Annotated in this window: 49 protein-coding genes, 1 tRNA gene and 2 pseudogenes; 28 read left to right on the forward strand and 24 right to left on the reverse strand. The window is 58.6% G+C overall.

The window, feature by feature from the left end:
• Positions 1-375 precede the first annotated feature (375 nt).
• Complete coding sequence (locus tag DU29_RS0111835) at positions 376-831, reverse strand: DUF721 domain-containing protein (RefSeq protein ID WP_028621897.1); 456 nt, start codon at positions 829-831, stop codon at positions 376-378.
• Positions 832-1,138: 307 nt separating this feature from the next.
• Here DU29_RS0111835 and secA point away from each other — a divergent pair, with 307 nt between their 5' ends.
• The 4 genes from secA to DU29_RS0111855 all read left to right on the forward strand — a co-directional run bounded on the left by secA (position 1,139) and on the right by DU29_RS0111855 (position 7,012).
• Positions 1,139-3,874 (forward strand): preprotein translocase subunit SecA, encoded by a 2,736-nt coding sequence (gene secA, locus DU29_RS0111840; protein WP_028621898.1) that lies wholly within the window; start codon positions 1,139-1,141, stop codon positions 3,872-3,874.
• 121 nt (positions 3,875-3,995) lie between these two features.
• Positions 3,996-5,213: a bifunctional glutamate N-acetyltransferase/amino-acid acetyltransferase ArgJ gene (argJ, locus tag DU29_RS0111845; RefSeq protein WP_028621899.1), complete on the forward strand. Its 1,218-nt coding sequence runs from the start codon at positions 3,996-3,998 to the stop codon at positions 5,211-5,213.
• Positions 5,214-5,432: 219 nt separating this feature from the next.
• Positions 5,433-6,065 carry a glutathione S-transferase family protein gene (locus tag DU29_RS0111850; RefSeq protein ID WP_028621900.1) on the forward strand — a complete coding sequence of 211 codons (633 nt, stop codon included), beginning with the start codon at positions 5,433-5,435 and terminating at the stop codon, positions 6,063-6,065.
• A complete protein-coding gene (locus tag DU29_RS0111855; protein WP_028621901.1) occupies positions 6,062-7,012 on the forward strand; it encodes a Nudix family hydrolase in 951 nt (316 codons plus the stop codon). Before DU29_RS0111850 ends, DU29_RS0111855 begins: the two co-directional genes overlap by 4 nt.
• 104 nt (positions 7,013-7,116) lie before the next feature.
• On the opposite strand, the gene DU29_RS0111860 is transcribed toward DU29_RS0111855, so the two are convergent.
• Genes DU29_RS0111860 through DU29_RS0111870 form a run of 3 tightly spaced genes read right to left on the reverse strand, consistent with a single transcriptional unit; the run spans position 7,117 to position 10,700 of the window.
• A complete protein-coding gene (locus DU29_RS0111860; protein WP_028621902.1) occupies positions 7,117-7,698 on the reverse strand; it encodes a cob(I)yrinic acid a,c-diamide adenosyltransferase in 582 nt (193 codons plus the stop codon).
• A 2-nt stretch (positions 7,699-7,700) separates the two neighbouring features.
• Positions 7,701-9,737, reverse strand: a complete 2,037-nt coding sequence (locus tag DU29_RS0111865; protein WP_028621903.1) for a sensor histidine kinase — start codon at positions 9,735-9,737, stop codon at positions 7,701-7,703.
• Positions 9,738-9,782: 45 nt separating this feature from the next.
• Complete coding sequence (locus DU29_RS0111870; protein ID WP_028621904.1) at positions 9,783-10,700, reverse strand: putative 2-dehydropantoate 2-reductase; 918 nt, start codon at positions 10,698-10,700, stop codon at positions 9,783-9,785.
• 140 nt (positions 10,701-10,840) lie between these two features.
• Between DU29_RS0111870 and DU29_RS0111875 the strand changes: the two genes are divergently transcribed.
• On the forward strand, positions 10,841-11,326 hold the full coding sequence (locus DU29_RS0111875; RefSeq protein WP_028621905.1) for a YajQ family cyclic di-GMP-binding protein: 486 nt from the start codon (positions 10,841-10,843) through the stop codon (positions 11,324-11,326).
• Between the two features lie 130 nt (positions 11,327-11,456).
• A complete protein-coding gene (locus DU29_RS0111880) occupies positions 11,457-12,299 on the forward strand; it encodes a mechanosensitive ion channel family protein (RefSeq protein WP_028621906.1) in 843 nt (280 codons plus the stop codon).
• 76 nt (positions 12,300-12,375) lie between these two features.
• On the opposite strand, the gene DU29_RS0111885 is transcribed toward DU29_RS0111880, so the two are convergent.
• Positions 12,376-13,719 (reverse strand): OprD family porin, encoded by a 1,344-nt coding sequence (locus tag DU29_RS0111885; protein ID WP_028621907.1) that lies wholly within the window; start codon positions 13,717-13,719, stop codon positions 12,376-12,378.
• Between the two features lie 897 nt (positions 13,720-14,616).
• Here DU29_RS0111885 and DU29_RS0111890 point away from each other — a divergent pair.
• On the forward strand, positions 14,617-15,042 hold the full coding sequence (locus DU29_RS0111890) for an HIT domain-containing protein (protein ID WP_028621908.1): 426 nt from the start codon (positions 14,617-14,619) through the stop codon (positions 15,040-15,042).
• A gap of 2 nt (positions 15,043-15,044) precedes the next feature.
• Entirely contained in the window at positions 15,045-15,251 is a 207-nt protein-coding gene (locus DU29_RS0111895; protein ID WP_028621909.1) for a SlyX family protein, read from the forward strand.
• Positions 15,252-15,323: 72 nt separating this feature from the next.
• Here the strand turns inward: DU29_RS0111895 and DU29_RS1000000133580 are convergent, their stop codons facing one another.
• Complete coding sequence (locus DU29_RS1000000133580; RefSeq protein ID WP_028621910.1) at positions 15,324-15,926, reverse strand: cold-shock protein; 603 nt, start codon at positions 15,924-15,926, stop codon at positions 15,324-15,326.
• Between the two features lie 308 nt (positions 15,927-16,234).
• On the opposite strand from DU29_RS1000000133580, the gene DU29_RS0111905 reads away from it, so the two are divergent.
• The 19 genes from DU29_RS0111905 (at position 16,235) to nadA (ending at position 31,411) form a co-directional block, all read left to right on the forward strand.
• The gene (locus DU29_RS0111905; protein WP_028621911.1) at positions 16,235-16,705 is read left to right on the forward strand and encodes a Dps family protein; all 471 of its coding nucleotides are present in this window, start codon (positions 16,235-16,237) and stop codon (positions 16,703-16,705) included.
• 250 nt (positions 16,706-16,955) lie between these two features.
• A complete protein-coding gene (locus tag DU29_RS0111910; RefSeq protein WP_028621912.1) occupies positions 16,956-17,294 on the forward strand; it encodes a ribbon-helix-helix domain-containing protein in 339 nt (112 codons plus the stop codon).
• Positions 17,295-17,425: 131 nt separating this feature from the next.
• Complete coding sequence (locus DU29_RS0111915) at positions 17,426-17,647, forward strand: FmdB family zinc ribbon protein (protein ID WP_010457489.1); 222 nt, start codon at positions 17,426-17,428, stop codon at positions 17,645-17,647.
• Between the two features lie 105 nt (positions 17,648-17,752).
• Positions 17,753-19,528, forward strand: a complete 1,776-nt coding sequence (gene aspS / locus DU29_RS0111920) for an aspartate--tRNA ligase (RefSeq protein ID WP_028621913.1) — start codon at positions 17,753-17,755, stop codon at positions 19,526-19,528.
• A 148-nt stretch (positions 19,529-19,676) separates the two neighbouring features.
• Positions 19,677-20,423, forward strand: a complete 747-nt coding sequence (locus DU29_RS0111925) for a YebC/PmpR family DNA-binding transcriptional regulator (protein ID WP_028621914.1) — start codon at positions 19,677-19,679, stop codon at positions 20,421-20,423.
• Positions 20,424-20,582: 159 nt separating this feature from the next.
• A complete protein-coding gene (ruvC, locus tag DU29_RS0111930) occupies positions 20,583-21,107 on the forward strand; it encodes a crossover junction endodeoxyribonuclease RuvC (protein ID WP_028621915.1) in 525 nt (174 codons plus the stop codon).
• A gap of 113 nt (positions 21,108-21,220) precedes the next feature.
• Entirely contained in the window at positions 21,221-21,838 is a 618-nt protein-coding gene (ruvA, locus tag DU29_RS0111935; RefSeq protein ID WP_028621916.1) for a Holliday junction branch migration protein RuvA, read from the forward strand.
• Positions 21,839-22,900, forward strand: coding sequence for a Holliday junction branch migration DNA helicase RuvB (ruvB, locus tag DU29_RS0111940; RefSeq protein ID WP_028621917.1), 1,062 nt, complete (start codon positions 21,839-21,841; stop codon positions 22,898-22,900).
• Positions 22,901-23,027: 127 nt separating this feature from the next.
• Positions 23,028-23,495: a tol-pal system-associated acyl-CoA thioesterase gene (gene ybgC / locus DU29_RS0111945; protein WP_028621918.1), complete on the forward strand. Its 468-nt coding sequence runs from the start codon at positions 23,028-23,030 to the stop codon at positions 23,493-23,495.
• A complete protein-coding gene (gene tolQ, locus DU29_RS0111950) occupies positions 23,485-24,180 on the forward strand; it encodes a protein TolQ (protein ID WP_008147369.1) in 696 nt (231 codons plus the stop codon). Before ybgC ends, tolQ begins: the two co-directional genes overlap by 11 nt.
• 23 nt (positions 24,181-24,203) lie before the next feature.
• Positions 24,204-24,656 carry a protein TolR gene (tolR, locus tag DU29_RS0111955; RefSeq protein WP_161781290.1) on the forward strand — a complete coding sequence of 151 codons (453 nt, stop codon included), beginning with the start codon at positions 24,204-24,206 and terminating at the stop codon, positions 24,654-24,656.
• The gene (gene tolA / locus DU29_RS0111960) at positions 24,656-25,735 is read left to right on the forward strand and encodes a cell envelope integrity protein TolA (RefSeq protein WP_028621920.1); all 1,080 of its coding nucleotides are present in this window, start codon (positions 24,656-24,658) and stop codon (positions 25,733-25,735) included. Before tolR ends, tolA begins: the two co-directional genes overlap by 1 nt.
• 47 nt (positions 25,736-25,782) lie before the next feature.
• Positions 25,783-27,033, forward strand: coding sequence for a Tol-Pal system beta propeller repeat protein TolB (gene tolB / locus DU29_RS0111965; protein ID WP_442961292.1), 1,251 nt, complete (start codon positions 25,783-25,785; stop codon positions 27,031-27,033).
• Positions 27,034-27,088: 55 nt separating this feature from the next.
• Positions 27,089-27,589 (forward strand): peptidoglycan-associated lipoprotein Pal, encoded by a 501-nt coding sequence (pal, locus tag DU29_RS0111970; RefSeq protein WP_028621922.1) that lies wholly within the window; start codon positions 27,089-27,091, stop codon positions 27,587-27,589.
• 6 nt (positions 27,590-27,595) lie between these two features.
• Complete coding sequence (gene ybgF, locus DU29_RS0111975; RefSeq protein WP_028621923.1) at positions 27,596-28,432, forward strand: tol-pal system protein YbgF; 837 nt, start codon at positions 27,596-27,598, stop codon at positions 28,430-28,432.
• A gap of 166 nt (positions 28,433-28,598) precedes the next feature.
• Positions 28,599-29,246 carry a 7-carboxy-7-deazaguanine synthase QueE gene (gene queE / locus DU29_RS0111980; RefSeq protein WP_028621924.1) on the forward strand — a complete coding sequence of 216 codons (648 nt, stop codon included), beginning with the start codon at positions 28,599-28,601 and terminating at the stop codon, positions 29,244-29,246.
• A 1-nt stretch (position 29,247) separates the two neighbouring features.
• Entirely contained in the window at positions 29,248-29,940 is a 693-nt protein-coding gene (queC, locus tag DU29_RS0111985) for a 7-cyano-7-deazaguanine synthase QueC (protein WP_028621925.1), read from the forward strand.
• A gap of 63 nt (positions 29,941-30,003) precedes the next feature.
• A tRNA-Lys gene (locus tag DU29_RS0111990) sits at positions 30,004-30,079 on the forward strand.
• A gap of 273 nt (positions 30,080-30,352) precedes the next feature.
• A complete protein-coding gene (gene nadA / locus DU29_RS0111995) occupies positions 30,353-31,411 on the forward strand; it encodes a quinolinate synthase NadA (RefSeq protein WP_028621926.1) in 1,059 nt (352 codons plus the stop codon).
• 148 nt (positions 31,412-31,559) lie between these two features.
• On the opposite strand, the gene DU29_RS0112000 is transcribed toward nadA, so the two are convergent.
• From DU29_RS0112000 to arcD (DU29_RS0112055), 12 genes are all read right to left on the reverse strand, one after another.
• Positions 31,560-32,048: an RDD family protein gene (locus DU29_RS0112000; protein ID WP_028621927.1), complete on the reverse strand. Its 489-nt coding sequence runs from the start codon at positions 32,046-32,048 to the stop codon at positions 31,560-31,562.
• Positions 32,049-32,145: 97 nt separating this feature from the next.
• Complete coding sequence (locus tag DU29_RS0112005; protein ID WP_003175786.1) at positions 32,146-32,358, reverse strand: cold-shock protein; 213 nt, start codon at positions 32,356-32,358, stop codon at positions 32,146-32,148.
• A gap of 401 nt (positions 32,359-32,759) precedes the next feature.
• Positions 32,760-33,884, reverse strand: coding sequence for a glycine cleavage system aminomethyltransferase GcvT (gcvT, locus tag DU29_RS0112010; protein WP_028621928.1), 1,125 nt, complete (start codon positions 33,882-33,884; stop codon positions 32,760-32,762).
• A gap of 41 nt (positions 33,885-33,925) precedes the next feature.
• Positions 33,926-35,302 carry an L-serine ammonia-lyase gene (locus DU29_RS0112015; protein WP_028621929.1) on the reverse strand — a complete coding sequence of 459 codons (1,377 nt, stop codon included), beginning with the start codon at positions 35,300-35,302 and terminating at the stop codon, positions 33,926-33,928.
• A gap of 156 nt (positions 35,303-35,458) precedes the next feature.
• On the reverse strand, positions 35,459-38,323 hold the full coding sequence (gene gcvP, locus DU29_RS0112020; protein WP_028621930.1) for an aminomethyl-transferring glycine dehydrogenase: 2,865 nt from the start codon (positions 38,321-38,323) through the stop codon (positions 35,459-35,461).
• An 11-nt stretch (positions 38,324-38,334) separates the two neighbouring features.
• Positions 38,335-38,718 carry a glycine cleavage system protein GcvH gene (gene gcvH / locus DU29_RS0112025; protein WP_028621931.1) on the reverse strand — a complete coding sequence of 128 codons (384 nt, stop codon included), beginning with the start codon at positions 38,716-38,718 and terminating at the stop codon, positions 38,335-38,337.
• A gap of 418 nt (positions 38,719-39,136) precedes the next feature.
• Complete coding sequence (locus DU29_RS0112030; protein ID WP_028621932.1) at positions 39,137-40,645, reverse strand: sigma-54-dependent transcriptional regulator; 1,509 nt, start codon at positions 40,643-40,645, stop codon at positions 39,137-39,139.
• Positions 40,646-40,780: 135 nt separating this feature from the next.
• Positions 40,781-41,143: a DUF5064 family protein gene (locus tag DU29_RS0112035; RefSeq protein ID WP_028621933.1), complete on the reverse strand. Its 363-nt coding sequence runs from the start codon at positions 41,141-41,143 to the stop codon at positions 40,781-40,783.
• Positions 41,144-41,155: 12 nt separating this feature from the next.
• Complete coding sequence (gene arcC, locus DU29_RS0112040) at positions 41,156-42,085, reverse strand: carbamate kinase (RefSeq protein ID WP_028621934.1); 930 nt, start codon at positions 42,083-42,085, stop codon at positions 41,156-41,158.
• Between the two features lie 151 nt (positions 42,086-42,236).
• A complete protein-coding gene (locus tag DU29_RS0112045) occupies positions 42,237-43,247 on the reverse strand; it encodes an ornithine carbamoyltransferase (RefSeq protein WP_028621935.1) in 1,011 nt (336 codons plus the stop codon).
• Positions 43,248-43,446: 199 nt separating this feature from the next.
• Positions 43,447-44,703, reverse strand: a complete 1,257-nt coding sequence (gene arcA / locus DU29_RS0112050) for an arginine deiminase (RefSeq protein ID WP_028621936.1) — start codon at positions 44,701-44,703, stop codon at positions 43,447-43,449.
• Between the two features lie 35 nt (positions 44,704-44,738).
• A complete protein-coding gene (gene arcD / locus DU29_RS0112055; protein ID WP_028621937.1) occupies positions 44,739-46,166 on the reverse strand; it encodes an arginine-ornithine antiporter in 1,428 nt (475 codons plus the stop codon).
• A 437-nt stretch (positions 46,167-46,603) separates the two neighbouring features.
• Between arcD (DU29_RS0112055) and arcD (DU29_RS0112060) the strand changes: the two genes are divergently transcribed.
• On the forward strand, positions 46,604-48,025 hold the full coding sequence (arcD, locus tag DU29_RS0112060) for an arginine-ornithine antiporter (RefSeq protein WP_028621938.1): 1,422 nt from the start codon (positions 46,604-46,606) through the stop codon (positions 48,023-48,025).
• Positions 48,026-48,161: 136 nt separating this feature from the next.
• Here the strand turns inward: arcD (DU29_RS0112060) and DU29_RS0112065 are convergent, their stop codons facing one another.
• From DU29_RS0112065 to DU29_RS0112080, 6 genes and pseudogenes are all read right to left on the reverse strand, one after another.
• A complete protein-coding gene (locus tag DU29_RS0112065) occupies positions 48,162-49,493 on the reverse strand; it encodes a CoA transferase (protein WP_028621939.1) in 1,332 nt (443 codons plus the stop codon).
• A gap of 99 nt (positions 49,494-49,592) precedes the next feature.
• Positions 49,593-50,348, reverse strand: a complete 756-nt coding sequence (locus tag DU29_RS1000000133720; RefSeq protein WP_442961293.1) for a methyl-accepting chemotaxis protein — start codon at positions 50,346-50,348, stop codon at positions 49,593-49,595.
• A 102-nt stretch (positions 50,349-50,450) separates the two neighbouring features.
• Positions 50,451-51,731 (reverse strand): annotated as a pseudogene (locus tag DU29_RS1000000133725) (PDC sensor domain-containing protein); the annotation flags it as partial.
• Positions 51,732-51,885: 154 nt separating this feature from the next.
• Positions 51,886-52,125: pseudogene (locus tag DU29_RS1000000131410) on the reverse strand (YbaN family protein); the annotation flags it as partial.
• Positions 52,119-52,727, reverse strand: a complete 609-nt coding sequence (locus DU29_RS0112075) for a biliverdin-producing heme oxygenase (protein WP_028621941.1) — start codon at positions 52,725-52,727, stop codon at positions 52,119-52,121. The gene DU29_RS0112075 and the pseudogene DU29_RS1000000131410, both read right to left, overlap by 7 nt.
• 109 nt (positions 52,728-52,836) lie before the next feature.
• Positions 52,837-54,339 (reverse strand): TonB-dependent receptor domain-containing protein (locus tag DU29_RS0112080; protein ID WP_028621942.1); only part of this gene is annotated, 1,503 nt, incomplete at its 5' end.

Below are 54,339 nucleotides of genomic sequence, written 5' to 3' on the forward strand. Positions count from 1 at the left end.
TGGCGGTTAGCGCTCCGTCGGGAGGCTGAGCGCAGGTTCTGCGCAGTGGGCAACCCGGCAAGGATGCCGGGTTAGCTGCCCCCGGCCATGGATGGCCGATGGCAGCGGGCCCACGGAGCAGGACCGGAGCGAAGGCATGGCGAGCACTAGCGAGCCACCGGACGTCAGGGGCAAGAGCGCTTGGTTACTTGGCGCTTCTCCAAGTGACCCGCCGTAAGGGCGGAACCAATAGCCGCCATCACCGAAGAAACGGATATGCACACCGACAAAACCCTAGGTGCCTAAGACATGGCCATCGCCGGCAGGCCAGCTCCCACAGTGGACCGAGTACACCCTCGATCCCCTGGCAGCTCAGAATCCAACATTAAACATTCTTCATGTTTTGGGTTTGGCATGCGCCGCCAACCGCTCCAGCGCCGCGCGCAGATTGGGATCACTGATCCCGTCCGCCGTCGCCTGAATCGTCGCCGCCGCATCGGTCGACAAATCCATCGTATGCCCCACCGCCCCCTGCGGAACGGTCGGCGGCTGAACCTTGAACAATATCCGCGTCAAACTCGCAAACTCATCAAACACCTGCAATTGCCGCTGCAACCGCTTCTGCTGATACCGCAAGCGAGTGGCCCAATGGCCGTCAGTGACAATCAACAGCAAACTGCCCTCGCGCCACGACGCCACATGGCAATGCTCACGCGCGGCAGGCTGCAATTGGCTTTCCACCAGGCGCTGTAAATGACCCAGGCGTTGAGCGTGGCTGAAGATGGCTTTCAGCGGTTTGGCTTCGCGAAGCAGAACGGCGGGTGCTCTGGCCGTAAGAGGGCGAAATGCCATGATCAGACACCTGAAGTAACAGAGCGGCCATGTTAGCAGAAAGCGTCTGACCCGCCCGACCCATTGCATTGCGCCGGCTTTACTCATTAAATCAACGACTAACTTCTTACGCGTGCGGCTTGAAGTTCGGCAAAAAGCCCCTATTTTAAGTGAGCCCCGTTACAGCGCTGTGCCAGCATCGTGGAATAACGCCACTTTCCTCACCACCGTTTCCGGGTAGAATGCTCGTTCGCATGCGGCCATGAGGGCTGCTCGGGCGACTCACGGGGCCGCCCTCCATCCCTTTAGTGTGGAAGATCCTGCCGATATGTTTGCGCCTTTGTTAAAGAAACTTTTTGGAAGCAAGAACGAGCGTGAAGTCAAACGCATGCTCAAGACGGTGCAACTCGTCAATGCCTTCGAAGAGCAAATGGTAGCCCTTTCGGACGATCAATTGCGTGCCAAGACAGACGAGTTCAAGGCCCGCATCGCCAAAGGGGAAACCCTCGACAAACTGCTGCCAGAAGCCTTTGCGGTCGCTCGCGAAGCCGGTAAGCGTGTCATGGGTATGCGTCACTTTGATGTACAGCTGATCGGCGGCATGACCTTGCATGAAGGCATGATCGCGGAAATGCGCACCGGTGAAGGCAAGACCCTGGTGGCCACCCTGGGTGTTTACCTCAACGCACTGTCCGGCAAAGGCGTGCACGTTGTGACGGTGAACGACTATCTGGCTCGCCGGGACGCCAACTGGATGCGCCCGCTCTACGAATTCCTCGGCCTGTCGGTGGGTGTGGTCACACCATTCCAGCCGCCTGAAGAGAAACGTCTGGCTTACGCTGCCGACATTACCTACGGCACCAACAACGAATTCGGTTTCGACTACCTGCGCGACAACATGGCGTTCAGCATGGAAGAAAAATTCCAGCGCGAACTCAATTTTGCCGTGATCGACGAAGTCGACTCCATCCTCATCGACGAAGCGCGTACCCCGCTGATCATTTCCGGTCAGGCCGAGGACAGCTCGAAGATGTATGTCGAGATCAACAAACTGATCCCGCAGCTGGAATTGCACGTCGAAGAAGTGGAAGGCGAAGTCACCAAGGCTGGCCACTACACCGTCGACGAGAAAACCCGTCAGGTCGAGCTCAACGAAGCCGGTCACCAATTCATCGAAGACATGCTCACCCGCGTTGGCCTGCTGGCCGAAGGCGAGAGCCTGTACTCGGCACACAACCTGGGCCTGTTGACCCACGTTTATGCCGGCCTGCGTGCGCACAAGCTGTTCCACCGCAACATCGAATACATCGTGCAGGACGGTCAGGTTGTACTGGTCGACGAACACACCGGTCGTACCATGCCGGGCCGTCGTTTGTCCGAGGGCCTGCACCAGGCAATCGAGGCCAAGGAAGAGCTGAACATCCAGGCCGAAAGCCAGACCCTTGCTTCGACCACGTTCCAGAACTATTTCCGCCTGTACAACAAGTTGTCCGGCATGACCGGTACGGCTGACACCGAAGCGTTCGAATTCCACCAGATCTACGGTTTGTCGGTGATGGTTATTCCGCCAAACAGACCGCTGGCGCGCAAAGACTACAACGACCTGGTGTTCCTGACTGCCGACGAGAAGTACGCGGCGATCATCAATGACATCAAGGAATGCATGACCCAGGGCCGTCCGGTGCTGGTGGGTACTGCAACCATCGAAACGTCCGAGCACATGTCCAATCTGCTCAACAAGGAAGGCATCGAACACAAGGTTCTGAACGCCAAGTTCCACGAAAAGGAAGCCGAGATCATTGCCCAGGCGGGTCGTCCGGGTGCGCTGACCATCGCCACCAACATGGCCGGTCGTGGTACCGACATCCTGTTGGGCGGCAACTGGGAAGTGGAAGTGGCCTCGCTGGACAACCCGACGCCGGAGCAGATCGCGCAGATCAAGGCCGACTGGCAGAAGCGCCATCAGCAGGTGCTGGAGTCCGGTGGTTTGCAGGTGATCGCTTCCGAGCGTCACGAATCGCGCCGTATCGACAACCAGCTGCGTGGTCGTGCCGGTCGTCAGGGTGACGCCGGTTCCAGCCGTTTCTACCTGTCGCTGGAAGACAGTCTGATGCGCATCTTTGCCTCTGACCGGGTGAAGAACTTCATGAAGGCCCTGGGCATGCAGTCCGGTGAAGCGATCGAACACCGCATGGTGACCAACGCCATCGAGAAGGCGCAGCGCAAGGTTGAAGGCCGCAACTTCGACATCCGCAAGCAACTGCTCGAGTTCGATGACGTCAACAACGAACAGCGTAAAGTGATCTATCACATGCGTAACACGTTGCTGGCCGCCGACAACATTGGCGAGACCATCGCCGACTTCCGTCAGGACGTGCTCAACGCGACCATCAGCGCGCACATTCCACCGCAATCGTTGCCGGAGCAGTGGGACGTTGCGGGGCTGGAAGCTGCGTTGCAAAGCGACTTCGGTGTGACGTTACCGATCCAGCAGTGGCTGGACGAAGACGATCACCTGTACGAAGAAACCCTGCGCGAGAAGCTGATGAACGAGCTGATCGCCGCGTACAACGAGAAAGAAGACCAGGCCGGTGCCGAAGCACTGCGCACCTTCGAGAAGCAGATCGTTCTGCGCGTGCTGGATGATTTGTGGAAAGACCACCTGTCGACCATGGATCACCTGCGTCACGGCATCCACTTGCGTGGCTACGCTCAGAAGAACCCGAAGCAGGAATACAAGCGCGAGTCGTTCACGCTGTTCTCAGAGCTGCTGGATTCGATCAAGCGCGACTCTATCCGTGTGCTCTCGCACGTTCAGGTTCGCCGCGAAGATCCGATCGAAGAAGAAGCGCGCCTGCGCCAGGAAGCTGAAGCTCTGGCCGCCCGCATGCAGTTCCAGCACGATGAAGCGCCGGGTCTTGAGCAGCCGGAAATTCTCGGTGAAGAGATCGACGTTGCCCTCGCCACCGTGCCGGTACGCAACGAGCAGAAGCTGGGCCGTAACGAACTGTGTTACTGCGGTTCGGGCAAGAAATTCAAACATTGCCACGGGCAGATCCAGTAAAACCCGTTCCGTAAGCTGAAATACCCGCGCCGCGACCGGCCACAGCCGTCGCGGCGTTTTGCCATTCAAACCACCGTTATCCCAGTAAGCGGTGCTGACCTCATTGATAAGGAGCGCATTCATGGCTGTTGGTCTTGGTCCTTTACCAACGTTGCACCCGGTTGCCGGTTTTGAACTCGGTATCGCCTCGGCCGGCATCAAGCGCCCGGGGCGCAAGGATGTCGTGGTCATGCGTTGTGCCGAAGGTTCCACGGTTGCGGGCGTGTTCACCCTGAATGCTTTTTGCGCCGCGCCGGTGATTCTGGCCAAGCAACGTGTGCAAGGCCCGGTGCGTTACCTGCTGACCAACACCGGCAACGCCAATGCGGGTACTGGCGAACCAGGCCTGGCCGCCGCTGAGAGCACCTGCGCAAAACTGGCTGAGTTGACCGGCGTCGACGCCAGCCTGGTGCTGCCGTACTCCACCGGCGTCATCGGCGAGCCGCTGCCGGTCGAGAAAATCGAAGGCGCGCTGCAGGCCGCTCTTGACGACCTGTCGGTGAATAACTGGGAAGCTGCCGCCACCGGTATCATGACCACCGACACGCTGCCCAAAGGCGCGAGCCGCCAGTTCCAGCATGACGGCGTGACCATCACCGTCACTGGCATCAGCAAAGGCGCGGGCATGATTCGTCCGAACATGGCGACCATGCTCGGTTACATCGCAACTGACGCCAAAGTCGCGCGCGATGTGCTGCAAGACCTGCTGCTGGACGGCGCCAACAAGTCGTTCAACCGCATCACCATCGACGGCGACACCTCGACCAACGACTGCTGCATGCTGATCGCGACCGGTCAGGCAGCATTGCCGGAAATCACCTCGGCAAGCGGTGAGCTGTTCGCCAAGCTGAAGCAAGCTGTATTCGAAGTGTGCATGGACGTGGCCCAGGCCATCGTCCGCGACGGCGAAGGCGCAACCAAGTTTGTCACTGTACAAGTCAACGGCGGCGGCAATCATCAGGAGTGCCTGGATGTCGGTTACACCGTCGCCCACTCGCCACTGATCAAGACGGCGCTGTTCGCCTCTGACCCGAACTGGGGCCGGATTCTGGCAGCCGTCGGCCGTGCCGGCGTACCGAACCTGGACGTAAGCAAGATCGACGTGTTCCTCGGCGATGTCTGCATCGCCAGCCGAGGCGCCCGCGCCGCGACCTATACCGAAGCCCAGGGCGCCGCGGTGATGCAACAGGAGGAAATCACCATTCGCATCGAGCTGGGACGCGGCGATTGCAGCGAAACCATCTGGACCACGGATTTGTCCCACGAGTACGTGAAGATCAACGCTGAGTATCGTACTTAACGCTTTCTAGACCGAGTCGTCTCATTCGCGAGCAGGCTCGCTCCCACAGGGATCTCAGTGAACACAGAAGTTGCGTTGCTGCAGAATCCCCTCAGGGTTCTCCAGTGAACACAAAAGGTGCTTGCTGCAGAATCTAATGTGGGAGCGAGCCTGCTCGCGATGGTGGACTGCCAGTCACCACTCAGACTGGCTTGTTTCCTTCATCAAAAGGTCCCGAACATGAGCCTGCACCTGATCATCGGCGACAAACTGTATTCTTCCTGGTCCCTGCGCGGCGCTTTGGCCCTTGAACTGGCCGGCGCTACTTACACCGAAGAGTTGATCAAACTCAACCAGCCCGACACCCGCGAACAGCTGCTCAGGCATTCGCCCACCGCGAAAGTCCCGCTGCTGAAAACCGAACACGGGACCATCGCCGATTCCCTGGCGATTGCCGAATACCTCGCAGAACAGTTTCCCGACGCGCATCTCTGGCCCGCAGACGTTGCGGCCCGTGCCCAGGCGCGTTCAGCCTGTGCGCAAATGCACAGCGGTTTTTTCGCGATGCGCAGCAACATGCCCTTCGACCTCAGTCACGACGCACCGCTGTCGCCAGTGCCGACTGAGGTGCAGACCGACATCGACCGCATGCTGGCGTTGTGGGCCGAGTGCCGCGCCGCCGCCAGCGAAAGCGGTCCGTTCCTGTTCGGTCGGCCAACTCTCGCCGATGCGTTCTTTGCCCCGATCGCCGTGCGCCTGCGTACCTATCAGGTAACGGTGTCCGACGAAGGCGAGGCTTACATCAACACGATCTATCAGTGGCCCGCCTTCAAGGCGTGGCAACAGGCAGGTCTGCAGGAGGTCGGGCAGTGAAACGAGTCCACGTAGCCGCCGCTGTCATCCGCGATGATCACGGCAAAATCCTCATCGCCCGCCGTGCCGATTCCCAGCATCAGGGTGGGCTTTGGGAGTTCCCTGGCGGCAAGGTCGAGGCGGATGAATCGGTCGAGATCGCGCTGGCCCGCGAACTTCAAGAGGAATTGGGGATTGCGGTCAGTGCCGCCCGCCCGTTGATCAAGATTCACCATGACTACCCGGACAAGCAGGTGTTGCTGGATGTCTGGGAAGTCTCGGCTTTTACCGGCGAGCCCCACGGCGCCGAAGGTCAGCCGCTGGAATGGGTGGCCCCGCGTGATTTGCCCAACTACGAATTTCCGGCTGCCAATCAGCCGATCGTCGCGGCGGCGCGCTTGCCTGCGCAATATTTGATCACCCCGGAAGACCTGGAAACGCCGGCGCTGTTGCGCGGCATTCAGAAGGCCATCGCCGGCGGCATCAAACTGATCCAGCTCAGGGCACCGAACGGCTACGACCCGAAATACCGTGATCTGGCGGTGGACGCGGCGGGGCTTTGCGCCGGCAAGGCACAACTGATGATCAAAGGCCCCTTCGAATGGTTGGGCGATTTCCCCTCGGCCGGCTGGCACATCACCTCGGCGCAACTGCGCAAGTACGCTGCCGCCGGACGGCCGTTGCCCGCCTCACGCTGGTTGGCGGCGTCCTGCCATAACGCTGAAGAGTTGGCGTTGGCGGAGCAGATGGGTGTGGACTTCGTGACCTTGTCGCCGGTGCAAAAGACCCGGACGCATCCGGAGGCACAGCCGTTGGGGTGGGGGCAGGCTTCGACCCTGATCGAAGGGTTCAGCAAACCGGTGTTCCTGCTCGGTGGTGTGGGCCCTGATGAGCAGGAGAAAGCCTGGGCGGCCGGGGCACAAGGTGTCGCAGGGATTCGCGCATTTTGGCCTGATTCTTTGGTGTAGTTGCTGGCCTCTTCGCGAGCAGGCTCGCTCCCACAGGGTTTGTGGCGTAGACAGATCCAATGTGGGAGCGAGCCTGCTCGCGAAAGTGGCTTTACAAGCGCGGGTTATTCCTGAGGCTTCACCGCCGCCTGCCAAAAAATCTCGGCCACCCCCTGCCGCTTGGCAATCACCCGCGCCACAACAAACAGCAAATCCGACAACCGATTAATATACGCCAAACCCACCCCGGTCAATGGTTCGACCGCGTTTAAATGCTGACACCGCCGCTCGGCACTGCGCGCCAGGCTGCGGCAAACATGCGCCTGAGCAATCAACGTCGAACCACCCGGCAGGATGAAATTCTCCAGCGGCCCCAGCTCCTCATTCCACACATCAATCGCCGCCTCCAGACGCTCAATCTCCGGAGTACTCAAGGCCTGATATTCCGGCATGGCCAATTCGCCGCCGAGATCGAATAATCGATGCTGGCACGGCGCCAACACCTTGATCACTTCCTCCAACCCTGGATAGACAGGCAATTCCACCGCCAATCCGGCCAACAAAACGCCGACCTGACTGTTCAGCGTATCGACTTCGCCGATCGCTTCGATGCGCGGATGGTCCTTGGGTACGCGGCGGCCGTCGCCCAGTCCGGTCTCGCCTTTGTCGCCGGTGCGGGTGTAAATCTTCGACAAGCGAAAGCCCATGGTTACCTCGATGATGGATTGAGTTCTTCAGAAACCAGCGGAGCGCTCGCCAGGGGGAGGCGCAGGGTGAAGCAGGTGCCTTGGCCCAGCGATGATTGCACTTCCATCTGGCCTTTGTGGTTGTTAGTGATAATGAAGTACGAAACCGACAGGCCAAGCCCGGTACCTTGGCCGATTTCCTTGGTAGTGAAAAACGGCTCGAAGGTGCGTTTGCGCACGTTTTCACTCATGCCAATGCCGTTGTCTTCCACCTGGATTTCCGCCCACGGCGGGTTCAACCGGGTGCGCAGGATAATTTTCCCCGGCTCCCGGTCATCTTCGCGCTGGTGAATGGCTTGCGCGGCGTTTTTCAACAGGTTGAGCAGCACCTGCTCGAGTTCGTTGGCGGTACCCGGTACCGGCCCCAATGCGGGATCGAATTGGCGAATGATGGCTTGGCCCTTGAAGTCGAAACCAATCGCCAGGTCAAAGTCATTGCCGGCAATTTCCACTGCCTGGTCGATCAATGCCGGCAAGTCGCAGGGCGCCATCTGCCGGGTGCTGCGGCGGCTGAAGCTGAGCATGTGCGTGACGATTTTCGCCGCGCGGGCGCCGGCCTGCTGGATACCGTCCAGCAGCTGCGGCACTTCGCGTGCCTGCAGGTATTGGTTCACGGTGTCCAGCTCAATGCCAACCAGTTCGGCTTGCTCAAGGTTTTTCGGCAGGTCGGAAGACAAGCGGCGGCGAATGTTTTGCACGTTGTGCAGGATTGCCCCCAACGGGTTGTTGATTTCATGGGCCATGCCTGCGGCGAGCCCCCCCACAGAGAGCATTTTTTCTGATTGCACCATCATTTCTTCCAGCGACAGACGCTGGGTGATGTCGTCGATCCGGATCACCACACCGCGCCCGGCACCGCCCATCAGTGGGTAGAACGTCAGCGCGTAGTGCTTCGGCTCTTCATCCTTGAACCAGGTGACGCGTTCGATTTTGGCCACCGTGTGCTGCTCCACGGTCTGCTTGAGCTGCGGCAAAAACGGCTTGAGCGGTTCGAAGGCGAGGAAGATCGGTTGATTCAACGCTTCGTCGAGGCGCGTGCCAGACAAGGCGCTGGCTTCCTGATTCCACTGCGTGACATAAAGTTGCTCGTCGAGAGCGATGAGCGCGGAGGGCATCGAGTCGATGATGCTATTCAGGTAATTCTGGAAACCGGTGAGTTTCTTCTCGATCTTGCTGCGCACCTGGACTTCGAGTTCCAGCTTGCGGTTGGTGTGGCGGGTTTCCTCGGCCAGGCCCTGAGCCTGGTCATACGCGGCCTGGGAGTCGTCGCGAGCGCGTTTGAGCTGGTGCTCCCGGGCTTCGATGCGCGTGAGCATCGTATTGAACGCTTCGGCGAGACTGCCGATTTCATCGTGATTGCCGCGCGAAGCCCGCAGTGCGTAGTTCTCCTCGCGAGTGACCTGCCGGGAGAGCTCTTCCAGCTGATGGATCGGTCGGGTGATCAGCCGTTTGATCTGTCGGGCGATCACCATCCACAGCAGCACGCTGAAGATCAAAATGCCGAGACTGGCGGTCAGGGTGCCGGTGTAAAACGCCATCGGGAGTTCGCTGCTGGCCACCAATAACAGATGGCCAGGCGCCGTGCCGGGGCGGGGCAGGGTGATGATCTGATTACTGCGAAACTCAGTGGCCTGCCAGGATTCGATCTGCCGGTAGTGGCTCGGCAGTCTCAGTTTTTCGCCGTTTTGCAGTTGCGCCAGACGTTCACCCTGGCCGTCATAAAGAGCGGCCGCGCGCAGCGGAGAATAACTGTTGAGTTCGTTGAGCAGACGTTCGGCGCTCTGCGGCGATTCAAGTGCGTCGGCAATCAGGCTCGGGTTGGAAACCAGCCGGCCAATGGTCTGCAGGGCCTGCGGCGCCATGCTTTCCTGGGAGATGTAATACGCGGCACTGATAAAGGTCAGGTTGGCGACCAGCAGGACAGTGGTCAACAGCACCAACAGCGCGGCCAGGAGTTTCTGGCCGACCGGTAGATTTTCAAGACGCTGGCGCAGTGGCATCAGGTTTTTCGCTGCAGAGGAACAAGTGGCCAGCGTAGCCGCTGCTCAGTCGCTGGGCAATCCAAGGCTTTGCAGATGATGGATCAGTCGCTGTTGCAATTGGTTGAGGTGCGGCAGATTCAGTTGGTGGCGTGCAGCGACTTTGCAGGCATGTCCCAGCAAATAGCTGATTTCGGTGCGTCGGTGGTTGCTGACATCCTGATACATCGAGGAATAATTGGCGGCGGTGGCGTGGATCACTCGCTCAACTTCCTGCTGCAAGTTTTCTGCGGCGGCCGGCTGACCGCAACGCTCGAGCAATTCAGCGAGCTCGGCGCAAAGCGTGGCTACTTCGCATTGATGATCCTGCAAACCGCCGTTGCGGCAGTTGTGCAGCACGGTCAGCGGATTGATCGCACAATTGAGCGCCAGTTTGCGCCATAACCGGGTGAGGATGTCGGGGCTCCATTCGTGAGGAATGCCGGCGACGGCGAGGTCTTCGAGCCAGATCGGCGCGACCGGATGGCTGGCGTCGCCTAACCAGGTGTAGCCGTGGCCGGCGAACACCACGCGCCATTCGCCCTCGCGAAACGCGCCTTCAGTGCTCGAAGCGCTGATGCAGCGCGCTTGCGGCAATTGCGCCGCCACCGCGTCCTGACTGCCCAAACCGTTTTGCAGCAGGATGACCTCAGCGTCCGGCGCCAGCCGCGGGGCCAGTTGGGCCACAGCCTTCTCGGCATCGTAGGCTTTGCACGCGACCAGCAGACGCTGAATAGGCTCGCCCCTGTCGGCCGTCTCGGCAGGGACAGCGTAGGTCGTCGCTTCGCCATGCTCCACCAGCGTCAGACCGCCCGCCGCTTGATAAGCCAGCAACCGCGCCGTGTCCCGCACGATCAATCGCACCGGGTGTCCGGCCCGGGCCAGACGTGTCGCCCACAACGTGCCAAGACTGCCGGCGCCCAGAACATGCCAGGGGGTGGACATCAGCTTTTTGCTCTGTTTGAGGCGCGCATTCGAGGCTCACAGTGAATGATCGGAAAGACCCGTTATAATCAGCGCGGATTTTAACCGCAAGCCAGGCATGTTCGATCAACATCGAACGCGCCCTTTACTGGAGAGATTACATGCCGTCGTTCGACGTGGTATCCGAACTGGACAAACACGAAGTCACCAACGCGGTGGAAAACGCCGTCAAGGAACTCGATCGTCGTTATGACCTGAAAGGCAAAGGCACCTTCGAATTCAAGGAAAAAGACCTCACCGTCAACCTGACCGCTGAAGCCGATTTTCAGCTCGAAGCGATGATTGAGATCCTCAAGCTGGCGCTGGTCAAGCGCAAAATCGACGTGCAGTGCCTCGAAGTCAAAGACGCCTATGCGTCGGGCAAGTTGATGAAGCAGGAAGCTGTCTTGAAGGAAGGCATCGACAAGGAGCTGGCGAAGAAGATCGTTGCTCACGTCAAGGATGCCAAGCTCAAGGTGCAAGCTTCCATTCAGGGTGAACAAGTACGCATTACCGGCAAGAAACGTGACGATCTGCAGGAAGCGATTGCCGCCCTGCGCGCCAAGACGTTCGACATGCCGCTGCAATTCAACAACTTCCGCGACTGACTGCTCAGCCGGAACCTCTCGGCGTTTTCGGCGTCCGAGGCCCAAGTAACAGCGGGCAATGGTTGAGCCTCCGGGCTCGACCTTCTGCCGCTCATTTTTTGCCGGGTAGCCGGAAATCAGGAGAACGTAAATGGATTTGAATGCTGAAGTGGATCACCTGGTCAAGGCGTCCCAAGCCTGGATCCCGATGTTGATGGAATACGGCAGCCGCGTCCTGCTGGCCGTCATCACGCTGGCCATCGGCTGGTGGTTGATCAACAAGGTAACGCAGAAGCTGGGCGGTCTGCTCGCACTGCGCAATGCCGACCTGGCACTGCAAGGATTTATCAGCAGCCTGGCGAATATCATCCTCAAGGTGTTGCTGATTGTCAGCGTAGCTTCAATGATCGGTGTGGAAACCACCTCATTCGTGGCCGCGATTGGTGCGGCGGGTCTGGCCATCGGCTTGGCCTTGCAAGGTAGCCTGGCGAACTTCGCCGGTGGCGTGCTGATTCTGCTGTTCCGTCCGTTCCGCATTGGAGACTGGATCGAAGCGCAGGGTGTGTCCGGCACCGTCGACAGCATCCAGATCTTCCACACCGTGCTGCGCACGGGTGATAACAAGACCATCATCATGCCTAACGGCAATCTGTCGAACGGCATCATCACCAACACCAATCGTCAGCCAACGCGCAAAGTTGTATTTGATGTGGGTGTGGATTACGAGGCGGATCTGCAGAAGGCCCGTGAAGTATTGCTGGACTTGGCCAAAGACTCCCGGATTTTGTCTGATCCAGCGCCGGAGGCAGTTATTTCTACCTTGGGTGACAGTTCCATTACGGTATCACTGCGGGTGTGGGTGAAAACTGCAGACTACTGGAGTGTGATGTTCATGTTCAATGAACAGGCGCGTGACCGCTTGAAAGCGGCCGGTATCGATATTCCGTTCCCGCAACGCGTGATTCGTGTGGTTCAGGAGTCGGCAGTGCAGTAAGCAAAAAACAGGCAACAAAAAAGGCCCATCCGAAGATGGGCCTTTTTGTTTGTTATCGCAAATTAACTGCTTGCGATTACAAGATCGACAGCGGGTAGTCAACGATCAGGCGGAACTCTTTGACGTCGCCTTCGCCTTCGTCAGCATTAGCGAAGTGCCATGCTTGACGAGCGCGGAAGGAAAGGTCTTTAGCCGGGCCACTCTGAATAACATACTTGGCTTCGAAGTTGGTTTCGTTGTGCTTGCCATCTTCGCCATACACGCCAGTGTAAGCGCTCCCCGCTGGAGTGTTGGTGCCGTCGATGTCCCAGCCTTTCACGTAACGGGTCATGAAGCTCAGACCTGGAACGCCGTACTCAGCCATTTTCAGGTCGTAACGAATTTGTGCAGATTTTTCGTTCGGACCGTTGAAGTCGGAATACTGGATGGAGTTTGCGAGGAAGATCGAGTCGCCACCGCGGTTGTTCTTGCCCACACCGATGTAGTCGAACGGAGTGTCGCCGTTAACTTTTTGGAAGCCAACAGTGACGGTGTGCGCTTTCAGGAACGAGTAAGCGGCTGCCAGGGAGAACGTTGTGTTGCTGATGGAGCCCGCTTCGGCGCTGCCTTCGTCGGTGGTACGGTAGATGTTACCGTCCAGGTTCAGAGACTGATCTGCACCCATTGGGATGGTGTAGTTCAGGTTCGCGTAGTACTGGTTCCAGATGTCTTCCAGCTTGGCGCCGTACAGGGAGGCGCTCAGGTTTTCGGAGATGCCGTACTTGCCGCCGAAATAATCGATGTTTTTGGCTTCAACGCCAGCGTAGGTTGCGTACAGGCCGCCGTCGCGAGCGTTTTTATCCTGGCTGGAAGCCGAGTAAAAGTGACCTGCTTCCAGATCAAGGTCCTGGATCTCGCTGCTCTGCAGCTGGAAGCCAGTGGCGGTTTGCGGAAGGATACGGGAGCCGCCAACAGCAAACACCGGCGCGGTGCTTGGCTGCATGTCGCCGAATTTCAACTCGGTTTTGGAAACGCGTACTTTGACCGACGCGCCGGCTTTACCCTGGCTGTCGTTGACGTCACGACCGTTGGGACGCACGGTATCGCTGCGGCTCATGTTGCCGGAGCCGCTGGTGCCGTCGCCGCCATCCAGTTTGATTGCCAGGTAACCGTATGCATCAACGCCGACACCAACTGTACCTTGGGTGTAGCCGGAGCTGAAGTTGCCGAGCAGGCCTTGAGTCCAGTCTTTCTGGTCCCGGCCGCGGTCTTTGTTATCACGGTTGAAATAATAGTTACGCACCAGCAAATCGAGTTTAGCGTCTTCAACAAAGCCTTTGGCTTCGGCCTGGTCGCTTACGAAAGGTGCGGCTGTTGCCAACTGGGAACCGGCTGCTGCTGCAACTGCCAGTGCGATCATGCTCCACTTCATCACGCGCATCGTGATTTGCTCCTTTGGTTTTTAGAAGAGTACTGCCGTCCCACCTGTTTTTTTATCTGGGCGGCTCTTTCTTTTTGTGTCGACGCAAACTTATATCACGCCGACCCTGTTGGCGATACTTGCTAATCTGACCCTACAACTTCTTTACGACACTGTCGCAAACTGCTGGCTGGACGTCGCAAATCTGCAGCCCGATGCAATGGCTTTTAACAACCTAAGCGCTGTTTTACCAGGCTTGAGCATCGGTAAAAAGAGTCCCTTGCAAAGCGTGTGAATCTCCGTCGGGCAGCCTTGCCACGTTTATTTATTGGCCTCTAAGCACTCCGCTTCCCGCGGTTTGTTCAAGGGCGATGTGTGGGGTAATGCAACAAGCGTGCTCAAATCAGAATGCACCCCATGTTTTTTTCAAAAAGCCTGCTCGTCACCGTAAAAACCCCATAAAACCGGGGGTTACACGCCATTTTTAATCCTGCTTGACGGCGTCCTTGTCAGTGTGATGGTCAATCACAGTTGACTGGCCGACAGCGAAAAACGTTACCGGTTCACCCCTTCAGTGAGTAAAAGGCGGATGCCTGTCGCACTGAGCGTAGACGCACTGTGCGGTTTTGGTGCAAAAAATTTCACGTTTAATCCCGGATACACAGGATGCGGCCGGCAGGCCCACGCGAGCAGGGCGCGATTTACCTGTTGCTTTGCGCGTGCCTCCGGTAACACAGGTACTGAAATGGTGCGTCTGCAGAGATAATGGCCCATGTCGGAGCGTGACTTGCACCCCTGGCACTCGCATCATCCGTGAAGCTGAAACCGTTCGCAGGTATGCTGACAGCCTGTCGCTTGGTGCGCCGTCTCGCAGGGTCGATGCCAGGCTGAAATTGATGACCAGACGGAGTGCGCACAGTGTTCGCCTTAGATCCACGACTTCAACAAGACACACTTGCGATCGGAGACTTTCCACTCAGCCGATTGCTGTTGTCCAATGATTCGAATTATCCATGGTTCATCCTGGTGCCGCGTCGCGAGAATATCAGTGAGATATTTCAGTTGGATATCGCCGATCAGCAGCAGCTGTGGCAAGAAACCACGGCGTTGGCGCAAATCCTCAAGGAATCGTTCGACGCCGACAAGTTGAATATTGCGGCGTTGGGTAACATGGTCAGCCAATTACATATCCATGTAATTGTGCGTAAGCGTGATGATGCCGCCTGGCCTGCGCCGGTCTGGGGCAAACATGCAGCCATACCGTATGGCGCAGAGCAGGTCGAAGCAATTCGCGAGCGACTGCGTCTGGTGCTGACCGATGACTTCACCTTTCTGGAGGGTTGACCATGAGTCTGGAAGATCGCGTAACCGACCTGGAAAGCCAGTTGGCGTTTCAGGATGACACCATCCAGGCGTTGAGCGATGTGCTGGCAGTGCAGCAGCGTGCAGTAGAGCGCCTGCAACTGCAAATGGCGGCACTGCTTAAACGGCAGGAAGAAATGGCCGGGCAGTTCGAAACCTTCGAGGAAGAGGCGCCACCGCCACATTATTAGCCTCAGGCACCCGCTATTTATAGCCGGGCGTAAAAAAACCGCGACGAGTCGCGGTTTTTTTTCGACCTTGAATCAGCGTCGCGGCAGAGCAGCAATCACATCTTCGGCTTGCAGGCCTTTGTCACGATTCATCACGGAGAACTCCACGCGCTGGCCTTCGACCAGAACGCGATGGCCTTCGCCACGAATGGCCCGGAAGTGTACGAAAATATCATCGCCGGAGTCGCGGGAGATGAAGCCGAAGCCCTTGGACGTGTTGAACCACTTGACGGTGCCGGTATCGCGGTTGCTCATGTCATAGCTTGGCGAAGCGGCGGCCGGTGATGATTTGTAGAAACTGATGGCCAAATGCAAAAGAACGGCAATCAGGGCGACGACGAGGCTGAACAGCACGGCCGGTTGACCGGCGATGAACGGCATCGGCGCGAGCAGTGCCAGGGTTTGCAACGCCACCGCCAGTACCAGCAAGACGCTGACGAGGATTTGCAATTGGTGGCGCGGGCCTTTGTTCCAGTAAGGAATGACAGGTGCGAGGGTGAGGTTGAGCAGGCCGAAGAAGGCCAGATAAAGTGCATCGGGTTGCTGCAGGTAAGGTACGGCGTCGGATCCCAGACTCGGGATGAAGGACAGCAGCAAGGCTGCTGCGCCCATTAGCAGGTGGACGATTTTCAACATTTTGATTAACTCACGTTAAGACGGATCACAAGGAAGAGCTGATGACGCACGGTTCGCTTCAGAACAAAAAGAGGCGTTGGACACGTACGCGGTATCAGCCTATGCGCAGCGCCCGGAAAAAGAGGCACTAGCGACACGCTGCCTATTTAACAGCAAAGCTTGCGGCTACTCAAATCAGGCGGTCCAGCGGTGTTCTGCGGTCAATTTGTCGCAGCCCGGGATGGCATCCAGGGCTGCAGTGTGGCGACAGGCTTGCTAGAGTGGGGCTGCACCTGTTGGATGAATTCGATCACCTTTAGGGGAAAAACATGGCAATTGATATTGGTATCAGTGAAGAAGATCGCAAGTCCATTGTTGATGGGCTTTCGCGTCTGCTATCGGACACTTACGTACTTTATTTGAAAACCCATAATTTCCACTGGAACGTCACGGGTCCCATGTTTCGGACCCTGCACTTGATGTTCGAAGAGCAATACAACGAGCTGGCGCTGGCCGTCGATTCGATCGCCGAACGTATTCGTGCGCTCGGCTTTCCGGCCCCTGGCGCTTATTCGGTTTATGCACGCCTGTCTTCGATCAAGGAAGAAGAGGGTGTGCCAAGCGCTGAAGACATGATCAGGCAACTGGTGGAGGGTCAGGAGGCGGTCACGCGTACCGCGCGCGGTATCTTCCCTCTGCTCGACAAAGTCAGCGATGAGCCGACGGCCGACCTGTTAACCCAGCGTATGCAGGTTCACGAGAAAACCGCGTGGATGTTGCGCTCGCTTCTCGATCAGTAACGGCGGTGCGCGAATGATGCCCACGGGCGTTGTTCGCGCAATCGTTTTATCCACTGCCGGTTGAATGAATCTTCTCATGTTTGTGTAGGAAATCGTCTGGACTAGGACGCTCTCCACTATCCGCCCCAAGTTGTTGGCTTATCCTACGTTGACGGTCATAAAGTCATCTGGAGATAACTTCGCGCCTGCGTTTTTATAGGACTGGCAACAGAGTTCTTGAAACCGGAATTGGCAAAGGAGTGTCAGCGATATGGTTTATGAAGATGGACGAAAAGCAAACCGGGTCGGATCATTCAAGGATGCGAGAGTCGATCCGTTTATCCGGGAATTCGATATGGGCCTGGCGCAGCCGTTGTCGCGATCAGTGCGCTTGAATGGTTTTGCCACGTGTCTGCGGCTTGAGCAGGTTTATTGGGACATTCTCGCCGAAATGGCCAAGGTCAATTGTTGTTCGATCAGTTCGCTACTGTCGCACGTGGACCGTGAAGTGCACTTGCGGCACGGTGGCGTGAAAAATTTCAGCGGGCTGGTGCGGGTTGTCTGCGTCGTCCATAGCCTCAAAGAAGGAAATGACGTGATCACGGCCTGACCAGGTGACAGCAGCGAGTGTCAGTCTGTGCGGACTTACGGCTGCACAGGCTGCATTTAATGGATATAATCCCGCTCTTTGCCGCAAAACCCAGGGTGCGCGGTAGCAATCTGATCGCCGAGACAACCCCCATGCCGATGTACGACTATCAATGTGCTTCCTGTGGTCATCAGTTGGAAGCCATTCAAAAGATCAGCGCAGCACCGCTGGTCGACTGCCCTGCCTGTCAGGCGCCAGAGCTTAAAAAGATGCTGTCCATGCCGGGTTTCCGCCTTAGCGGTACCGGCTGGTACGAGACCGATTTCAAGACCGGTTCCAAGAAGAACCTTGCCGGCGGCGACAAAGCTGACTAGGGCCTGGAGCCGAGTTGAACCACACGTGCGGGTTCTTGCATCGTCCAGCAGCGGATGGTGCAAGGCCTCCAACCGAATTTCGAATTACGAGAAGTGACCACGACCATGATGCGCAGCCATTATTGCGGCCAACTGAACGAAAGCCTGGAAGGCCAGGAAATTACCCTTTGCGGATGGGTTCACCGTCGCCGTGACCACGGTGGGGTGATTTTCCTCGATATCCGTGATCGTGACGGTCTGGCCCAGGTGGTGTTCGATCCTGATCGCGCCGAAAGCTTCGCCGCCGCTGATCGCGTGCGCAGCGAGTACGTCGTGAAAATCACCGGCAAGGTCCGTCTGCGTCCGGCCGGTGCCACCAACGCCAACATGGCGTCGGGCATGATCGAAGTGCTGGGTTACGAGCTGGAAGTGCTGAACGAGTCGGAAACCCCGCCGTTCCCGCTCAACGAGTACTCCGACGTCGGCGAAGAAACCCGCCTGCGTTATCGCTTCCTCGACTTGCGTCGCCCGGAAATGGCCGAGAAGCTGCGTCTGCGTTCGCGCATGACCACCAGCATCCGCCGCTTCCTCGATGAAAACGGTTTCCTCGACGTCGAAACGCCGATCCTGACCCGTGCCACGCCGGAAGGCGCACGTGACTATCTGGTGCCGAGCCGTACTCACGCCGGCAGCTTCTTTGCCTTGCCGCAATCGCCGCAGCTGTTCAAGCAATTGCTGATGGTGGCCGGCTTCGACCGTTACTACCAGATCGCCAAGTGCTTCCGTGACGAAGACCTGCGCGCCGACCGCCAGCCGGAATTCACCCAGATCGACATCGAGACCAGCTTCCTCGATGAGAAAGAGATCATGGGCCTCACCGAGCAAATGATCCGCAACCTGTTCAAGGAAGTGCTGAACCTGGAGTTCGGTGAGTTCCCGCACATGACTTTCGAAGAAGCCATGCGCCGCTACGGTTCCGACAAGCCAGACCTGCGTAACCCGCTGGAACTGGTGGACGTGGCCGATCAGCTCAAGGAAGTCGACTTCAAGGTGTTCAGCGGCCCGGCCAACGACCCGAAATGCCGTATTGCCGCCTTGCGCGTTCCAGGCGGGGCGAGCATGCCGCGCAAGCAGATCGACGATTACACCAAGTTCGTCGGCATCTACGGTGCCAAGGGCCTGGCGTACATCAAGGTCAACGAGCGCGCCAACGGTGTTGAAGGCCTGCAGTCGCCAATCGTCAAAAACATTCCGCTGGAAAACCTGAACGCGATCCTGGATCGCGTGGGTGCGGTCGATGGCGACATCGTGTTCTTCGGTGCCGACAAGGCCAAGATCGTCAGCGAAGCCTTGGGTGCGCTGCGTATCAAGCTGGGCCACGACCTCGACCTGCTGACCTGCAAGTGGGCGCCGATGTGGGTCGTCGACTTCCCGATGTTCGAAGAAAACGAAGACGGCAGCTTCAGCGCCTTGCACCACCCGTTCACCGCTCCGAAATGCACGCCGCAAGAGCTCGAAGCCAACCCGGCTGGCGCTCTGTCCCGTGCCTACGACATGGTCCTGAACGGCACGGAACTGGGTGGCGGTTCGATCCGTATCCACCGCAAGGAAATGCAGCAATCGGTGTTCCGTCTGCTGGGTATCAACGAAGCGGAACAGGAGGAGAAATTCGGCTTCCTGCTCGACGCCCTGAAATACGGCGCGCCGCCCCACGGTGGTCTGGCCTTCGGTCTTGACCGTCTGGTGATGCTGATGACCGGCGCACAGTCGATCCGTGAAGTGATCGCGTTCCCGAAAACCCAGAGTGCTGCCGATGTGATGACGCAGGCGCCGGGTGTGGTGGATGCCAAGGCTTTGCGCGAGCTGCACATCCGTCTGCGCGAGACGCCGAAGGCTGAGTAAGGCTGCTGCGTGAAAGCGCGATGAGGTTTGAGGCAGTCTAAAAGGCGCATCTTCGGATGCGCCTTTGCGTTACAAGAGCTGCACTTTAAAAGATAAGACCGCCTGGGGCGGGATCGATAAGGTTTCTAGAGAATTTCGGAGTTGTGTTATGGCTGGCCATTCCAAGTGGGCGAACATCAAGCACCGCAAAGAGCGTCAGGATGCCAAGAAAGGCAAGATTTTCACCAAGTGGATTCGTGAACTGACCGTTGCCGCGCGTCAGGGCGGCAGTGATCCGGGTTCCAACCCGCGCTTGCGACTGGCGCTGGACAAGGCCCTCGGCGCCAACATGAGCCGCGACATCATTGATCGTGCGGTCGCTCGCGGTGCCGGCGCAGCCGATACCGACGACATGGTCGAACTGACCTATGAAGGTTACGGGCCGGGCGGCGTGGCAGTGATGGTCGAGTGCATGACCGACAACCGCAATCGCACCGCAGCGGCTGTCCGCCATGCCTTCAGCAAGTGCGGCGGCAACCTCGGCACCGATGGCTCCGTGGCTTACCTGTTTGAGCGCAAGGGGCAGATTTCCTTTGCTCCGGGCGTTGATGAAGACGCGTTGATCGAAGCGGCCATGGAAGCGGACGCTGATGACGTGGTGACTCATGAAGACGGGTCGATTGACGTGTTCACCTCGTTCGCCGGTTTTTATTCCGTGCGTAACGCGCTGGATGCGGCCGGGTTCAAAGGCGATGATGCGGAAATCGTCATGCTGCCGACAACCAGCGCCGAACTGGATCTGGAAGGTGCAGAGAAAGTCCTCAAACTGATCGACATGCTTGAAGACCTGGATGATGTGCAGAATGTGTATTCCAACGCGGACATTCCGGAAGATGTGGCAGCTCAGCTAGGCTAAAGGGCGACCAAGATCCAATGTGGGAGCGAGCCTGCTCGCGAATGCGAACACTCAGGCAGCAACTCTGCTGAATATGAAATCGCCTTCGCGAGCAGGCTCGCTCCCACACGGGTTCTGCGTGTATTGAAGCATCGTGCATTTATTTAACCTGCAGGCCTTATGACTTTAATTCTTGGCATCGACCCCGGTTCGCGCATCACCGGTTATGGCGTGGTTAGCGACACCGGGCGTGGCTGTGTATACGTGGCGTCCGGGTGCATTCGGACCGGCTCCGGCGAGCTGCACGAGCGGCTGCAAATCGTTTATCGCAGTGTCCGTGAAGTCATCCAGACCTACGGCCCGGTCACCATGGGCATCGAAAAAGTGTTCATGGCGCGCAACGCCGATTCTGCGTTGAAACTCGGGCAGGCGCGCGGCGCGGCAATCGTTGCCGGCGCCGAAGAAAGCCTGGAAATTGCCGAATACACCGCGACCCAGGTCAAGCAGGCGGTGACCGGCACCGGCGCGGCTAATAAAGAGCAGGTGCAAATGATGGTCATGCACATGCTGAAGCTGACCAGCAAACCGCAGATCGATGCCTCGGACGCCCTGGCGATCGCTATTTGTCATGCCCACACTCGCTCCAGTCTGTTACCGCACGGCTTGGGCGCCGCACGCAGTCGTGGCGGGCGCCTGCGTCTCTGATAGCATCAGCAGTCATTTTTAAGGAATGAGGAATTTGCGCCTGGGTCGTCGGCGCAATTCCTTGTTCTGTCAGTCGCCAGCCCTAGGCTGGCCAACGCTCAAGGATCTGAAACGTGATTGGACGCTTGCGCGGCACCTTGGCTGAGAAACAGCCGCCGCACCTGATTCTGGATGTAAACGGTCTGGGGTATGAGCTGGAAGTGCCCATGACCACGTTGTATCGCTTGCCGTCGGTCGGCGAACCGCTGACGCTGCACACCCATTTGGTCGTACGCGAAGACGCGCAGTTACTCTATGGTTTCGCTAGCAAGCGTGAGCGAGACTTCTTTCGTGAGTTGATCCGTCTCAATGGGGTAGGGCCAAAACTGGCGCTGGCCTTGATGTCGAGTCTTGAAGTTGATGAGCTCGTGCGTTGCGTGCAATCCCAGGACACGTCGGCCCTGACCAGGGTGCCGGGCGTGGGCAAGAAAACTGCCGAGCGTTTGCTGGTGGAGCTCAAGGATCGCTTCAAGGCGTGGGAAACCGTGCCGGCGATGTTTGCCCTGGTGCCAAACCAGCCGGGCGGGCCGGATGCGCCGGCAGCGGTCGCCACTGCCGAAAACGACGCGGTCAGCGCGCTGATTTCCCTGGGCTACAAGCCACAGGAAGCCAGCAAGGCAATTTCCGCGATCAAAGAGAAAGGCTTGAGCAGTGAAGACCTGATTCGCCGTGCCCTGAAGGGAATGATTTAAGTGATTGAAGCTGACCGTCTGATTGCCGCCACGCCGGCCCCCCGCGACCGTGAAGAGGTGCAGGACCGGGCGATTCGTCCTGTCAGCCTGGCTGAATACATTGGTCAGCCGACCGTTCGCGAGCAAATGGAGCTGTTTATCCAGGCGGCGCGCGGACGCAACGAGTCGCTGGATCACACGCTGATTTTCGGCCCGCCAGGCCTGGGTAAGACCACGCTGGCCAACATCATCGCGCAGGAAATGGGCGTTTCGATCAAGAGCACCTCCGGCCCGGTGCTTGAGCGGCCCGGTGATCTGGCAGCATTGCTGACCAACCTCGAGCCGCACGATGTGCTGTTTATTGATGAAATCCATCGTCTGTCGCCGATCGTCGAAGAAGTGCTGTACCCGGCAATGGAAGATTTTCAGCTCGACATCATGATCGGTGAAGGGCCTGCAGCGCGCTCCATCAAGCTGGATCTGCCGCCGTTCACTCTGGTTGGTGCAACCACCCGTGCCGGCATGCTGACCAACCCGTTGCGCGATCGCTTCGGCATCGTTCAGCGGCTGGAGTTTTACAGCACGGCCGACCTCGCAACCATTGTCAGTCGCTCGGCTACCATCCTCGGTTTGCCACTGGACCCGGAAGGCGCCTTTGAAATCGCCCGACGCGCCCGTGGAACTCCGCGCATCGCCAACCGTCTGTTGCGACGGGTGCGCGATTTTGCCGAGGTCCGGGCCAAGGGGCACATCACCAAGCCGATTGCCGACCTTGCCCTGAATCTTCTGGATGTCGACGAACGTGGTTTCGATCATCAGGATCGACGCCTGCTGTTGACCATGATCGAGAAGTTCGATGGCGGGCCGGTCGGGGTGGACAGTCTCGCCGCGGCGATCAGCGAAGAACGCCACACCATTGAAGACGTGCTGGAGCCCTATCTGATCCAGCAGGGTTACATCATGCGCACACCGCGGGGGCGGGTGGTTACGCGACATGCCTATTTGCATTTCGGCTTAAACATTCCGTCACGATTGGGCGAGATGCCCGTGGTAGACGAATTCCTCGATGCAGTGGACGATTAATTAACTTTTGCGTGATGAATTTTCGGGCATTGTACTGTCCCAGGACCGTACTTTCGCGAGAAAGCCGCAGAACAATGAAAAACAGTTGCCTCGCCGGATTGGCAACCTGAGGAGTAAGCACTAGAGTATGCGCGCGCAAAACGGGCTTGAGCCGTTCGCACATCGTTGTCGCGTTTATTACGAAGACACCGACGCGGGCGGCATCGTGTATTACGTCAATTACCTCAAGTTTATGGAACGGGCTCGCACCGAGCGGCTCCGGGCGTTGGGCTTTGCCCAATCCCAGCTGGCAGGGGAGGACCTGTTGTTTGTCGTGCATTCCAGCGAAGCGCGTTACCACGCGCCGGCGCGACTGGACGACGAGCTTCTGGTAAGTGCAGAAGTAATCGAATTGAACCGTGTCAGCCTGCGTTTCAAGCAGCAGGTCAGACGGGCTACAGATGATGCGCTGCTCTGTGAAGGGCAGTTTTTGGTGGCCTGTGTGCGCACTGAAAGTTTAAAACCCCGGGCCATTCCCGAAGCTCTACGTGCGGCCTTTGCCGACGTGAGCGGCGCGGGTACACACTCAAAGCAGGAGATAAAGCGTGGAAGCTAACGTCGTCGACCATTCCTCCATGTGGAGCCTGGTCAGCAATGCCAGTATCGTGGTGCAACTGGTAATGCTGATCCTGGTAGCCGCATCGGTGACCTCATGGATCATGATCTTTCAGCGCAGCAACTTGCTGCGCGCCGGTCGACGTGCCCTGGAGAGCTTTGAAGAGCGCTTCTGGTCCGGTATCGACCTGTCAAAACTGTACCGTCAGGCCGGCAGCAATCCTGATCCGGACTCGGGCGTCGAGCAAATCTTCCGCGCCGGCTTCAAGGAATTCTCCCGTCTGCGTCAGCAGCCAGGCGTTGATCCGGAAGCGGTCATGGAAGGTGTGGCCCGTGCCATGCGCGTCGCCATTTCCCGCGAAGAAGAAAAGCTCGAACAAAGCCTGCCGTTCCTCGCCACCGTGGGTTCCGTCAGCCCGTACATCGGCCTGTTCGGCACCGTCTGGGGCATCATGAACTCCTTCCGTGGCCTGGCCACTGCCCAGCAAGCGACCCTGGCCACCGTGGCTCCGGGTATCGCCGAGGCACTGATTGCTACGGCAATCGGCCTGTTTGCCGCCATCCCGGCCGTTATCGCTTACAACCGTTTTGCTGCACGCAGCGAAACCTTGCTGGGCCGTTACTACACCTTCGCCGATGAATTCCAGGCGATCCTGCACCGCAAAGTGCACACCAGCGAAGAATAAGCAGGTAATTTCCAATGGCTTTAATCGCTCGAGCTCGCAAAAAGCGCAAGCCGGTTGCCGAGATGAACGTAGTGCCTTACATCGACGTGATGTTGGTACTGCTGGTCATCTTCATGGTGACCGCGCCGATGCTCAATCAGGGCGTGAAAGTTGATCTGCCCAAGGTTTCCAGCGAAGCCTTGCCGCAGGACAACAACACCCAGGTCCTGACCATTTCGATCAAGGCTGACAAGACCTATTACTGGAACCTTGGCAGCGAAGTCGACACCGAAAAGCAGCAGGACAAGGCCATGACCTTGCCGCAGATGACTGACGCGGTGACCAAAATCATTCGCGCCGGCACCGAAGGCGGCAAGCGCACTCAGGTCTTCATTCGTGGCGACAAGACTGTCGATTACGGCGCCGTCATGGGTGCCATGGGCGGATTGCAGAAAGCCGGGGTCGGTAATGTTGGCTTGATTACCGAGGCGCCCTGATGCAGCAAATGCGAGAGCCGTCCGCCTCGGAAAGCTACTTCTGGCCTAGTGTCTGGGCGATCTTCCTGCACGTGTTGGTGTTCGGCATGCTGTTCGTCAGTTTCGCCTTCACACCGGAACTGCCGCCGGCCAAGCCGATTGTCCAGGCAACCCTGTATCAACTGAAATCGAAAAGTCAGGCGACCACCCAGACCAATCAGAAGATTGCGGGTGAGGCGAAGAAATCCGCCGCGCGCCAGACTGAAGTCGAACAGATGGAACAGAAAAAGATCGAGCAGGAAGCGATCAAGGCCGCGGAACAAAAGAAGGAATATGCGGCTCAAAAAGCCGAAGAATCCAAGAAGGCCGACGAGACCAAGAAAGCGGAAGAGGCTAAAAAGGCTGACGAAGCCAAGAAAGCCGATGAAGCCAAGAAGACCGCCGAAGCCAAAAAGGTCGAAGAGAAACAGCTGGCTGATATAGCCAAGAAAAAATCTGAAGAAGAAGCCAAAAAAGCTGCAGAAGAAGAGGCCAAGAAAGCGGCGGCGGAAGAGGCGAAGAAAAAGATCGTCGAAGACGCCAAGAAGAAAGCCGCAGAAGACGCCAAGAAGAAATCCGACGCTGAAGAGGCGAAGAAGAAAGTCGCCGAAGACGCGAAGAAGAAAGCTGCTGCCGATGCTGCGAAGAAAAAATCGCAGGAAGCGGCACGCAAATCCGCCGAAGAGAAAAAGGCTCAGGCCTTGGCTGATCTGCTTTCCGACACGCCACAGCGTCAACAGGCCCTGGCAGATGAGCAGGGTGACGAAGTCGCCGGCAGTTTCGATGATTTGATTCGTGCCCGTGCAGCGGAAGGCTGGGCTCGTCCTCCTTCGGCGCGCAAAGGCATGACGGTCGTGTTGCAAATCGGCATGTTGCCGGACGGTACGGTGACTTCGGTCAGCGTGGCCAAGTCCAGTGGCGACGGACCGTTTGACGCTTCAGCAGTTGCGGCGGTCAAGAATATTGGACGTTTGACAGAAATGCAGGGAATGAAGCCGAGTGATTTCGCTCCGTATCGTTCATTCAAGATGACATTCACACCTGAGGATCTAGCCTTGTGAGAAACCTTCTTCGAGGAATGCTTGTCGTTATCTGCTGCCTGGCAGGTATGGCGACAGCCGATGAAAAAAACATTTTGGTCACCAGCGGCAGTGACCGCGCTGCGCCGATCGCTATCGTACCGTTTGGCAACCAGGGCGGCAGCGTGCTGCCGGACGACATGGCCGAGATCATCGGCAATGACCTGCGCAACTCGGGTTACTACGCACCGATTCCAAAACAGAACATGATCAGCCAGCCAAGCCAGGCCAGCGAAATCATCTTCCGCGACTTCAAGGCGCTGGGTGCCCAGTACGTCATGGTTGGCAGCATTGCTCCCGCGGGCGGTCGCCTGCAGGTTCAATACGCTTTGTTCAACGTCGCTACCGAGCAGCAAGTGCTTACCGGCAGCGTGTCGGGCAGTGTTGACCAGTTGCGTGACATGTCGCACTACATCTCCGACCAGTCGTTCGAAAAACTCACCGGTATCAAAGGTGCGTTCTCGACGCGTCTGCTGTATGTAACGGCTGAGCGTTTCTCCGAGAAGAACACGCGTTACACGCTGCAACGTTCGGACTACGACGGTGCGCGCGCCGTGACTCTGCTGCAATCGCGCGAGCCGATCCTGTCGCCGCGGTTTGCACCGGATGGCAAGCGCATCGCCTACGTGTCGTTTGAACAGAAGCGTCCGCGCATCTTCATGCAGAACATCGACACCGGTCGCCGTGAGCAGATCACCAACTTCGAAGGCCTGAACGGCGCACCAGCCTGGTCGCCGGATGGCAATCGCCTGGCGTTCGTGCTGTCGAAAGACGGTAACCCGGACATTTATGTGATGAACCTGGGTTCGCGTCAGATCACTCGCGTCACTAACGGTCCCGGCATTAACACCGAACCGTTCTGGGGCAAGGATGGTTCGACCATCTATTTCACTTCCGACCGTGGCGGCAAACCGCAAATCTACAAAACCAGTGCAAGTGGTGGTGGTGCGGAGCGCGTGACCTTTATCGGTAACTACAACGCAAATCCAAAGCTTTCGGCCGATGAAAAGACCCTCGTGATGATCCATCGTCAGGATGGCTTCACTAATTTCAAGGTCGCGGCCCAGGATTTGCAGCGCGGAAGTGTAAAAATTCTAACTGATAGCACTCTGGACGAGTCGCCTACTGTTGCGCCCAACGGCACCATGGTAATCTACGCCACCCGCCAGCAGGGCCGGGGAGTCTTGATGCTCGTGTCCATTAATGGACGCGTAAGGCTCCCGCTTCCTACCGCACAAGGCGAAGTCAGAGAACCTTCCTGGTCCCCTTACCTGAACTGACGCGGCGCTTTACCGTTTTACTTGACACACATTGGGGTTCATTAGGAGTTTTACGATGGAAATGCTGAAGTTTGGTAAGTTTGCTGCTCTGGCTCTGGCTTTGTCCGTAGCCGTTGGTTGCTCGTCTAAAGGCGGCGACAATGCCGGTGAAGGCGCAGCTGTTGATCCAAACGCTGGTTACGGCGCAAATACCGGTGCCGTTGACGGTTCCCTGAGCGAAGAAGCTGCTCTGCGCGCGATCACCACCTTCTACTTCGAATACGACAGTTCGGACCTGAAGCCAGAAGCCATGCGCGCTCTGGACGTTCACGCCAAAGACCTGAAAGCAAACGGCGCTCGCGTTGTTCTGGAAGGCAACACCGACGAACGTGGTACTCGTGAGTACAACATGGCACTGGGCGAGCGTCGTGCGAAAGCCGTTCAGCGCTACCTGGTACTGCAAGGTGTTTCCCCAGCTCAGCTGGAACTGGTTTCCTACGGCGAAGAGCGTCCAGTTGCTACCGGCAACGACGAGCAGTCCTGGGCTCAAAACCGTCGCGTCGAACTGCGTAAGTAATTCGCCATGCGAACGTGCCGTCGTGCTGTAACTGTTTTGGCCCTCAGCCTCGCACCGCTTGCGGTGTGGGCTGCGGTTCCTGTGGTCGACAACAATACCGGCTATAACAATAGCGGGAGTAGTTATCCGCCTGCGGGTTACGGTACGAACGGCGCCTATGCCGGGGGAGGGGTTTCGGCCCCTGTCTCGGCACAGGGCGAGCTGTTCAACCAACTGCAATCGATGCAGGAGCAGATCTCGCGCCAACAAGGCATCATCGAAGTTCTGCAAAACGATGTAGCGCGCATGAAGCAGGAAAGCCTGGAGCGATACCAGGATCTTGATCGGCGCATAGGATCCGGCGTAGCACCAGCCGCAACTCCTGAGAATTCTTCAACCGGTGGTGATCCTGGTGCCGCCGGTGCAGCAGCTGGTGCAGGGGCGGCCGCCGCTGCCACTGCACCGCCTGCGGGTAGCGAACCGGCCGATCCGGCGAAGGAAAAACTGTATTACGATGCAGCCTTCGACTTGATCAAAGCCAAGGATTTCGACAAGGCCAGTCAGGCCTTCGCCGCTTTCCTGCGCAAATACCCGAACAGTCAGTACTCGGGTAATGCCCAGTACTGGTTGGGCGAAGTCAACCTGGCGAAAGGCGATCTGCAAGGTGCAGGTCAGGCGTTTGCCAAGGTTTCGCAGCTGTATCCCAAGCACAACAAAGTGCCTGATTCGCTGTACAAGCTGGCTGATGTAGAACGCCGCCTTGGTCATGCCGACAAGGTCAAAGGCATTCTGCAGCAGGTGGTGTCGCAGTATCCGGGCACTTCCGCTGCTCAGCTCGCCCAGCGCGATCTGCAGCGTATGTAAGGCTGCTTGACTGATTTCGAAGAAACCCGCGCTTGTCGCGGGTTTTTTCGTTAGAATTCACGCCCTTTTTCTGAACCACGCTTCCTGAAGCCTGCGCGTTGGCGGGGTTTCTCGAAGTGCCTGACGGAGGCGGACAGCCTGTTTAGCTGTTACGCCCGTGGCGACTATGCAAGACACATTGAGAATTACCGAAGTTTTTTACTCGTTACAGGGTGAAACGCGAACGGCCGGGCTGCCTACTGTTTTTGTGCGCCTGACCGGTTGTCCCCTGCGCTGCCAATACTGTGACAGCGCCTATGCATTCAGTGGCGGTACTGTACGCTCGCTCGACGATATCCTCGAGCAGGTGGCTGGTTTTCGTCCGCGCTACGTTTGCGTCACGGGCGGCGAGCCATTGGCTCAGCCCAACGCCATTCCATTACTCAAGCAGTTGTGCGACGCCGGTTACGAAGTGTCACTGGAAACCAGTGGTGCACTCGATATCTCGGCGGTAGATTCCCGGGTCAGTCGCGTTGTCGATCTGAAAACGCCGGGCTCGAAAGAAGCTCACCGCAATCGCTACGAGAACATCGAACTGCTGACGCCGAACGATCAGGTTAAGTTTGTCATCTGCTCGCGGGAAGACTACGACTGGGCCGTTTCCAAGCTGATTCAGTACGGCCTGGACCGACGTGCCGGCGAAGTCCTGTTCTCGCCAAGTCACCATGACTTGAATGCGCGCGAACTGGCGGATTGGGTCGTGGCCGACAACTTGCCAGTGCGTCTGCAATTGCAGCTGCATAAATATCTTTGGAATGATGAGCCGGGGCGCTGATATGACTGAACAACTGAACACTGCCGAAAAACGTGCGGTAATCCTGCTGTCCGGTGGCCTTGACTCAGCTACCGTGGTGGCCATGGCCCGCGCCGAAGGCTACAGCTGCTACACCATGAGCTTCGATTACGGGCAACGCTCTCATGCCGAATTGCACGCCGCCGCGCGTGTCGCCCGCGACCTCGGTGTGGTCGAGCACAAGGTGATCGGCCTCAACCTGGACGGTATGGGCGGCTCGGCACTGACGGATAACAGTATCGACATTCCAGAGGAGCTGGGAGAGGGTATCCCGGTCACTTATGTGCCAGCGCGCAACACGGTATTCCTGTCTCTGGCGTTGGGCTGGGCAGAAGTGCTCGGCGCGCGCGACATCTTTATTGGTGTCAATGCCGTTGACTATTCCGGCTACCCGGATTGCCGACCTGAGTTTATCGAGTCTTTCGAGCGCATGGCCAACCTGGCAACCAAGGCTGGCGTAGAAGGCAACGGCTTCCGCATTCAGGCACCACTGCAGAACCTGAGCAAAGCGCAGATCGTCCAGGCGGGCGTGAAGCTGGGCGTCGACTATGGCCTCACAGTTTCCTGCTACCAGGCTGACGATGATGGCCGTGCATGCGCTAAATGCGACAGCTGCAGGCTGCGCGCAGAAGGCTTTGCGGCGGCCGGCGTCAGCGATCCAACCCCTTATTTTTGATTTATTTCAAATTAAGTGTTGAATAGTCCTTAGAAATCAGTATTATACGCGCCACCACACAGCGGGTCGTTAGCTCAGTTGGTAGAGCAGTTGGCTTTTAACCAATTGGTCGTAGGTTCGAATCCCACACGACCCACCATTTTTGTAGCAGTTTTAAAAGTCTGGAAGGCCCACGCAAGTGAGGATTTCCGGATTTTTTTTTGCCCGCGATTTGAGTTCGAACTGATCCAGAGCTGTACTGCGTGACACAGGTCAGATTCATCTTTTGCATCCTCGGGATATTCTGTAGCCTTGCGCAGCCTCACCGTTGTCCGTGCCTGATGATACTCACTCTCCCGGCGGTACCCCTGAAGGGTCCGGAGCCGGGTGTATACTCGACTTTCGCGCGAATGCGCCTGCAGGTCTTGCGAACATGACGCAGATTTCCGAACGCCTTCTGGTTCAAGCCCACCTCGACGCCAAGCAGCCCAAGCCGCTGACGGCTGAGGAAGAGGCTCATTATCGTGCCGCCATTGCTGCCGAGCTCAAGGCTCAGGACGCGGTGCTGGTTGCCCACTTCTATTGTGATCCGGTTATTCAGGCCCTGGCCGAAGAAACCGGTGGCTGTGTCTCAGATTCGCTGGAGATGGCCCGCTTCGGCAATGCTCACCCGGCCAAGACTGTTGTGGTCGCTGGCGTGAAATTCATGGGCGAGACGGCCAAAATCCTCAATCCCGAAAAACGTGTATTGATGCCGACCCTGGAAGCGACCTGTTCGCTGGACCTGGGTTGCCCGGTGGACGAGTTCTCGGCATTTTGCGATCAGCACCCGGAACGTACCGTGGTGGTTTACGCCAACACCTCGGCAGCGGTCAAAGCCCGGGCGGATTGGGTAGTGACGTCGAGCTGCGCGCTGGAAATCGTCGAAAGCCTGATGGACAACGGCGAAACGATTATCTGGGGTCCGGACAAGCATCTGGGTACCTACATCCAGCGCAAGACCGGCGCGGACATGCTTCTGTGGGACGGTGCATGCATCGTTCACGAAGAGTTCAAATCCAAGCAGCTCGAAGACATGAAGGCGTTGTACCCGGACGCCGCGATCCTGGTGCACCCGGAGTCACCGACCGCGGTCATCGACCTGGCGGACGCTGTGGGTTCCACCAGTCAATTGATTGCTGCTGCACAGAGCCTGCCGAACAAGACGCTGATCGTGGCCACCGATCGCGGCATTTTCTACAAGATGCAGCAGCTGTGCCCGGACAAAGTATTCATCGAAGCGCCCACGGCAGGTAACGGCGCAGCGTGCCGCAGTTGCGCACATTGCCCGTGGATGGCGATGAATACACTTGAGCGTACGCTGAAGAGCTTGAAGGAGGGGTCGAACGAGATCTTCGTGGATCCGGCATTGATTCCGCAGGCGATTCGACCGTTGAAACGAATGCTGGAATTTACCCAGGCTGCGCGGATGAAATTGGCCGGTAACGCCTGAGGTTTGTCAGTCAAGTCGCAAAACTGTGGGAGCGAGCCTGCTCGCGAAGAGGGAGTGTCAGTCGACATTAGTGTTTGCTGATATGCCGTCTTCGTCGGAATGCCGCCCAGAGCAGGCTCGCTCCCACAGTGATTTTTGCTCTTTACAATCACTTGGTCTTCTTCGGAATACGTACAAGCTGCGTGTTGGAATACATGTCATGCCAGCTGCGCTTCTGTTGGTCGAAGGCCGACCAGAAGAACCCGAGCCCGACACACAGCAGCGAAGCGATTGACACCACAAATCGCAACAGCGCCTGCCACAGACTGATCGATGAGCCGTCCGCATTCTGCACGCGAATCGACCACACTTGCATGCCCAGGGTCTGACCTGACCAGGTCCAGAACTTGGCAAAGAATCCGAACAACACAAACAACAACACCGTAGACAGCAACGGGTCGCCGTCCAGCGCACCCGCGTCGGTCAGCGCGCGCATTCTCTCTTCGCCGATGATCGCCATCTGAATCATCTTGTACACGCCGCCGGTGACGATCAGCAGGGCAGTGCACAAGAGGAAATCGTAAAACATCGCTGCCAGACGACGACCCAGGGTCGCGGCGGGAAATTCCCCCTGGGGTTGCAGCAGATGTTTCGACATGGCACGGCTCTCGTTCAAAGGGGAACGCCATTTTACGGATTTACGCGCATAAAAAAGCCCCTGATGTCAGCATCAGGGGCTTTTTCGTTACAGAAGATTAAGCTTCTGCCTGAACCTCATCAGCCTGCATGCCTTTCTGGCCCTGCACTGCAACGAAGGTCACTTTCTGACCTTCTTTGAGGCTTTTGAAGCCGTTGCCCTGAATCGCGCGGAAATGCACGAACAGATCCGGCCCGCTTTCTGGAGTGATAAAACCAAAACCTTTCTCGTCGTTAAACCACTTGACGGTACCGCTCTGACGTTGGGACATTTCTTATTTCCTTTGACGCTAAATTAATGACAGTCTCCTTCTTGTGAAAGAGTACTGGGGCTGGTTGCAGGAGAGTAAGAATACGTCGAACGGGATGTAGCTAACTTGTAGGCTACTGCCCAGGTCACGATTTCAAGCGACCCATGCAAACACAGTGAACAAACTCTACGCCAACTACAGGAGAAAAAACAAGCCCCGTCAGAGGCCCGGTTTTGCTCGCGTTGCTGGCACTAGTCGATTCACTAGTGCTGCTTATACGTTCCTGCCGTTCAAATGTTTTCGATCGTTATAAGCGAAGTTCAAAATTGAAACTAAAAGCAAAGGTCGTGCACTGTTTTATGGCAGTTGCGTTACACAGTAGTGCACTGTAACGCAACTGCGTTACTTATTGAAACAGTCAATCAGCCACGATAGTAGCGTTGTGGAACAAATGGCATTTTGCTTACGAGCAGAGGTACCTTTTTCCCTCGGACGATGGCCCAGACCGGCGTGTCGAGCGAGGTGTGGGCAGTGTCCACGTAGCCCATGGCCAACGGCGCGCTCAGCGTCGGACCGAAGCCGCCGCTGCACACAGCACCGATAACGTCGCCTGCTTCATTGACGATTTCTGCACCCTCACGCACGGGCGTGCGTTCCTGAGGCAGCAGGCCGACACGTTTGCGGTTGACCCCGGCTTGCTGTTGCACGAACACGCTTTCGGCACCCGGGAATCCACCTGCCCGCACACCATCGGCGCGACGTGGCTTGGAGATCGCCCACAGCAGGCTCGCCTCAATCGGAGTGGTGTCGGTGTTCATGTCGTGACCGTAAAGGCAGAGGCCGGCTTCCAGGCGCAGAGAGTCACGGGCGCCGAGGCCGATGGCGGCGACTTCGGGTTCCGCGAGCAGTGCGCGGGCCAGGGCTTCGGCATTGGCGGCAGGGACAGAGATTTCGAAACCGTCTTCGCCGGTGTAGCCCGAACGGCTGACGAAACAGTCCACGCCCAGCAGTTTCACGCGGGTGAACTGCATAAAGGTCATCTTCGTCACTTCCGGCGCCAGACGGGCGAGGACGGTGACGGCGACCGGGCCTTGCAAGGCCAGCAAAGCCCGCTCCTCAAACAGCGGCTCGATGGTGCAGTGTTCGCCGATGTGTCGTTGCAGGTGCGCCAGGTCCTGATCCTTGCACGCCGCGTTAACCACCAGAAACAACTCATCGTCACCCAGGTTGGCGACCATCAGGTCGTCGAGAATGCCGCCGTTTTCGTTGGTGAACATCGCGTAACGCTGCATGCCCACGGGCAGATCAATAATGTCCACCGGCACCAGGCTTTCCAGGGCTTTGGCGGCATTGGTACCGGTCAGGCGGATCTGGCCCATGTGCGATACATCGAACAACCCGGCTTGATCACGGGTGTGCTGGTGTTCCTTCATCACGCCCAGCGGGTACTGCACGGGCATGTCATAGCCGGCAAAAGGCACCATGCGGGCGCCGAGTTCGATGTGCAGTGCGTGCAACGGGGTTTTCAACAAGTGTTCGGTGGACATATCCAGCTCCTGAAAAAGTGTGCAGATGCAGTGAGCGCGCATCAGCACTCGATAATGTTGACCGCCAAACCGCCACGGGCGGTTTCCTTGTATTTGCTTTTCATGTCGGCGCCGGTCTGGCGCATGGTGCGGATGACCTTGTCGAGCGAGACGAAGTGCTGACCGTCGCCGCGCAGGGCCATGCGCACGGCATTGATCGCCTTGACCGAGCCCATGGCGTTGCGTTCGATGCAGGGCACTTGAACCAGTCCGCCAATCGGGTCGCAGGTCAGGCCGAGGTTGTGTTCCATGCCGATTTCCGCAGCGTTTTCCACTTGCTGCACGCTGCCGCCGAGCACTTCACACAACGCACCGGCCGCCATCGAGCAGGCGACGCCGACCTCGCCCTGGCAACCGACTTCGGCGCCGGAAATCGAGGCGTTTTCCTTGTAAAGAATGCCGATGGCTGCGGCGGTCAGCAGAAACCGCACAACGCCGTCCTCATTCGCGCCGGGGATGAAGCGCATGTAGTAATGCAGTACCGCCGGAATGATCCCGGCCGCACCGTTGGTGGGTGCAGTGACCACGCGTCCGCCGTTGGCGTTTTCTTCGTTGACCGCCAGCGCGTAGAGGTTGACCCAGTCCAGCACGGAGAGTGGATCGCGCAGTGCCGATTCCGGGTTCTTGCACAGTTGGGCATGCAGCGCAGCGGCGCGGCGTTTTACCTTGAGACCGCCCGGCAGGATGCCTTCGTTACGACATCCAGCCGTGACGCAGTCCTGCATGACCTGCCAGATTTTCAACAGGCCGGCGCGGGTTTCTGCCTCCGGACGCCAGGCACTTTCGTTGGTCAGCATCACCTGGCTGATCGACAGCCCGTAGGTGGCGCAATGAACGAGAAGGTCTTTGGCACTTTTGAAAGGGAAGGTCAGCGGCGTAGCGTCTTCAACGATGCGATCAGCCCCGGCCGCGTCTTCATCGACCACAAAGCCGCCGCCCACCGAGTAATATTCGCGGCTGCGAATCTGTAATCCGGCCGCATCGAATGCGCGAAAAATCATGCCGTTGGGGTGATAGGCCAACGGTTTGCGAATCATCGCCAGGTGTTCTTTCTCATTGAACGCAATGCTGTGTTCGCCGAGCAGGTTCAGACGGCCGTTGCCGCGAATGTCCTTAAGACGTGCGGCGACCGTTTCCGTATCCACGGTGTCCGGGTGTTCGCCTTCCAGGCCGAGCAACACAGCCTTGTCACTGCCGTGGCCTTTGCCGGTAGCGCCGAGTGAGCCGTAAAGCTCGACTTTGACGCTGGCGGTGGCGGCCAGAAGACTCTCCCGGCGCAAGCCTTCGACAAAACGCGCAGCAGCGCGCATCGGGCCGACGGTGTGGGAACTGGAGGGGCCGATGCCAATTTTGAACAGGTCGAACACGCTTAACGCCATGGTTGTTCTCCGGTTTCTTGTTATAGATGCAGCGCAAAACCGTAGGAGCAAGCTTGCTCGCGATAGCCATGACGCGGTCCATCTGGCGAACCGCGTCATCGTTGATCGCGAGCAAGCTTGCTCCTACAAGGGGCCGGCGGTGCGGCCCCCTCAGGTTTAAGCGTAGCTTTCGATCGACGGGCAGGCGCACACCAGGTTGCGATCGCCAAACACGTTGTCGACGCGACCGACCGGTGGCCAGTATTTGCCTTCGATCAGCGATGCGACCGGATAAACCGCTTGCTCACGGCTATACGGATGCGTCCATTCGCCAACGATCTCCGCAGCCGTGTGCGGAGCGTTTTTCAGCGGGTTGTCCTGCTTGTCCAGGGTGCCGTTTTCCACTGCGCGAATTTCGTCGCGGATGCGAATCATCGCGTCGCAGAAGCGGTCCAGTTCTTCTTTGGATTCGCTTTCGGTCGGTTCGATCATCAGCGTGCCAGCGACCGGGAACGACATGGTCGGGGCGTGGAAACCGAAGTCGATCAAACGCTTGGCCACGTCATCGACGCTGATGCCGCTGCTGTCTTTCAACGGACGCAGATCAAGGATGCACTCGTGCGCGACCAGCCCGTTGCTGCCGGTGTAGAGCACTGGATAGTGTTCTTCAAGACGACGGGAAATGTAGTTGGCGTTGAGGATCGCCAGTTGCGAAGCGCGTTTCAGACCCGCGCCGCCCATCATCCGAATGTACATCCAGGTGATCGGCAGGATGCTCGCGCTGCCGAACGGCGCCGCACACACCGCGCCTTCCTTGCGGTCCATGTGGGCGTGGCCCGGCAGGAATGGCGTCAGGTGCGATTTCACCCCAATCGGACCAACGCCCGGGCCGCCACCGCCGTGGGGGATGCAGAAGGTTTTGTGCAGGTTCAGGTGCGACACGTCGCCGCCAAACTTGCCCGGCGCGCAGAGGCCGACCATCGCGTTCATGTTGGCGCCGTCGATGTACACCTGGCCGCCGTTGTCGTGAATGATGCCGCAGATTTCGCGGATACCTTCTTCGAACACGCCGTGAGTCGACGGGTAGGTGATCATCAGCGCAGCGAGGTGTTCGCGGTGCTCGATGGCCTTGGCGCGCAGGTCTTCGATGTCCACGTTGCCGCGCGCATCGCACGCGGTCACGACCACGCGCATGCCGGCCATGTTGGCGGTGGCCGGGTTGGTGCCGTGGGCGGACGACGGGATCAGGCAGATGTCGCGACGGTCATCGCCACGGCTCTGGTGATAGGCACGAATCGCCAGCAGACCAGCGTATTCACCCTGGGAACCAGCGTTCGGTTGCAGCGAGATCGAGTCGTAACCGGTGGCGGCACAGAGCATCGCTTCCAGTTCGTCGGTCAGTTGCTGGTAACCGGCGCTTTGCTCGGCCGGAGCGAACGGGTGCAGAGCACCGAATTCAGCCCAGGTGACCGGGATCATTTCGCTGGCGGCGTTGAGTTTCATGGTGCAGGAGCCGAGCGGGATCATGGTGCGATCCAGCGCGAGGTCCTTGTCGGCGAGTTTGCGCAGGTAGCGCATCAGCTCGGTTTCCGAGTGATAACGATTGAACACCGGATGGCTGAGGATCGGCGATTGACGAACCAGCGTGGCCGGGATCGCACTGACGACCGACGCGGCGAGGGCGGCGAATTCCGGCTGGGTTTTGCCTTCGGCGAACAGGTTCCACAGGGTTTCGATGTCCGTTTGCGACGTAGTTTCGTCGAGGGACAGACCCAGGCGTTCGCCATCGATCACTCGCAGGTTGATCTGCGCGGCACGCGCCTTGTCGTGCAGCGCCGCAGTTTGCGCGCCGGTTTTAACCGTCAGGGTGTCGAAGAAGCTTGCCTGCTCGACGTGCAGACCCAGTGCGCTCAGGCCTTTGGCCAGAATCGCAGTCAGGTGATGAATGCGCTTGGCAATCTGCGTGAGGCCTTTCGGGCCGTGATAAACGGCGTACATGCTGGCGATGTTGGCCAGTAGGACCTGAGCGGTGCAGATGTTGCTGGTGGCTTTCTCGCGGCGGATATGTTGCTCGCGGGTCTGCATTGCCAGGCGCAGTGCCGGTTTGCCGAAACGGTCCACGGAAACACCGACCAGACGGCCGGGCATGTCGCGCTTGAACGCATCCTTGGTGGAGAAGTACGCCGCGTGCGGACCACCGAAGCCCAGCGGCACGCCGAAACGTTGCGCGCTACCGATGGCTACATCGGCGCCGAACTCGCCCGGCGGGGTCAGCACGGTCAGGGCCAGCAGGTCGGCGGCGACTGCGACCAGTGCGTTGGCAGCGTGGAAGCGTTCGGTCAGTTCGCGATAATCGAAGACATCACCGTTGCTCGCCGGGTACTGCAGAAGAGCGCCGAAGAACGGGGTTACGTCAGTCAGTTCGAGCTCGTCGCCGACTACCACGTCGATGCCCAGAGGCTCGGCACGGGTGCGCAATACATCGATTGTTTGCGGGTGGCAATGCACCGAAGCAAAAAACGCGTGGCTGCCTTTGTTCTTGCTCAGGCGTTTGCAGAAGGTCATGGCCTCGGCAGCGGCGGTGGCTTCGTCGAGCAGCGAGGCGTTGGCGATCGGCAGGCCGGTGAGGTCGCTGATCAGGGTCTGGAAGTTCAACAGCGCTTCCAGACGACCTTGCGAAATTTCTGGCTGGTAAGGCGTGTAAGCGGTGTACCAGGCCGGGTTTTCCAGCAGGTTGCGCAGGATCGGCGACGGCGTGTGAGTGCCATAGTAACCCTGGCCGATGTAGGTCTTGAACAATTGGTTTTTGCCAGCGATGCCTTTGATCATCGCCAGTGCATCGGCTTCGCTCAGTCCGTCGTCCATGCCCAGCACGCTGGTGCCTTTGATGCTCTCCGGAATGACGCTGGCGCTCAGGGCTTCCAGGGAGTCGAAACCGAGGCTGTTGAGCATGGCTTGCTCATCGCCTGCGCGCGGGCCGATGTGGCGCGCGATGAACTCGTTGGCGGTGCTTATGTTTGCAGCTGGATTTACTTGAGTCATGTCGGCGCTCCTCAGGCTTCGGCGTTGGCTTTGATCAGACGGTCGTACGCGTCTTGATCGAGCAGTTTGGCGACGGCTGACGCGTCGGATGGCTGAAAGCGGAAGAACCAGCCTTCGCCCAGCGGGTCTTCGTTGACCAGTTCCGGACTGCTGTCGAGTGCCGGGTTCACTTCCAGCACTTCACCGTCGAGTGGCATGTAGACGCCGCTGGCTGCTTTGACCGATTCCACGGTAGAGGCTTCAGCGCCTTTGGCGTAGGACTGTAGCTCCGGCAGTTGTACGAAAACCACGTCGCCCAAGGCGTTCTGCGCGAAAGCGGTGATGCCGACGGTGACCGTGCCATCAGCTTCTGTGCGCAGCCATTCGTGATCTTCAGTAAAACGCAACTCGCTCATGGAAACTCCTAAGGGGCCAGACTCGTCTGGTGGACGCGATAAATACCTGGGCATGAACCCGGATTGATGGCGTAGAAGCTAGCAAGATCACTGCCAATGTGTATTTATTCTTATATTTCAATGGATTGGCGGTTCACAAAGGAATCAGACAGAATGCGCTTGTAGCGAAATCGCTCCAGGTTGGCAGAGGGAAAAAAGCTTAGGAGGATCAAAGCCTTGCGCAGGCGCAGCCGGAGGGTTGTGTAGCGATATCGTTCCGCTGTAGCGCTTTCAGTACAGTGGAGGTCGTTTTCAGACTAATATAGCCAACCCCGTAGGAGCCGGCTTGCTGGCGATAGCATCACCACGGGGCATCTGTCAGACCGAGGAGAGGCCATCGCCAGCAAGCCGGCTCCTACAGTTCTTGGATAACCTGCAATTACGGCTTGTTCGGAATCCCATACTTGCGCAGCCGATGGGCAATTGCGGTGTGCGAGGTTTGCAGGCGACTGGCCAGTTGGCGGGTCGAGGGATAACTGACGTAGAGTTTTTCCAGCAGGGTTTTTTCGAACGCTTCAACCGCCTGTTCCAGGCTGTCGATTTCGCCGTCGTTCTGCCGCGCCACCGAGGTGCCGGCAATGTCGAGATCGCCGATGTCCACCAGGCTGCTATCGCAAATCGCCGCCGCGCGGAAAATCACGTTTTGCAATTGCCGCACATTGCCCGGCCAACGGTTGTCCAGCAGGGCAGGGTAGGTGCCCGGCGCCAGGCGACAGACCGGCCGCTGGATCTGCGCACAGGCCTGCTGCATGAAGTAGCGCGCGAGCAACAGAATGTCCTGACCGCGCTCGCGCAACGGCGGTACTTCCACGTTAAGAACGTTGAGGCGGTAAAACAGGTCTTCGCGGAAGGTGCCCTCGCTGACCATTTTTTCCAGGTTGCGGTGGGTCGCGCTGAGGATCCGCACGTTGACCTTGACCTCACGATCGCCACCTACCCGTCGGAAGCTGCCGTCGTTGAGAAAGCGCAGCAATTTGGCCTGCAGGTAAGGCGACATCTCGCCGATCTCATCGAGAAACACCGTGCCCTGGTTGGCCAGTTCCATCAGCCCCGGCTTGCCACCGCGTTGCGCCCCGGTGAAAGCGCCAGGGGCATAGCCGAACAGCTCGCTTTCGGCGAGGTTCTCCGGCAATGCCGCGCAGTTCAGCGCGAGGAACGGCGAACTGTGCCGGGCACTGATCGCATGGCAGGCGCGGGCGACCAATTCTTTGCCGGTGCCGGTTTCGCCTTGAATCAACAGCGGCGCATCGAGTGCCGCCACGCGTTGCGCGCGGGCCTTCAGCGTTCGGATCGCCGGGGATTCGCCGAGCAGCGCATCGAACCCTTCTGCATGGTCATGGTGCAGCGCAGAGAGACGTTCGCCGATGCGGTTCGGTTGATACAGCGTGAGCAGGGCGCCGGCGTCGGTGATCGGTGTGGCGTCGAGCAACAGGGTCTGGCCGTTGACGGTGATCTCGCGCAGCGGCAGGCGGAAACCGTTTTCCAGCAGGGCATCGAGCAGCGCCGGGTCGGCGAAAAGGTCGGCGACGCTTTCACCGGCGGGTTCGCGTCCGTACAGGGAAATCAGCGCCGGGTTCGCCAGCAAAACTTTGCCGGCACTGTCCACGGCCAGGACCGGGTCGGTCATCGCGGCTAGCAACGCATCAAGCTGCAAGTGCCGGCGCTGACCGGGAAGGATGTCGACCACGGTCATCGCCTGCACGCCGCGCACGCTGAGCAACGCATCGCGCAATTCTTCGAGCACTTCGGGACTCAGGGTCGGCGCGTCGATGTAGACGTTTGGCGGAACCATTTCCACCGCATCCAGATTGAGATTGCGCCCACCGAGCAAGGCCAGGACTTCCTGGGTAATGCCGACGCGGTCGATGAAGCTGACGTGGATACGCATGGGGCGGTTCGGGTTCTGGAGTGCGGAGGGTGGCAAGTATGCCTTGGGGCGGGTGAATGGTGAAATCCGCAGATGCAATCCACCGTAGGAGCCAGCAAGCCGGCTCCTACAGGGATGCGGGAGTGCGGGGGACCGCTATTCGAAGTTCGCGAGGTCTACCGGGTCGCCGGATTTCATGTCCAGCTTCTGGCGGATGTCTTCAAACATCATATCGTAATGTTTGTGAACCGAGCCGATCTGGCTGTGTGCCTTCGGTATGCCGTACTTCTCGGCGATTTCCGTTACGTTTTTGGCAAAGTTGTAAGCTTCCACTTTGGGCAGAAAGAAGGTCTCCGTCATGTCCTTTCCCTGCATGCTCCCATGCAGGGTGAACTGTATGCCTTTACCTTTATCGGGATCCTGCTCGACCTCATAATCGAGGTGCACGTTGTAGCTGACATCATCAGGGGTCAGCGCATGACGCTCGATATGCAAGTGACCGGGCTCGAACGTTGCCATTGACGGCTCTCCTTATAGATAGGTAATGCCAGGTTTCGCCGTGCTGATGCGCGTGCCGGCCGTGCCCTGGACGATTGCTTCGATGTCCGAGAGTGAACCGATCACGGCAGTTTTTCCAGTATGGCGGGCGAATTCGCAGGCGGCCTGGACCTTGGGCCCCATGGAGCCGGCGGCGAAGCCGAGTTTTTCCATTTCGTCCGGGTGCGCCTGGCCGATAGCTTTTTGCGTCGGTTTGCCGAAGTCGATATAGGCCGCGTTGACGTCGGTGGCGATCACCAGCAAATCACTGTCGAGCTGTTCGGCCAGCAGCGCCGAGCACAGATCCTTGTCGATCACCGCTTCCACGCCTTGCAGTTTTCCTTGCGGACCGTACATCGTCGGAATCCCGCCGCCCCCTGCGCAAATCACGATACTGCCTTTTTCCAGCAGCCATTTGATCGGACGGATTTCGAAGATGCGTTTCGGTCTCGGACTGGCCACCACCCGGCGGAATTTATCGCCGTCCGGGGCAATCGCCCAGCCTTTCTCGGCGGCGAGTTTCTCCGCTTCGGCCTTGCCGTACACCGGCCCGATCGGTTTGGTCGGGTTCTGGAAAGCCGGGTCGTTGGCGTCGACTTCAACCTGAGTGAGCAGGGTGGCGAACGGCACTTCGAAATCCAGCAGATTGCCGAGTTCCTGTTCGATGATATAGCCGATCATGCCTTCGGTTTCGGCACCGAGTACGTCCAGCGGGTAAGGTGAAACGGAGGTGTAAGCAGCCGCTTGCAGTGACAGCAGCCCGACCTGCGGGCCATTGCCATGGGCGATGACGAGTTCGTTGCCGGCGTGGATGCGGGCGATTTGTTCGGTGGCGACGCGAATATTGGCGCGTTGATTGTCCGCAGTCATGGGTTCACCACGGCGGAGCAGGGCGTTACCGCCCAGGGCGACGACGATACGCATAATGCTGTCCTTTCAGAAAAGGGTACGGGCAACACAGTTCCTGTGGGCGCGTGGCTTGCCCGCGATGCAGACACCTCGGTGTATCAGGTACTCGGAGGTGATCCTATCGCGGGCAAGCCACGCTCCCACAAAGAGCCAACCGCATTGATCCTCAGATATCCGCCAGCGCCGAGACCAGAATCGCCTTGATGGTGTGCATGCGGTTTTCCGCTTGCTCGAAGGCGATGTTGGCCGGCGATTCGAAGACTTCTTCCGTTACTTCAACGCCATTGGCCAGGTGTGGATAGCGCGCGGCGATGTCCTTGCCGACCTTGGTTTCGCTGTTGTGGAACGCCGGCAGGCAGTGCATGAATTTCACCCGCGGGTTGCCCGATGCTTTCATCATGTCGGCGTTGACCTGGTACGGCAGCAATTGCTCGATGCGTTCATCCCACGCTTCCACCGGCTCGCCCATCGACACCCAGATATCGGTGTGGATGAAGTCGACATCCTTGACCGCCGCTTTCGGGTCTTCAGTGATGGTGATGCGTGCGCCGCTTTCTTCGGCAAAACCTTTGCACTGGTCGATGAAATCCTGGGACGGCCACAGCGCTTTCGGTGCGGCGATGCGCACATCCATGCCCAGTTTGGCGCCGATCATCAGCAATGAATTGCCCATGTTGTAGCGCGCATCGCCCAAGTAGGCGTAGCTGATCTGATGCAGCGGTTTGTCGCTGTGTTCGCGCATGGTCAGGGTGTCGGCGATCATTTGCGTCGGGTGGAATTCAGCAGTCAGGCCGTTGAATACCGGCACGCCGGCAAACTTGGCCAGCTCTTCGACGATCTCCTGCGCAAAGCCACGGTACTCGATCGCGTCGAACATCCGCCCGAGCACGCGGGCAGTGTCCTTCATGCTTTCCTTGTGACCGATCTGCGACGACACCGGGTCGATGTAGGTGACGTGAGCGCCTTGGTCGTGGGCCGCCACTTCGAAGGCACAACGGGTGCGGGTCGAAGTCTTCTCGAAGATCAGCGCGATGTTCTTGCCCTTCAGGTGTGGACGCTCGGTACCGGTGTATTTGGCGCGCTTGAGGTCACGGGAAAGGTCCAGCAGGTAATTCAGCTCGCGGGTGGTGTGGTGCATCAGCGAGAGCAGGCTGCGGTTGCGCATGTTAAAAGCCATGATTTGGATCTCCTTGCCCGACACTGTGAAAGCTACTGCAGGCTGTGCGCCTTCGGCGCTACGCACGAAATACTGCGTTAAAAACAGGCTCGGAATGCTCATTTACAAGCAGTAGACTCCGCTTCCTCGCCTGTTTTTGCCTTGTCTTTCCTGCGCTCGCTACGCTTTCACAGCGCCGGGGCGTCATTTGTCGAAAAAATTAATAGTCGATAGGGTCGCGAATGATCGGGCAGGTCATGCAATGGCCGCCGCCACGACCGCGGCCGAGTTCGCCGGCGCTGATGGTGATGACTTCCACGCCGGCCTTGCGCAGCAGTGTGTTGGTGTAGGTGTTGCGGTCGTAGCCGATGACCACGCCTGGTTCCACGGCCACCACGTTGTTGCCGTCGTCCCATTGCTCGCGTTCGGCGGCGAAGCTGTTGCCGCCGGTTTCCACGACGCGCAACGCTTTGAGGTTGAGCGCGGCGGCCACGGTGTCGAGGAAGTTGGTTTCTTCGCGGCGAATGTCGATGCCGCCCTGTTTGCTTTCATCGGGTCGCAGGGTGAACGCGACGATCTGGTTGACCACTTCCGGGAAGATCGTCACCAGGTCGCGGTCGCAGAAACTGAAGACGGTATCCAGGTGCATCGCTGCGCGAGACTTCGGCAGACCGGCGACGATCACCTTTTCTACGGCTTTATTCTTGAACAGGTTCAGTGCCAGTTGGCCAATGGCCTGGCGCGACGAACGTTCGCCCATGCCGATCAACACCACGCCGTTACCGATCGGCATCACGTCGCCGCCTTCAAGGGTGGCGCTGCCGTGATCCTTGTCCGGGTCGCCGTACCAGATTTCGAAGTCGGCGTTGGTAAACTGCGGGTGGAATTTGTAGATGGCGGTCGTCAGCAAGGTTTCCTGACGGCGCGCCGGCCAGTACATCGGGTTCAGCGTCACGCCACCATAGATCCAGCAGGTGGTATCGCGGGTGAACTGGGTGTTGGGCAACGGCGGCAGAATGAAGCTGGAGTGGCCGAGGAAATCGCGGAACATCTGGATGGTCTTGCCGCCGAAACTGTCTGGCAGGTCATCGGCCGACACGCCGCCGATGAGGAACTCGGCGATGTGCCGCGGCTCGAGGCTGCGCAACCAGGATTTCACTTCGTTGATCAGACCCAGGCCCACCGAATCGGCGGTGACTTTACGGTCCAGAATCCAGTCCAGCGCTTCAGGCATCGCGACGATGTCGGTCAGCAGGTTGTGCATTTCCAGCACGTCGATCCCGCGCTCGCGCATTTTGGTGACGAAGTCGAAATGGTCACGCTTGGCCTGGGCAACCCACAGCACATCGTCGAACAGCAGTTCGTCACAGTTGTTCGGGGTCAGCCGCTGGTGGGCCAGGCCGGGGGAGCAAACCATGACTTTGCGCAGTTTGCCGGCTTCGGAATGTACGCCGTACTTAGCTTTTTCCGTGGTCATTACAGTGATCCTCCAGATGACATATAAGTCGGGTGTTACAGGGTCAGGAAGCCGTCATAGAGACCGTAGGCCGCCACCAGGGCGCCGACGACAACAGCGGCGAAAATCAGCTTCTCGACGTTGGTGAAAACCGGTTTGTTGACTTCAAGCTTGGCCTTGGCGAACAGGATCGCGCCGGGCGCATACAGCAGTGCCGAGAGCAGCAGGTATTTGGTGCCACCGGCGTAGAGCAGCCAGACTGCATAGACAAGGGCGATACCGCCGATCAGCAGATCTTTGCGCCGTTCGCCTGGCGCACTTTCATAAGTCTCGCCACGCACCGCCAGCAGCAGGGCGTAAGCCGCCGACCACAGGTACGGGACCAGAATCATCGAGGTGGCGAGGTAGATCAGCGACAGATAAGTACTGGCTGAAAACAGCGTGATGATGAGGAACAGCTGGACCATTGCGTTGGTCAGCCACAAGGCGTTGACCGGCACGTGGTTGGCGTTTTCCTTGCGCAGGAACGCCGGCATGGTGTGGTCCTTGGCGGCGGCAAACATGATCTCCGCACACAGCAGCACCCACGACAGCAACGCGCCAAGCAGGGAAATGATCAGGCCGACGCTGATCAACACCGCACCCCAATGCCCGACCACATGTTCCAGCACGGCGGCCATCGAAGGGTTCTGCAGTTTCGCCAGTTCCGGTTGGGTCATGATGCCCAGCGACAGCACGTTCACCAGCATCAGGAACAGCAGCACCGTAATGAAACCGATCACGGTGGCCTTGCCGACGTCGCTGCGTTTTTCCGCCCGGGCCGAGAAGATGCTCGCGCCTTCAATGCCGATGAACACCCAGACGGTGACCAGCATCATGTTGCGCACCTGGTTCATCACGCTGCCCAGGTCGGGGTTTTTCACGCCCCAGATGTCGGCGGTGAAAATGTCCAGTTTGAACGCGAAAATGGCGATCAGAACAAACAGCACCAGCGGCACGATCTTGGCGACCGTGGTCACGAGGTTGATGAACGCCGCTTCCCTGATCCCGCGCAGCACCAGGAAGTGCACGGCCCACAGCAGCAACGAAGCACCTATTACGGCGGCGACGGTATTGCCTTCGCCAAAGATCGGAAAAAAGTAACCCAGCGTGCTGAATAGCAAAACGAAGTAACCGACGTTGCCCAGCCACGCACTGATCCAGTAACCCCAGGCCGACGAGAAACCCATGTAATCGCCGAAACCGGCCTTGGCGTAGGCATAGACCCCGCCGTCCAGATCAGGCTTGCGATTGGCCAGTGTCTGGAACACAAACGCCAGGGTCAGCATGCCCACCGCGGTGATGGCCCAGCCGATCAGCACGGCGCCAACGTCGGCACTGGCGGCCATGTTTTGCGGCAAAGAGAAAATACCGCCGCCAATCATTGAGCCGACCACCAGCGCGACCAGTGCGCCGAGTTTCAGTTTTCCAGGGGATTCAGACATTGCATGACTCCGTGCAGGAGAAGAGAGACAACAGAGTAATTCTGTTAGCTAATCAATCAGCTGACTTAGATCAGTGCATGGGCACATTCCATTGTTAATGAATGACTTATCAATGTTGATCGAGCATGACGCTATTGCCGAAACGCCTTTTCCAGAGGCCTCGCTTGATCAAACAGGAATACGTCGTATTGCTCGGAATATTTACGCTAGTTGGTTTTGCGGTTTACGCAACTTTTTGCCGATGCTCCACGTCTGGGATAAATTATTTACGGTCACGTTAAGCTGTTATTACTGCGGATCGTCATAGAAGCATCGGCTATAAATAAAATCCGGATTGCGTATTATCGGAAAAGGTTATTTGTTTCTGGTGCTGTAGTTAGATTCATTTATATGACAGTTATTGCGGCGCGGGTCGCACCGAACAAGGAGACGCAGGCATGCCGACGCAGAAACTGAAGTTGAGCGCGCTGATCGCTCTGGTGGTCGGTTCAATGATTGGCGGCGGAATTTTCTCCCTGCCGCAGAACATGGCCGCGCGGGCCGACGTCGGAGCGATTTTGATCGGCTGGGCGATCACGGCGGTGGGCATGCTGACCTTGGCCTTCGTCTTCCAGACGCTGGCCAATCGCAAACCCGAACTGGATTCCGGTGTGTACGCCTACGCCAAGGCCGGGTTCGGCGATTACATGGGCTTCTCGTCGGCATGGGGCTACTGGATCAGTGCCTGGCTGGGCAATGTCGGTTATTTCGTTCTGCTGTTCAGCACGCTCGGGTATTTTTTCCCGGTCTTTGGCCAGGGCAACACACCGGTCGCCATCGGCTGCGCTTCCGTGCTGTTGTGGGCCGTGCATTTTCTGGTGATGCGCGGGATCAAGGAAGCGGCGTTCATCAACCAGGTGACCACAGTGGCCAAGATTGTGCCGCTGATCATGTTCATCGTGATCGCTGCCGTGGCGTTCAAGGCCGACATCTTTACCCGCGACATCTGGGGGCGCAGCAATCCGGATTTCGGCAGCGTGATGGAACAGGTGCGCCACATGATGCTTGTCACGGTATTCGTGTTCATCGGCATTGAAGGGGCAAGCGTCTACTCGGCTCGGGCGGAGAAACGCAGTGATGTCGGCCGGGCGACGGTGATCGGATTTCTCGGGGTGCTGGCGCTGCTGGTGTTGGTCAATGTGCTGTCGCTGGGGATCATGAGCCAGCCTGAACTGGCGAATTTGCAAAACCCGTCGCTGGCCGGGGTGCTGGAGCATATCGTCGGGCCTTGGGGCGCTTTGCTGATCAGCATCGGCCTGGCGATTTCGTTGCTCGGCGCATTGTTGTCATGGGCCTTGCTGTGTGCCGAGATTCTTTTTGCCACGGCGAAGGACAAAACCATGCCGGCGTTTCTGACCAAGGAAAATGCTAATCATGTGCCGGTGAACGCGTTGTGGCTGACCAATGTGATGATCCAGATTTTTCTGCTGATCACGCTGTTTTCCGCAGGCACTTACACCAGTTTGATCTACCTGGCGTCGTCGATGATTCTGGTGCCGTACCTGTGGTCCGCGGCGTATGCGGTGTTGTTGAGCGGGCGTGGCGAAACCTACGAACATGCTTCGGCCGAGCGCCGCAAGGACCTGATGATCGGCGGCATTGCGCTGGTGTATGCGGTGTGGCTGCTGTATGCGGGCGGGGTGAAATATCTGTTGCTGTCGGCGTTGTTGTACGCGCCCGGAGTGATTCTGTTTGCCAAGGCCAAACGGGAGCAGGGCATGCCGCTGTTCACCCGGGTCGAGAAGGGGATTTTCACCTGCGTGCTTGCGGGGGCGGGGTTGGCAGCTTATGGGTTGTACAGCGGGTTGTTGGCGTTGTGAGGGACTGATCCAGAACTTGTGTCTGCAATGCTGGCCTCTTCGCGGGCAAGCCGGGCCGCCGAGCAGCGACCAATTGGCTGCGGCTAAACGCGGTCGACTGTGGGAGCCGGGCTTGCCCGCGAAGACGGCTGAACAGTCACCACCACTGCGGGCGATGGGAACCCAATTCACAGGACGCCAGCGTCCACTGCAAGGGTGTTCCGGTGATTTTCAGCGGCACATTCAACCGATGCGCCGGCCCCCATGGCGTTTGCTCAATGAGAACGCCTTGATCGTGTTCATCTTCGGGCCGCAACGGCTCTGCAGTCTCGGTGCCGCCATCGATCAACAACTTCGCCGTGCGCGCCAGCGACAATCTTGCCGAGCCGCCACTGCCCAATAACCTGATCGCCGCCGCAGCCATCAAATACCCGGTGGCGTGGTCAAGCGCCTGCAAAGGCAATGGCGTCGGCTTGTCAGCATTTTTCCACTGTATGCCTGCTTCGGCGATACCGCTGCTCATTTGCACCAAACTGTCGAAACCGCGACGGTGCAGCCACGGGCCGCCCCATCCGTAGGCGTTCAGGCTGACATCGATCAACTCTGGCGACAGCCGCTGCCGTTCTGCGACGCCATAACCCAGACGTTCCAGAGCATCGGCGCGGTAGCCGTGCAGCAGAATGTCGGCGCCCCCGAGCAGGCCTTCAAACACCGCCCGGTCAGCGGCGTCATGTAAATCGAGGCGCGCACAGCGTTTGCCCAAGGTTACTTCGGGCACCACGCCAGGCTCATTCCAGGTCGGCGGATCGATGCGCAAGACGTCGGCGCCCAGCCCCGCAAGAAAACGACTGGCGATCGGGCCGGCAAGCACCCGGGTCAGATCCAGGACCCGGATCCCGGCGAGCGGTTGCGCCACCGAACCTTGCCACGGCTTACTTCGGTTACCGTCATTGCCGGCGAACTGAACCAACGGCTCGGCATTCACCGCCAGCCCTTGGGGATGTGCCTGCCATTGCGCCCACGTGCGCATTTCTGCCGCGCAACCGCCTGCCGCGACCACGGCATCCTCCAGCTCGGTTTTGCCCCATTGCGCCACCTTGGCCGCCATGGCCGAGCGATCCGCGCAGGCACCCAGTACCTGTTCGGCTGCCGTGCGGTGGTGAGGCGCGTTGGTGTGCAGGCGAATCCAGCCGTCGTTGGTCGCGTAGTCGCCCGCGATCGGATCCCACAAGGGTGGCACGGTCCACCCCACAGGGCGGATCGACGTAGCGAACCAGAATGACGCGAGTCGGCGGTCGACTTCCAGGCCGGGCAAGCGGCCCGTTTGTTGTTGCAGCAATTCGCTGACCGCTTGGCCGGCAGCCGCGATGCTGGCGCAGGCCAGGTCCGTCACGGCAAACGCCGAGGGTAGCGCGCCGCTCGAAGTGAAAGCTATCGTTGTGTGCGGCAAGCCGAGCGCGGCTTGAATGGACGTGAGTAAACCAGTCATCGAAGGCCCTCCAGAACGAGAGCCGGAGCATAGATCAAAAACTGCTGATTTAGAGGAAAACGCAGATTGCTTGCCGAACATCCGAATCTGTGGGAGCTCCTAAACCCGAAACTGATCCATCAACTTCATCTGCTGATTGGCCAGTGCATTGAGGTGGCTGCTGATCTGCGCCGATTCAGTCGCTTGTCCGGTAAGGGTTTCGGTAACGGTGCGGATTGCCGAAACGTTGCGATTCACCTCTTCGGCCACTGCGCTTTGCTGCTCGGCGGCGCTGGCGATCTGCAGGTTCATGTCGCTGATCACGGTGACCGCGTCACTGATTTTGCTCAACGCCTGCACCGCTTGCTGAATCTGTCCGGCGTTGCTGTGCGCCTGGGTCTGGCTCGAATGCATGGTGGCCACGACGCCGCGCGTGCCGGTCTGGATGCGTTCGATGACGATGCGGATCTCTTCAACCGAATCCTGTGTGCGCTTGGCGAGGTTGCGCACCTCATCGGCGACTACCGCAAAACCACGACCGCTTTCACCGGCGCGAGCCGCTTCGATTGCCGCATTGAGGGCGAGCAGGTTGGTTTGCTCGGCGATGCTGCGGATCACTTCCAGCACCGAGCCGATCTGCTCGCTGTTAACCGCCAACGCTTCGACTTCGCCCACGGCTTTACTGACTTCGTCAGCCAGTTGATTGATGTCGCGGGTGCTGCGCTCGATGATCGCCATGCCGTCGCGGGCTGACTGATCGGCGCCCTTGGCGGCGTTGGCGGCATTCGACGCGCTGTTGGCGACGTCGTGCGCGGTGGCGCTCATTTCATTGGACGCGGTGGCGACCTGATCAATTTCGCGGAACTGCACTTGCATGCCTTCGCTGGTCTGGCGGGCGATTTCCGAAGACTGATCGGCAGTGCCGCGCGCATCGGTGATGCTCTGCTTGATCTGCGCGATGGTCGGTTGCAGCTTGTCGAGGAAACGGTTGAACCAGCTGACCAGCTCGCCAAGCTCGTCTTTTTTGCTGTATTGCAGACGCTGGGTCAGGTCGCCGTCGCCACTGGCGATCGCCTTGAGCATTTCGGCCACGCTGTTGATCGGCCGGGTCACGCCGGTCGCGGTCAGCCAGATCAGCAACAAGCCGATCAGTCCTGCTGCAGCGGCGACCGCTACCGCCATGATCGTGCCTCTCTCCTGAGCGTCATCGAGCACTTCCTGCAGCTTGACCGAGTCTGCCAGCAGCACTTGCTTGGGCAGGTCGATCACCACGGCCCAGGCTTTGGAATCGGTAATCGGGCTGACCGGATACACCGCACGAATCAGCTCACCTTGTTCAAGAATTTTTGGCGTCCCCGCACTGAGCAGTTGCAAGACATCCTTGCCGTCCGCACCCAGTGCGTCAGCGATATTTTTGCCGACCTTGCTTGCGTCATTGCTGAACCCGGCAAGCACGCCACTGCCAGAAACAATCATCATGTGCCCGGCGTTGTGGAACAGATCGCGCTGGGAATCGACGGCGGCGGCTTGCAGGGCATCAAGTGCGATGTCCACACCCACCACGCCAATGGATTTGCCATCCACCAGCAACGGTACGGAAATGGTCGTCATGAGCATTTCCTTGCCGCCAACGGTGTCGGCATAGGGGTCCAGCAGGCAGGTGCGTTTGCTGTCCCGAGGGCAGGTGTACCAGCTGTTGTAGGGAGTGCCGCTGAGGCTCAGCGTCGTTTTGGTCATGTCGTCTTCGACCATGATCGTATTCATCCCGGCACCGCCGGCACGGCTCCAGTAACTGGCAAAACGTCCCGCTTCGTTGGACTGCCGCGCTTCGTCGTTGACGAATTCGCTGTCCTTGCCGTCGAGACCGTTGGGTTCGAACGCCAGCCAGATTCCCAATACTTTGTTGTTGCGCTCGAAGGCGGTTTTCAGGCTCTGGTTCAACTCTTCGCGCACCGCGCTGGCCTCAAGCGAGCGCTTGGCGGCCATGCTGCGCAGGTCCTGGATCTGGTCCGCCAACGCGGTCACCACCAGCAGGCTTTCGCCGAAAGTTTTCTGCACCCGCACGGCTTGTTCAGCGGCCTTGGCTGCAAGCAGATCCTGCACACTGGCGGTGAGCATCTTGCTGCTGGAGGCGCTGACCAGTTGATCGTTCTGGTTGGTCTGGTAGATGTTCATGCCGACGATCAGAACGACAACGCCCAGCAGGCAAAGCCCCGACAGCAGAACTATTTTCAGGCGGATGGAAAGGGAGTCGAACATAGGGCGAGCTCGCAAATGAATGAGTGACTGGCTGTGAGTCGAAGTCGACCCGAGTTGCCAAATCCATTCAGCGCCATTCCTGAACCATCGGCGTGGCGGTGCTTTGCATGAGGGAAAGTCGATGAGCGGTCAGCGCAAGCGTTTGCGCGGTTTATCAGGAAGGTTTCAGGCTAGATTCAGGCCGTGACCAGATCCACAAATTGCCCGCGCCCATCCCGACAATGGCCAGGTAAACCGGCCAGCCATGATCGAGCGTCACCAGCATCAACCCTGCGCAAAGCAACATACTCAAGGTGGCGCTGACCTTCGCCCGACGCGCGATGACCTTGCCGTTGCGCCAGTTGCTCAGGATCGGTCCGGACAGCCGATGGTTTTCCAGCCATGCACTCAGGCGAGTTCGGCGGAGTTGGCATAGGCCTGCTCCAGCAGCACGGTGAAGCGGTTGAACGCCTCAAGGGCACCTTTGTCCAGTTCGGCTTCTTCCTGTGGGCTGAGCTCAAGCGAGTCGAGCGTGCGCACAAAGCTTTTCCAGCCCTCGGCGCGGCCGCCGGCCGGTTCGCCGAGATGGCGGGCACCAAATGTCTCACTTAAGCCCAGCCCCACCGCGCGCTTGATCAGAAACGCCGCGCCGAGCTTGGAACCCTCCGAGACAAATAGCCAACCCAGCGCTTGCGCCTGGGTCGGATTGTCCACAGCGCCCGGGACCGGGGCGGGAACACTGGTGTCCAGATCAGCCAGATCGGCCTTGGCCGCTTCAGCGCGGCAGCGCGCGGGCAGGTCAGGAATGATTGCCGTCAGCGCCGCATCGTTGTACAGCGACACCAGTTCCGCCTGGAACAGGTATTGCGCAACCACGAACCGGGCAAAACTGGCCTGGGTGTCGAAGGGGGCATGGGCTTTGACCAAAGCATCGAGTTTAGCGTGAGGCTCGTTGGTGATCTGGTTCACGCGTTGCGAACGCAGGGTTGGTCGTTGGGTAGTGGCCTGGGACGTCATGTAAAAATCCTTTGAGAAAAGAGGCGTCTGCCAACGAGACGAATCAGCAGGCGCCGGACAGTAAAAAAGCTTCTGCGTGGTTGGCGAAAACCACGCAGCGCAGCGCGGGTCAGATGTCCCAGATAAGGTTGACCGCGAAGTTACGCCCAGGCTGAGTCAGGCGATCCAGGTTAGCCGGGTTGATCACCGCTGCCTCGCCAACGCCGTCGTAACCGCGCACGTCGTCCCACAACCAGTATTTCTTGTCGGTCAGGTTGTAGACGCCGGCGCTGACGGTCACATCGTCGGTCACCTTGTAGAACCCGCTCAGGTCGAGCATGCCGAAGCCCGGCGATTTGAACTGGCTACTGACGCCGTCCGGTGATTTGAAGTTGCTGTCGTCGACCCGGTCCTTCTTCTTCACCACGGTCCAGCTGAGCAAGCCGCCGTAGTTGTCCTGGTCGTAACCGAGGCCGAATACGCCGGTCATCGGGTTGACGCTGTTGATCGGTTCGCCGGTATCGTTGTTGCGGCCGTAGAGATAAGCCACCGAGCCTTGGGTATACAGACCTTGCGGCGCGCCGAAGACATCCAGGCTCAAGCGACCCTTGATCTCGGCTCCCTTGATGGTGGCGCGTTTGATGTTGTTGCTTTGGAATTTCAGCTCATCGTAGCCGGGGCTGATCGCATCTTCGTTGATGAAGTCGCGGTACTTGTTGTAGAACACCGCCACGTCGAATGAACCGTGCTCGAAGTTGCCGCGCAGGCCGGTTTCGAAGCCTTTGCTTTTTTCCGGATCCAGGTTGGGATTGGGTTCCACGCTGTAACCTTCAGCGGCGTTATCGAAGCGTCCGTAGAGGGCTTTGGCGGTTGGCGTGCGGAAACCTTCGGCATATTGGCCATACCAGGTGTATTGCTCGGTCAAGGCGTAGGTCAGGCCGAATTTCGGCGACACCTTGTGCCACGTCTTGTTCTTGTCACTGACCGTACCGCTCCCGTCGGGGGCGACAGTGTTGAGGAATTCCTGGGTGATCTTCGGCTTGAGTTGCGTGTAGTCGTAGCGCAGGCCGGGCAGGAAGGTCCATTTGTCCCAACTGATCTGATCCTGCGCAAACAGGCTGTAGGTGTTGATGGTCGGGTCGGGGAAGTCGCTGGACTTTTTCAGCACGTCGGCAGGACTGACTGCGCCAACTGCCCGGCAACTGCCGAAAACCGCCAGGCAAATGCCATTGCCGCTGCGCGAGCCGGTGACTTTCTGCTGCTTGATCGTGGTGCCGTAGGTCATCAGATGATCGGTCTGGCCGAGGCTGAAAGCCTTGTCGAGTTGCGCGTCGAACACCCACTGCTTCTCTTCGTAAAGTGTGTTGCGCGTTCGCAGTACCTGGCGCGACATCGGGTAATAGAACTCGGCGGTGCTCTGGTCGGTCTTGGCGACCTGGTGGTTAAGGCTCCACTTGACGTTGTCCACCAGCAGGCTGTCGAGGGTGAAGCTGTTTTCCACGCCGAGCCGTTCGCGGGTCACGGTATCGTTGCCGGTCCGCCATTGGTACATACCGCCGGGCAGGACGCGGTCCGGGATGGTCGGCTGGCCATTGAAGAACGGCCCGCCGTAAGCGCTCTTCAGATCGGCATC

The organism is Pseudomonas sp. Ant30-3 (assembly GCF_000690905.1).
Classification (GTDB): Bacteria; Pseudomonadota; Gammaproteobacteria; order Pseudomonadales; family Pseudomonadaceae; genus Aquipseudomonas.

Bases quoted from the DNA above. Each gene is read 5' to 3' on its own strand.
- DU29_RS0111835 (WP_028621897.1), bottom strand. From the start codon at position 831: ATGGCATTTCGCCCTCTTACGGCCAGAGCACCCGCCGTTCTGCTTCGC.
- secA (WP_028621898.1), top strand. From the start codon at position 1,139: ATGTTTGCGCCTTTGTTAAAGAAACTTTTTGGAAGCAAGAACGAGCGT.
- argJ (WP_028621899.1), top strand. From the start codon at position 3,996: ATGGCTGTTGGTCTTGGTCCTTTACCAACGTTGCACCCGGTTGCCGGT.
- DU29_RS0111850 (WP_028621900.1), top strand. From the start codon at position 5,433: ATGAGCCTGCACCTGATCATCGGCGACAAACTGTATTCTTCCTGGTCC.
- DU29_RS0111860 (WP_028621902.1), bottom strand. From the start codon at position 7,698: ATGGGCTTTCGCTTGTCGAAGATTTACACCCGCACCGGCGACAAAGGC.
- DU29_RS0111865 (WP_028621903.1), bottom strand. From the start codon at position 9,737: ATGCCACTGCGCCAGCGTCTTGAAAATCTACCGGTCGGCCAGAAACTC.
- DU29_RS0111870 (WP_028621904.1), bottom strand. From the start codon at position 10,700: ATGTCCACCCCCTGGCATGTTCTGGGCGCCGGCAGTCTTGGCACGTTG.
- DU29_RS0111875 (WP_028621905.1), top strand. From the start codon at position 10,841: ATGCCGTCGTTCGACGTGGTATCCGAACTGGACAAACACGAAGTCACC.
- DU29_RS0111880 (WP_028621906.1), top strand. From the start codon at position 11,457: ATGGATTTGAATGCTGAAGTGGATCACCTGGTCAAGGCGTCCCAAGCC.
- DU29_RS0111885 (WP_028621907.1), bottom strand. From the start codon at position 13,719: ATGCGCGTGATGAAGTGGAGCATGATCGCACTGGCAGTTGCAGCAGCA.
- DU29_RS0111895 (WP_028621909.1), top strand. From the start codon at position 15,045: ATGAGTCTGGAAGATCGCGTAACCGACCTGGAAAGCCAGTTGGCGTTT.
- DU29_RS1000000133580 (WP_028621910.1), bottom strand. From the start codon at position 15,926: ATGTTGAAAATCGTCCACCTGCTAATGGGCGCAGCAGCCTTGCTGCTG.
- DU29_RS0111905 (WP_028621911.1), top strand. From the start codon at position 16,235: ATGGCAATTGATATTGGTATCAGTGAAGAAGATCGCAAGTCCATTGTT.
- DU29_RS0111910 (WP_028621912.1), top strand. From the start codon at position 16,956: ATGGTTTATGAAGATGGACGAAAAGCAAACCGGGTCGGATCATTCAAG.
- DU29_RS0111915 (WP_010457489.1), top strand. From the start codon at position 17,426: ATGCCGATGTACGACTATCAATGTGCTTCCTGTGGTCATCAGTTGGAA.
- aspS (WP_028621913.1), top strand. From the start codon at position 17,753: ATGATGCGCAGCCATTATTGCGGCCAACTGAACGAAAGCCTGGAAGGC.
- DU29_RS0111925 (WP_028621914.1), top strand. From the start codon at position 19,677: ATGGCTGGCCATTCCAAGTGGGCGAACATCAAGCACCGCAAAGAGCGT.
- ruvC (WP_028621915.1), top strand. From the start codon at position 20,583: ATGACTTTAATTCTTGGCATCGACCCCGGTTCGCGCATCACCGGTTAT.
- ybgC (WP_028621918.1), top strand. From the start codon at position 23,028: ATGCGCGCGCAAAACGGGCTTGAGCCGTTCGCACATCGTTGTCGCGTT.
- tolA (WP_028621920.1), top strand. From the start codon at position 24,656: ATGCAGCAAATGCGAGAGCCGTCCGCCTCGGAAAGCTACTTCTGGCCT.
- tolB (WP_442961292.1), top strand. From the start codon at position 25,783: ATGGCGACAGCCGATGAAAAAAACATTTTGGTCACCAGCGGCAGTGAC.
- pal (WP_028621922.1), top strand. From the start codon at position 27,089: ATGGAAATGCTGAAGTTTGGTAAGTTTGCTGCTCTGGCTCTGGCTTTG.
- ybgF (WP_028621923.1), top strand. From the start codon at position 27,596: ATGCGAACGTGCCGTCGTGCTGTAACTGTTTTGGCCCTCAGCCTCGCA.
- queE (WP_028621924.1), top strand. From the start codon at position 28,599: ATGCAAGACACATTGAGAATTACCGAAGTTTTTTACTCGTTACAGGGT.
- queC (WP_028621925.1), top strand. From the start codon at position 29,248: ATGACTGAACAACTGAACACTGCCGAAAAACGTGCGGTAATCCTGCTG.
- nadA (WP_028621926.1), top strand. From the start codon at position 30,353: ATGACGCAGATTTCCGAACGCCTTCTGGTTCAAGCCCACCTCGACGCC.
- DU29_RS0112000 (WP_028621927.1), bottom strand. From the start codon at position 32,048: ATGTCGAAACATCTGCTGCAACCCCAGGGGGAATTTCCCGCCGCGACC.
- DU29_RS0112005 (WP_003175786.1), bottom strand. From the start codon at position 32,358: ATGTCCCAACGTCAGAGCGGTACCGTCAAGTGGTTTAACGACGAGAAA.
- gcvT (WP_028621928.1), bottom strand. From the start codon at position 33,884: ATGTCCACCGAACACTTGTTGAAAACCCCGTTGCACGCACTGCACATC.
- DU29_RS0112015 (WP_028621929.1), bottom strand. From the start codon at position 35,302: ATGGCGTTAAGCGTGTTCGACCTGTTCAAAATTGGCATCGGCCCCTCC.
- gcvP (WP_028621930.1), bottom strand. From the start codon at position 38,323: ATGACTCAAGTAAATCCAGCTGCAAACATAAGCACCGCCAACGAGTTC.
- gcvH (WP_028621931.1), bottom strand. From the start codon at position 38,718: ATGAGCGAGTTGCGTTTTACTGAAGATCACGAATGGCTGCGCACAGAA.
- DU29_RS0112030 (WP_028621932.1), bottom strand. From the start codon at position 40,645: ATGCGTATCCACGTCAGCTTCATCGACCGCGTCGGCATTACCCAGGAA.
- DU29_RS0112035 (WP_028621933.1), bottom strand. From the start codon at position 41,143: ATGGCAACGTTCGAGCCCGGTCACTTGCATATCGAGCGTCATGCGCTG.
- arcC (WP_028621934.1), bottom strand. From the start codon at position 42,085: ATGCGTATCGTCGTCGCCCTGGGCGGTAACGCCCTGCTCCGCCGTGGT.
- DU29_RS0112045 (WP_028621935.1), bottom strand. From the start codon at position 43,247: ATGGCTTTTAACATGCGCAACCGCAGCCTGCTCTCGCTGATGCACCAC.
- arcA (WP_028621936.1), bottom strand. From the start codon at position 44,703: ATGACCACGGAAAAAGCTAAGTACGGCGTACATTCCGAAGCCGGCAAA.
- arcD (WP_028621937.1), bottom strand. From the start codon at position 46,166: ATGTCTGAATCCCCTGGAAAACTGAAACTCGGCGCACTGGTCGCGCTG.
- arcD (WP_028621938.1), top strand. From the start codon at position 46,604: ATGCCGACGCAGAAACTGAAGTTGAGCGCGCTGATCGCTCTGGTGGTC.
- DU29_RS0112065 (WP_028621939.1), bottom strand. From the start codon at position 49,493: ATGACTGGTTTACTCACGTCCATTCAAGCCGCGCTCGGCTTGCCGCAC.
- DU29_RS1000000133720 (WP_442961293.1), bottom strand. From the start codon at position 50,348: ATGCAAGTGCAGTTCCGCGAAATTGATCAGGTCGCCACCGCGTCCAAT.
- DU29_RS0112075 (WP_028621941.1), bottom strand. From the start codon at position 52,727: ATGACGTCCCAGGCCACTACCCAACGACCAACCCTGCGTTCGCAACGC.